Below are 56,279 nucleotides of genomic sequence, written 5' to 3' on the forward strand. Positions count from 1 at the left end.
CCGGCTACGAACTGCTCAGGTCCGGCGGGTTCGGCACCACCGGAACGGGACACGACGGTCCCGGGTTCCTCTGCCGCATCGGCAACAGCGTCTTCAAGAACGGCAAGCAGCACCCGACCCCCGCCGAGGAGGACTGCGTCCTCACCCCGCAGGCCACCGCCTACTGGTCGTACTGGATCGCCTCCCCCGGCCAGCGGAGGTGGACGTACAGCCCGCTGGGCGCCATGTCGCGCACCCTCAAGCCCGGCGACGTGGACGCCTGGGTCTTCGGCGGCACCGACATCGGCGGCACCAGGGGCAGGCCCACCTTCACCCCCGACGACGTCCGCCCGCCGGGCGGCGACCCGCCCGCCCCGGGCGACCCGGCCGCGCCGGACGTGCCCCCGGGGCGGGTCGACCTGTCCGCCGCGACCCGCTGGCTCACGGAGCGGCTGACGAACGGGCAGCGTGTCGTCGTCGACGGCGACACGGCACCGAACTACCTCGCCACCACCGAGGTCGCCTACGCGCTGGCCTCCCTCGGCGACGCGAACCCGACGACCCGCAGGATCGCCGACTACCTGGGCAGGGCCGAGCACACCGAGGCGTACGCCTACCCGGCGGGGAAGGACGAGGCGCCCGACGCCACCGCCGCCGCCCGCCTCGCGCTCGTCGCCGAGGCCACCGGCAAGGACCCCCGGGCCTTCGGCGGCCACGACCTCCTCGGCGATCTGCTGGCGAACGTCTGCCTCAGCGGCTCCGACGCGCCGCAACCCGTCCCCGGCTGCGCGACCCGGGGCGACTTCCGTACGACGGGGCAGACCGAGGGCCAGGCCCTGGCCGTGATCGCGCTGCTGAGCGGCGGGGTGAAGCCACCGGCCGACGCCGTGACCCGGCTGGCCCGGCTCCAGTGCGACGACGGCGGATTCCCCAGCTTCCTGATCCTGGACGGCCAGCCGTGCGAGAGCGAGGCCGGAAGCACCGCCCTCGTCGCCCTCGCGCTCCAGACGGCCGGCGGTCACACCCCCGTGGTGACCAGGGCCCGGTCCTCGCTCAAGAAGGCCCAGTTCCGGACGGGCGCCTGGCCCGCGGCCTCGTACAGCGTCCCGGGCAGCGCCCACGCCACCGGCTGGGCGGCCCAGACCCTGCGGGCCCTGGGTGACAGGGCGCACGCGGACGCGGCGGTCTCCTGGCTCTCGCGGCAGCAGCTCCCCGGGGGCGGCTTCGCCTTCGAGGAGGGCGGCACGGACCCGCTGCTCTACGCGACCACCGCGGCGGTCGTCGCGGGCGCGAAGAGCGATCTGGTGACGCTGACCACCCCGGAGCCCGTGACCCCGCCGACCACGCCCCCGACCACTCCGCCCACGACGAAGCCCACCGCTCCCCCGGCGGGTGAGGGCCCGGACCTGAGGAAGGGTTCGGCCTACCTCGCCGACCACCAGCGGCTGGTCAGGGGCCGCTACTACGAGGCCGGGCGCGGCTTCGCCGAGTACGGCCTGACCATCGACGGCGCCTACGCGCTCGCCGCCACCGGCCACGACGACACCACCCTGCGCAACATCGTCGACTTCCTCGACAAGGGCGGCAGGGACGCCATGGGCCGGGACGTCCACGACTGGACGAAGATCGGGACGAAGTACGCCGGCGGCGGCTTCATCGGCAAGGCGGCGGTGCTCGCCGAGTCCGTGGGCCGTGACCCCCGCGACTTCGGCGGGCGGGACCTCATCGGCGCCCTCGCCGAGGGCGTCTGCCCGGCGGCGACCCCGGCGACGCCGAGGAAGTGCGCGGCCAAGGGCAACTACACGTACGCGACCTCCGTCTTCTCCCAGTCCCTCGGCGTCATCGCCCAGGTCCGGGCGGGCGAGTCGGCCGCCGCGGCCGGGCCGATCGCCTATCTGAAGAGCCTCCAGGACCCGTCCACGGGCGCCTGGCCCAGCCTCATCGGCGAGCGGAGCGCGAACGAGGTCGACTCGACCGCGATGGCCGCGATGGCCCTGCACCTGCTGCCCGACGCCGCCTCCCGGGCGGCCGTGGACAGGTCCCTGGCCTGGCTGGCCGCCCAACAGCTCCCGGACGGAGGGTTCATGGGCGCCTCCGGCAACTCCGTGAACTCGGCCGCCCTCGCCGTGCAGGGCCTGTCGCTGGACGCCGGAAAGTACCCGGCCCAGATCGCCGGGGCCAGGAAGTTCCTCGCCTCGCAGCAGAACGAGGACGGCGGGTTCACCATCGCCGAGGGCGCCCAGCCCGGATCGGACGTCCGCGCGTCCGCGCAGGCGGTCGGCGGGGCCACCGGCATCTCCTTCGGCGTACTGGCCCGTGACCTGAGCGGCACCACCCCCGAACCGGTCCCGAGCGTCTCCCCGTCGACGCCGCTGATCATCACCCCGGGCGAGGAGACCGGCGGCTCCGGGGGTACGGCCTCCGGCACGGGCGGCGGCAGCCTCGCCGCGACCGGCTCCCGGACGACCGGCCTCGCCGTCGCTGCGGTCCTCCTGGTCCTCGGCGGCTGGATCACGACCCGGACCGCCCGGGTCCACCGCACGAGCACCGAAGGCCCGGCACTCACGCTGGGCCGCAGGGCCATCGGCAGGTCGAGGCCGGCATCCGGCCGCAGGGCCGAGGGCGGGCCGGGACCCATACCCGGCCGCACGGCCGACAGCGGCCGTGCGGTCATGCCCGGCCGCGCCACCGCCGAGGTCCGGACGCCCGCGCCCGGCCGTACGACCACCGACGGTCCGACGTCCACACCCAGCAGCACGACCACCGACGGGGGCCCGGCGTGACCGCGCGCCGCGCCGCGCGCGCCCTCGCCCGTACGGCCACCGCGCTGGGGCTGACGGTGGCGGCCCTCGCCGCCACCACGGCCCCCGCCGGAGCCGCCCCGCAGCCGATGGGCCGGTGCACCACCTCGTCGGGCGTCGTCCTCGCCGTCGACTTCAGCCACTGGGGCGGGCCCGTCTACCGCTCGTGCGGCACGACACCCACCACCGGCTACGAACTGCTGAACCAGGGCGGCTGGCGGACCACCGGCACCGGCCACGACGGCCCGGCCTTCATCTGCCGCATCGGCTACAGCGGCCATCAGGGCGGCAAGCAGTTCCCGACGCCCCGGCAGGACGACTGCGTCCTCACCCCGCCCGCCTCCGCGTACTGGTCGTACTGGCACGCGGACCCCGGCCGGAACACCTGGGAGTACAGCCAGCTCGGCGCCGTGCTCTACCGGCCGAAGCCGGGCAGCGTCGACCTGTGGATCTTCGGCGGCACCGACATCGAGGGCACCCGGGGCCGCCCCACCCTCACCCCCGACCAGTTGCGCGCCAAGAACACCCGGCCCACGGGGGGCGGCACGCCCGCGCCCGAGGACTCCAGGACCGCGCCGCCGCTGCCGCCGGACGTCGGCACCGGCCCCGCCCCGGAGAATCCGCCACCGGCCGATCCGACCCCTCCCCCGACGACGGCGCCTCCGGCGAAGGCACCCTCTCCTTCGCTGTCGCGGACTCCGTCCCCTTCGCACAGCCCGTCGCCGAGCCCGTCGACGACCGTCCCCGTGCCGCCGTCGCCCTCCGCTCCCCCGGCCGCCTCCGGCCCCAGGGTGGTGGACGCGGCCCCCGCCGCCGACACCTCCCACGACGCGGGCTCGTACGTGCCCGCCGTCGTCACCGGGGTCCTGGGACTGCTGATCGGCGCCGCCGCCGTGTTCGCGGCCAAGCGCCGCCGTCGTACGGAGTAACGCGTGCCCCGCACCCCCGCGGCAGCCACCGAGCCGTCCGCGTCCGGCCTCGCGCCGGACGCGGGCGGCCGCCGTCTGCCCCGCACCCTGCACCCGGTCGCCTGGTGGATCTGGGCCCTGGCCCTCGCCACCGCCGTCAGCCGCACGAACAACCCGCTGCTGCTCTTCCTGGTGCTGGCCGTCCTCGGATACGTCATCACCGTGCGCCGCACCGAAGCCCCCTGGGCGCGCGGCTTCAAGTACTACCTGTACCTGGCCCTCACCGTGGTGGCCCTCCGGGTGGTCTTCCGCGCGGTCTTCGCCACCGGGATCACCCCCCGCGACCACTTCCTCTTCTCCCTCCCGCACATCCCGACCCCCGACTGGTACGCGGGCATCCAGATCGGCGGCCCGGTCTCCCTGGAGGCGCTGCTCTCCGCCGCGACCGACGGACTCCGGCTCGCCGCCATGCTCTGCTGCATCGGCGCCGCGAACACCCTCGCCAACCCCAAGCGGGCCCTGCGCATCCTGCCGGGCGCGCTGTACGAACTCGGCGTCGCCGTCACCGTGTCGCTCAGCGTGGCGCCCCAGCTCGTCCAGAGCGTCCAGCGGGTGCACCGGGCGCGGCGGCTGCGCGCCGGACGTTCCAAGGGGCTGCGCGCGCTGCGGGGCATCATCGTCCCGGTCCTCGAAGACGCCCTGGAGCGGTCCCTGCGGCTCGCCGCGGCCATGGACTCCCGGGGCTACGGCCGGGCCGGTACCGCCACCCGCCGCTCGCGCCGGGCCACCGGCGCCCTGATGCTGCTCGGCATGTGCGGCCTGTGCGCGGGCGCGTACGGGCTCCTCGACGCCACCGCGCCCGCCCTGCTCGGCTTCCCCGCGCTCGCGGCGGGGACCGCGCTGTGCGTGGCCGGGCTCCGGCTCGGCGGACGCCGGGTCACCCGCACCACCTACCGGCCCGATCCCTGGCGGGCCGCTGAGTGGGGCGTCGCCGGGTGCGGGGTGCTGTCCGCCGTACTGCTCTTCGGCGGGGCGGGCTTCGACGCCGCCGAGCTGAACCCGTCGATCCATCCGCTCAGTTGGCCCACCCTGCCGCTGGTACCGGCCGCCGCGATCCTGCTGGCCGGGGCCGCCGGGTTCCTGGCCCCGCCCCCGAGCCCGCCCGTCCGGCCGGCCGTCCCTCCGCAGCGCACCGAGGAAGTCATGTGATCACCTTCGACCAGGTCACCGTCCGGTACGAGGACACGGCCGAACCCGTCCTGCGGGACGTGGACCTCACGGTGGAGGAGGGTGAACTCTGCCTCGTCGTCGGCCACACCGGTGTCGGAAAGTCCACCCTCCTCGGCGCCGTCAACGGTCTCGTCCCGCACTTCACCGGCGGCACCCTGTACGGCACCGTCACCGTCGACGGACGCGACACCGCGAGCCATCCGCCGCGCGAACTCGCCGATGTCGTCGGTGTCGTCGGCCAGGACCCCCTCGACGGCTTCGTCACCGACACCGTCGAGGAGGAACTCGCCTACGCCATGGAACAGTTGGCCGTCCCTCCGGCGACGATGCGGAAGCGGGTGGAGGAGGCCCTCGACCTGCTCGGTCTGGCGGACCTCCGCCACCGGGCCCTCCACGAGCTCTCCGGCGGCCAGCAGCAGCGCGTCGCCATCGGCTCCGTCCTGACCGCGCACCCCCGGGTCCTCGTCCTCGACGAACCCACCTCGGCCCTGGACCCCACGGCCGCCGAGGAGGTCCTCGCCGCCGTCACCCGGCTCGTCCACGACCTCGGCGTCACCGTCCTGCTCGCCGAGCACCGCCTGGAACGGGTGGTGCAGTACGCGGACCGCGTCATCCACCTCCCCGGGGACGGACGGGTGGTCTCCGGGCCGCCCGCGGAGATCTTCCGCACCTCGTCCATCGCCCCGCCCATCGTCGAACTCGGCCGGACCACCGCCTGGTCGCCGCTGCCCCTCTCGGTCCGTGACGCCCGCCGGGCCGCGGCCCCCCTGCGGGCCCGGCTGCGCGACACGGCTCCTCCTCCGGTGCGGACCGCGCCGGACCCGGACCGCGCCGCCCTCCTCACCGCCCGGGGCGTCACCGTGTCGTACCAGGGCGCGCCCGCCGTCCGGGAGGTCGATCTCGACCTGTACGGCGGGGAGGTCACCGCCCTGATGGGGCGCAACGGGTCCGGCAAGTCCTCCCTGTTGTGGGCGCTCCAGGGGTCCGGCCCCCGCAGGTCGGGTTCGGTGTCGGTGGGGAGCGACGGCGACGCGAAGGCGCGCGACCCCCGGAAGGTACCGGCCGCCGAGGCCCGGCGGCTCGTGGGACTGGTGCCGCAGACCCCCACGGACCTCCTCTATCTGGAGAGCGTCAAGCAGGAACTCGCCCAGGCGGACGCCGAGTCGGGGGTCACGGACGGGGGCGTCACGGCCCGCGCCCTGCTGGACCGGCTGGCGCCCGGCATCCCCGACGCCAGCCATCCCCGGGATCTGTCGGAGGGTCAGAAACTGGCGCTCGTCCTGGCGATCCAGCTCGCCGCGGCCCCCCGGGTCCTGCTGCTCGACGAACCCACCCGGGGTCTCGACTACCGTGCCAAGAGCGCGTTGACCGGCATCGTGGACTCTCTCGCCGCCGAGGGGCGCTCCGTCGTCGTCTCCACCCACGACGTGGAGTTCGTCGCCCGGTCCGCCGACCGGGTCGTGGTCATGGCCGAGGGGGACGTGGTCGCGGACGGGCCCACCACGGAGGTCATCGTCGCCTCCCCGGTCTTCGCCCCGCAGACCGCGAAGATCCTGGCCCCGCTGCCCTTCCTCACGGTGGACCAGGTGGCCGCCGTGCTCGACGCCGACGGAACGGACCCGGACGCGTGAGCGGGCGCACCACGGCCATCCGCATCCGCGCGCGGGCCGGGGTCGTCATCGCCTTGGCGTCCTTCCTCGGTGTGGTCGCGTTCTTCTGGCCCTTCCTGGTCGCGCCGGGGAAGTTCGGCTCGCACTACGCCCCTCCCCTCATCTTCGGGGTCCTCCTCGTCGTCGTGCTCTGCGTGGTGGTCTCGGAGATCGCCGAGGGCGGCATCGACTCGAAGGCCCTGGCCATGCTGGGGGTTCTCTCGGCGGTCAACGCCGCCGTCCGTCCGCTCGGCGCGGGCACCGCGGGCATCGAGACGGTGTTCTTCGTCCTGGTGCTCGCGGGCCGGGTGTACGGACCCGGCTTCGGCTTCACCCTCGGCTGCACGTCCCTCTTCGCCTCGGCGCTGATCACCGGCGGGGTCGGGCCCTGGATGCCGTACCAGATGTTCGGCTGCGCCTTCGTGGGGATGCTCGCGGGCTTCCTCCCGAAGGCCACGGGGCGCCGGGAGGTCGCCATGCTGGCGGTGTACGGCTCGCTCTCCGGCTACCTCTTCGGGTTCCTGCTGAACCTGTCCTTCTGGCCCTTCTCCCTCGATCCGAACAGTTCGATCGCCTACCTCCCGGGGCTGCCCTTCACCGAACAGTTCCAGCGGTACGTCGCCTTCGACCTGGCCACGTCCCTCGGCTGGGACACGGGCCGGGCCGTCACCAACTTCGTCTGCGTCACCCTCGCGGGCCCGGCGGTCCTGACGGTCTTCCGGCGGGCCGCCCGCAAGGCCCGGTTCCAGGCCCCGGTGCGCTTCGCGTCCCCGCCGGGACCGGGCGGGGAGGCGGTCTGACGGGGAGCGCGGAGAGGCCCGCGGCACGTCCGTCCTCCCGGGCCGGGGCGCTCGCCGCCGTGGCCGTCGGGTGGCGCGTCGGGCGACGGGGACACCACGATGAGTACGAGCTTCCGCGCTTCCCCGGGGTCGTCGCCGGGTGCTCGCGTCCATCGGCCCGGCCCGTCGTCCACGGTCGGCGGGCGACGGCGGCGGACCGCCGGGAAGGAGCGGCCGGGAATGCGCGCACTGCTGGCCGACGCGGCCCGCACGCTGGTTCCCCCGAAAGGGGACCGGCACGGTCCGCTGCCGCCGCTGATGCTGGCCCTCACGGTCGTGACGGGTCTGGTGGACGCGGTGAGCTATCTGGGGCTCGGGCACGTCTTCGTCGCCAACATGACGGGCAATGTGGTGTTCCTCGGCTTCGCCCTGGCGGGCGCGGGCGGCCTGTCGGCCCCGGCCTCGGCGGTCTCCCTCGCGGCCTTCCTCACGGGCGCGGTCGCCGGGGGCCGCTTCGGGGTCCGGTTCGGTGAGCACCGGGGACGGCTGCTGGCGGGAGCCATGGCCGTACAGGCGGTGCTGTTCGCCGGGGCCCTCGGCACGGCCCTCGCGGGACACGGCGGTACGACCGCCGCCGTCCGGTACACCCTGATCGTGCTCCTCGGTCTCGGCATGGGCCTGCAGAACGCGGTCGCCCGGCGGCTCGGTGTCCCGGACCTGACGACGACCGTCCTCACCGGCACCCTGACCGGGATCGTCTCCGACTCCGGCACGTCCCGCGGAGCGGCGCCCCGGCCCGGTCGCCGGGTCCTGTCCGTCCTGGCGATGTTCCTCGGCGCTCTGACCGGGGCCCTGCTCCTGAAGGTCGGTGTCTCCCTCGTCCTGGCCGTGGCGCTGACGCTGCTCGTGGCGGGTGCGGTGACCCTGTGGCGGCTCTCGGTCCCGGGCACGGTGTGGGCTCGGGCCCCGTAAGACGGGCCCGAGAGGGCTCGGACCCGGCGCGGAGCTACGGGCGTCGGAGGCCGTACCACCGGCGCGCCGCCGCCCGCCCGGGTGCGGGGACGGCGGTGGGCGGCGGGGCGGTGAGACGGGAGCGGACGACCAGTTCCAGGGTGACGGTGACCGCGACGGCCTGGACGGCCATGAGGGCGACGAGGACGAACAGCTGGACGATCCCCGCGGTGAGGGGGTCGGCTCCGCCCAGGAGCATTCCGACGAACGCGCCGGGCAGGGTGACCAGGCCGACCGTACGGGTCTGGTCCAGGCCCGGGACCAGGGCGTCGGCCGCCGCGGGCCGGGCGATCTCGATCCGGGCGTCCCGTCCGCTCAGTCCGAGGGCGAGCCCGGCCTCGACCTCGCCGTGGCGCTGGGCGAGGACGGACAGGCTCTGGCGTCCGGCGAGGACCGTCGCGGTGAGCGCGCCGCCGATGAGGATGCCGGTGACGGGGATGAGCGCGATGCCGCGCACCGGCAGCAGGCCGGTGGCGAGCAGCAGGACGACGACCGGGGCGACACTCGCGGCGATGGGCAGCGCCGTCCGCCACCAGGTGGGGTCGGAGGTGATCCTGCGGCCCGCGGTGCGTACGGCGACCCCGTACATCAGCAGCAGGAAGGCGGGCAGGCCGGTGGGCGAGGCGACGACCCAGCCGATGACCAGGGAGACCGCCGCCAGTTGCAGGGCTGCCCTGATGCCCGCGACGGCGGCTTCGCGGGCCCGGCCGGAACCCTGGTCCGGGGAGAGCCGGGCGACGGCGGTCACCACGACCGCGACGGCGAGGAGCAGGCCGAGGACGACGCCGAGGGAGACGTCGACCGGGAGGAGGGTCGCTGAGGCGGAGTTCATCGCTGGCCCGTCGACGGCGGTGTGGGCGCTCGGGCGGTGCCGTCGCGCGGTGCGGGAGCGAGTCTGCACCGGAGGACACCCGGCACGCACCCCGCCGGAAGGCCAGGACCGGACGGGTCCGGAACCGGCCGCCCGTGCCGCGCCGCGACCGCCGACGGCCCGCCCCACCCGACACCGGAGGCTCGGGGAGGACGGGGAACGGGTAGGGGGACAGCGGGGACGCTCCGGGAAGCGGAACCCGCCGGAGACCGGCCGGAACCAGGCCCGGTCCCGGCCGGGGCGGGAGCCCCCGCGAGCCGTCGCGGTGCCGCCGTCGTACGGTCGGAAGGGGCGAGGAGGAGCACGGATGCGCAGAGTGACGTATTCGATGGGCGTCTCGCTCGACGGCTATGTCGTCGGCCCGGACGGCACCTTCGACTGGACGGCGATCGACGAGGAGATCTCCCGCCTCGTCATCGACGAGATCCGGGACGTCGGCGTCCATCTGCTGGGCAGACGGCTGTACGAGACGATGCTGTACTGGGAGACCGCCGATCAGGACCCTTCGCTCGACGACTCGATGCGCGAATGGGCCGCGATCTGGAATCCGCTCCCGAAGGTGGTGTTCTCCACCACGCTGTCGGCCGTACGGGGCCGTGCCCGGCTGGCGACCGGCGGTCTGGCGGAGGAGATCCGCCGGTTGAAGGCCGAGCCGGGTGAGGGCGACATCGCGATCGGGGGCGCGACGCTGGCCGCCGAGGCGGCCGGGGCGGGCCTGATCGACGAGTACCTGATGAGGGTCTATCCGGTACTGGTCGGCGGCGGCCTTCCCTTCTTCGCCCACCAGGGACACCGGGTGGACCTGGAACTCCTGGAGTCCCGCAGACTCGTCTCGGGAATCGTCCACCTCCGCTACCGGGTCCGGCGCCCGCCGACGTAGGGCCCGGGGCGGGGACGAGGCCACCGGCCGCGCCGACGGTGGTTTCGGTGGTTTCGCCCGAGACGCGCAAGGTCAGGTCGTTGTCGAACGTGACGTCGAGCGACCCGTCCGCGTTCTCCACGCCCGTCACCACGTACCGGTTGTCGAGACGGGTCAGCTGCGGCAGCGGGTCGTCCGGATGCCCGGCCTGGGTGGGGGCGACGTCACCGGGCGCCGTGATCAGCCAGCCGGTGTCCAGGTGGCCCGAGTCTCAGCGCCACCCCCGGTACCGACCCCACCACGGCGACGCCGACGCCTCCGACCCCCTCCGCCGAGCCCGCCACCGAGGCGCCTGCTCCGGCCACCACCGAGCCCGCCCCTGCCCCGTCGGCTCCTACGCGCACCCACACGCGGGCCCCGGCTCCGGAGCCCACCCGGGGGGCGACTGCCATCCCCTGTCCAACGCCGGCAACTGCTACCAGGCCGGCCAGATATGCCGGAAGGCCGATGTCGGCACGTCCGGACGGAACGCCGACGGCCGCGCGATCCACTGCCGTCACGACAGCGGCGTGGGTCGGCGCTGGGGCTACTGATCCCCAGGACGAGCATGTCCCGGCGTCCCGCGGCGAAGCCCCCGCCCCGGAGGGATCCGGACGGGGAGGGGGCTTCGCCGTCTCCACCAGGCGTCAGCGGAAGAGCAGGGAGGAGCCCCCGGCGGGGGTGGTGACCGATCCCGGGCAGAGGAAGCTGCCGGAGGTCTTCGTCGCGGTGAACGCCTGGTTCACGTACTTGCGGGTGGTGCCTTCGCGGTCCCACAGGACATTGGCCGCCTTGTAGCGGCAGGAGATGCCGATCTGCGTTCCCGTGATGTCGATGACGTCGGCCTTCGCCTGACCGACCGCGTCGTCGAAGGTGACGTTGGGGTTGTTGTTGAGGGCGGCGGTGATGCCTCCGGTACAGCTCAGGTTGCCGCCCGGCTTGTTGATGCTGGTGCGGTCGATGGACAGCCCGGTGGGCGGGTTGGCGCTGGTCCGGGCGTTGGTCCAGGTGCACGTGCTGCCCGAGACCACGATCACGCCGTCGACCTGCTGCACTGCGGTGGGTCCGAAGGCGGTCGCCGCCGTAGCCACTCCGGCGGTGGCCGCGATGATCAGGGCGGTGGTGCACGCGAGTGTCGAGAGCTGCTTCATGTCGCTCCTTCTGGCCGGGTCCTCGGGGGTGTGAGCGTCATGGAAGGTCCCACAGGGACCTTGAATTGTCAGGGACTCGTCAATTCTTTGGCCGGATAGCGCTCCCTTGAGCATCTCTGGGCGCCCCCGGGCATCCCTGGCGGCACTCGACGGTTCGCAGACGGGCGGCTCCCCCGGGGAACCTTCGCCCAGGACACCGGCCAGGAAGGTCGACGAGGGGTCAGTGCCTCTCCGGTCGAGCCTTGCCCCACCTACCCGAAGACGGGCTTACGCACGCTCCCCCGAGCCCAGCAGACACCCCGCCCCGACCCCCGGCCCCGGACGCGGGACGGACAGCGGACCGGGACCCGGCATGGCGGCCACCAGCAGGGGCCCGGCCGGTCCGGCCGAGCGTTCCCCCGGGTCAGCGCACTCGTCCGCGTGGCTTCAGCGGGGTCGCGGGCAGCTCCGGCGCGGACAGCCGGGGGCCGTCGTAGCCGTGCACCTCACCGAACCGCGAACCCTTCTCCCAGTCGTTCCGCGCCTGCGCGATCTCGTCACCGGACCGGCCGACGAAGTTCCACCACATGACGATCTCCTCCTCGAAGGGCTCGCCACCGAGGAGCATCAGGCCCGCGTCCGAGTCGGCGCGCAGCGGCAGCTCCGTACGGCCGCAGCCGAGGTAGAGCATGGAGCCGGGCAGGACGGGGACGCCGTCGACATGGGCCTCGCCGGACATGGCGAGGACCGCGTACTCGAAGTCGGGGTCCAGCGGGAGGCTCGTCTCCGTGCCCGAGGCCAGCGCGAGGTCGGCGCCGACGAGCGGGCTGTACGTGGTGCCGGGCGAGGCGGCCCCGTCGAGGGCGCCGAGGATCACGGTGGCGGTGAGGCCGGGGGCGGTGACCCGGGGCAGCTCGGCATGGTGCTGGAAGTGCGGTTCGACGTGCCGGTGCGCGTCGGGGAGGGCGACCCAGAGCTGGGCGCCGTGCAGGAAACGGGCGTGCGGGCGGGGGCTCTCCTCGGAGTGGGAGATCGCACGGCCGGAGGTCATGAGGCCCAGTTCGCGCGGGCGGACGGTCTGGAGGCTGCCGGTGGAGTCGCGGTGCAGGACCTCGCCCTCGTGGAGCCAGCTGACGGTCTGGAGACCCATGTGGGGATGGGGCGGGACCCGCATACCCGGCTCCTCGGCGATGTCGTCGGGGCCGTAGTGGTCGACGAACGCCCAGGCGCCCACCATCCTCCGGCCCAGATTGGGGAGCAGGCGGCGGACCTCGGTCGACTCTCCGAGGCGGACCCGGCGCGGGCTGAGGAGTTCCCGCACCGGCTCGGCGACGACGAACCCGCGCCCGCCGCACACGGTCAGGGCGGCCTGACGATCAAGATTGCTCATGGCACTCGACCCATCTAGTGGAATGTTCAACCATCCAGGCTTGTTGACCTGGTCGACCGCCACACAGCGTGGCAGATCCGGGCCGCTGGAAAGGAAAGCAAGTGAGCGACACGTACTACGAGTTCGGAACGGCCGGAGAGCGCTGGGACCGGGCCCGGTTCTTCTTCGACGCGAAGGAGTACGGAACCGCCGTCCGCATCTTGCGGGGCCTCGTCGCCGAGCACCCGGAGCAGACGGCCCAGCGGCTCCTGCTCGCCCGTGCCTACTACCACTCCGCCCAGCTCTCCCGGGCCGAGACCGAGCTGCTCGCCGTCCTGGAGCGCGACCCGGTCGAGCAGTACGCCCGGCTGATGCTCGGCCGCACCCTGGAGCGCCAGGGCCGCCAGGACGAGGCCACACCGCACCTGCGGCTGGCCGCCGCGATGGCGGGCGAGACGCCGGACGTCTGAGCCGGCACACCACCCCGGCCCCGCCAGGTGCGCCCCGGGTCCCCGCCACGGGACCCGGGGCGCACACCTGTCGTACGCGCCCCGGCCCGTACGACCACGTCCACGGCCACCACCACGGCCGCGCACCGCCTCCCCGCCCGGCGGGGCCTCACATCGCCTTGATACCCCCTCACGGTATATTCGGCGCGGGAGGTTCATGACCGTGCGTGCACACCGGGTGGGACGCGGGCTGCGGACGGAGGGTGCGCTGGCGCACCTTCTGCTCGTCGTCGTGCTCGCGCTCGGGGTGTTCCTGATGCATACCGTCGGTCACCCCGAGGGGTCCGGCGGCGACCCGACGAGCAGTGCCGGGGCCGTCTCCTCCGGGGCCTCCGAAGCCTCCGGAGCCGGGTCCCACGGCTCCTCAAAAGCGGTCACCGTCGGTGTCTCCGGTGTCTCCGGTGTCTCCGGTGTCTCCGGTGTCTCCGGTGTCTCCGGTGTCTCCGGTGTCTCCGGTGTCTCCGCGATCATGGTCGCCGACTCCGCCGCCGCCCCCGGTGGCTCCCACCACGGCGGTGGGTCCGACGCCCGGCACGAGCCGGGGTCCGGAATGGACATGACCACCCTCTGCGTGGCCGTCCTCGCCGGATGGCTGCTCTCCTGCCTCGTCCGCGCCGCCCTGGGGCGCCACCCCGACTGGCTCACCCTCCTCCTCGTGCGGCTCGTCCCCGCACTCGGGCCGCACGCGCCCCCGCCCCGGCCCCCCGACCTCACCCGACTGTCCGTCCTGCGGATCTAGGCCGTACGCCACCGCGGGCGCCTCGCGCTGCCCGTGAACGTCTCGGCCACCTTTCCTTCCGCGTACGAACAGCACACGAGGTCTCACCATGCGTACCTTCACCCAGCGCACCGCCCGGAAGCTCGCCCTCGTCGGCGCCGTCACCGCGACCGGGCTCCTGCTCGCCGCCTGCGGCACGGACGACGGCATGAGCGGTACGGACCACAGCAGCACGTCGGCCTCCGCATCCGCCTCGGCCTCCGCTTCCACCGGGACGCCCTCCGGCGCGGCCACGGACGCCGCCGCCCCCGGCCCCTTCAACGACGCGGACGTGATGTTCGCGCAGATGATGATCCCCCACCACGAGCAGGCCCTGGAGATGGCGGAGCTCGCCGACGGGCGGGCCGAGGACTCCGAGGTCAAGTCGCTGGTCGCCGCGATCGAGAAGGCCCAGGACCCGGAGATCCAGAAGATGAAGGCCTGGCTGAAGGGCTGGAACAAGCCCGAGTCCGCCGGGCACGGCTCCGGCGGTCACTCCATGTCCGGAATGATGTCCGAGAAGGACATGAAGGACCTGGCCGCCGTCAAGGGCAAGGCCTTCGACCGCAAGTTCGCGGAGCTGATGATCGCCCACCACGACGGCGCGGTGGAGATGGCGAAGGAAGAGCAGAAGAACGGCTCCAACGCCACGGCGAAGGCCCTCGCCGACGACGTCGTACGCACCCAGTCCGACGAGATCTCCGCCCTGCGGAAGATCCTCGACCGGCTCTGAGCGGCTCCGTCCCTCCACTCCCCGGCCGCCGCGCGCCCGCGCGGGACGGCGGCCCGTCCCCCTTCCGGGGCGGGCCGCCGCGTCGCCGCGCCCACGCCCCGGCCCTCCGCTCACCAGGCGAAAGAACCATGACGAAGCATTTCTCCGCCCTCCCGGCCCGTGGCCTGCGGGGTGCCGCCGCGCTGGCCGCCACCGCGCTCGCCCTGACCCTCACCGCCTGCACGTCGTCCGACGGCGAACAGACCGGAAACACGTCCGGCTCCGGGACGGCCCTCAGCCACATCCACGGGCTCGGCGTCCGGGGCGACACCCTCTACGTCGCCACCCACCAGGGCGTCCACACCCCCGACGCCGCCGGACGTCCCACCCCGGTCGGCGACCGCCGGGACGACTTCATGGGCTTCACGATCGCCCCGGACGGCACCTTCCTCGCCAGCGGCCACCCGGCACCCGGCACCGGTGGCCCCGCCGACCTCGGGCTCGTCGCGTCCACCGACGCCGGACTCACCTGGCGGACCAGGTCGCTCGCCGGGAAGGTCGACTTCCACGCCCTGGACACCGCGTCCGACGCCACCGTCTACGGGTACGACAGCGCGAACGGCCTCCTGCGGGTCAGCGCCGACGGCGTCACCTGGGACGACCGGGCCGCACTGCGCGCCCTCGACATCGCCGTCTCCCCCGCCGCGCCCGGCACCGTGCTCGCCACCACCGAGACCGGTGTCGTCCGCAGCACGGACGGCGGCCGGACCTTCGCCCCCGCGGCGGACCGGGTCGTGGCGTACGTGGACTGGGCGGCGCCCGACGCCCTGTTCGCGGTCGATCCCGACGGCGTCCTGTACCGGGGGTCCGGCGGCGGCACCGGCTGGACCCGGGTGTCGGCCGTCCCCGGCGGCGCCCCGCAGGCACTGACCGTCGTGGACGCCCGGCGGCTGCTCGTCGCCACCCAGGACGGGGTGTACGAGTCCCGGGACGCGGGCCGCACCTTCACCCGGCGCGTGACCGTGACCTCGGGCAACGCGGGACACTGACGGGACCGACGGGGGGACGCCGTCACCGCGCACGGCGTCCCCCCGCCGACCGGCCTCCGGCACGACCCGGCGGTGAAGGTCTCTCACCTCACTCGATTCCATGGCGCGTCGTGGCGCACGAGCCGGACAGTGGGACCGGAAGCGTTCTCGTCACCGGCGCCATCGGCCGGGCCCACGCACAAGGGGCCGCTGTCGCTGACCGAACTGGGCGGAGGATGGCGGGACTCAGCAGTCCGGGTGTCCGGCGTCGACGTCGTCTCCCGGCTCGCGGTGCCGGCACGTGCGGCCAGTGGTCGACATCGCTCTGGCGGCCGTCGCCGTTGTGCTGTGGTGCACGTGATGCGCGGCGCGTACGAGCACCACCGCCTGGAACGGAACGCGGTCGAGCGTGCGGTCAACAGGGGGAAGGCGTGGCGAGGCATCGCCACGCGCTACGACAAGACCCCGGGGAGCTACCCGGCCGGGTCCCACCTCCCCCGCCTCGACGATCCGGGGCGGACCTCATGGGGCCGACTCCTTGATCACAACTGAATACGTACCGCACGCTCGTCGCCACCCGCCGCCGGGCGCCATGGCGTTGATCCTGGCCCCGAGGCGGCGGAACCGCCCGTGCTCACATCCCGCCGGCGATCCTCATCACCGTGCCGGTGGCGTAGGAGGCGTCGTCCGAGAGCAGCCAGGCGACCGCTCCGGCGATTTCCTCGGGCTTGCCGGCACGGCCCATCGGGACGATCTCCGCGACCTTGGCGGGCCGCTGCGGGTCGGCGTGGAAATCGGTCCAGATCGTGCCGGGGGCGACGCAGTTGACCCGGATGCCGTCGGCAGCCACCTCCTTGGACAGCCCGACGGTCATGGCGTCCACGGCGGCCTTCGCCGCCGCGTAGTGGACGTAGGTGCCGGGACTGCCGAGGGTCGCGGCGGCGGAGGAGATGTTCACGATCGCCCCGCCCGCGGTCATGTCGCCGATGGCCCGGCGGGCGCACAGCAGGTAACCCAGGATGTTGACCTCCAGGGCCTGCCGCATCCCCTCCGGGTCGGCGTCGGCCAGTGGTCCGACCGGCCCGCTCACCCCGGCGTTGTTCACCAGTCCGGTGACCGGGCCCAGATGCGCGGCGGCGGTGTCGAACAGCCGGTCCACGTCCGCCGCGTCGGCGGTGTCGACCGCGACCGCGACGGCCGCCCGGCCCAGCGCGCGCACCCCTTCGGCCACGCCCTGGGCCGCCTTGGCGTCCGACCGGTAACCGATGGCGACGTCGTGCCCCTCGGCCGCCAGCCGCAGACAGATCGCCGCTCCGATGCCCCGGCTGCCGCCGGTGACCACGGTCACCCGCTGCCGCTGCAGCTCTCCCTGTTCCGCCATGCCCGGTCCTCTGATCTGCTCATATGAATGATCGACTCGGGCAACCACTTTACCCAGACGGCTTCCGCGTCGATCCCCGCCCCGAGTGCCCGGTGTCACGACGGGTTGCGCGGGTGGGCGTGGCTCGCGGACCGGATCCGCACCTTCACGGCGCAGCACGGCCACCGACTGGGCGAAGGAACGCGGACTCAGCCCACTGGACGGGGCTGTCCAGGACGGCCCCGGCGCCACGATCGCACCAGAAACCGCAAGATCGTCCCACTGTGAACAGCGCTTACGGGGCAGGTCTTAGCCCCTGAAAGCCTCCAGGAGCCGGAGCCACACCTCGCTCAGGGTCGGGTACGAGGGGACCGCGTGCCACAGGCGGGCGATCGGGACCTCGCCGACGACCGCCACGGTCGCCGAGTGGACCAGCTCGCCGACCGCGGGGCCGACGAAGGTGACGCCGAGCAGCACCTCCCGGTCCAGGTCGACGACCATCCGCGCCCGGCCCCGGTAGCCCTGGGCGTACAGCCCCGCCCCCGCGACCTGCCGCATGTCGACGTCCACGGCCCGCGCCCGGTACCCGGCCCGCTCGGCCTCGGCGAGCGACAGGCCGACGGCGCCCGCCTCCGGGTCGCTGAACACCACCTGGGGGACGGCACCGTGGTCGGCGGTCGCCGTGTGCGGGCCCCAGGCCGTGTCGTCCGGCGCGGCGCCCCGGGCGCGGGCGGCGATCACGGCACCGGCGATCCGGGCCTGGTACTTGCCCTGGTGGGTCAGGAGCGCGCGGCGGTTGACGTCCCCGACCGCGTAGAGCCAGTCGGTGCCGGTGACCCGGAGGGTGTCGTCGACGTCGAGCCAGGCCCCCGGGGCGAGGCCGACCCGGTCCAGGCCGATGTCCTCGGTGCGCGGGGCCCGTCCGGTGGCGAAGAGCACCTCGTCGCCCTCGACGTGGTCGCCTCCTTCCAGGACCACGGTGACCGGTCCCGTACCCCCGTCGCGGACGACGGCGGTGACCGAGGTGCCGGTACGGATGTCGGCGCCTCGCGCCGTGAGCGCCTCGGCGACCCGCTCGCCGACGAAGGGTTCCATCCGGGGCAGCAGCCCGTCGCCCCGTACGAGCATCGTCACCTCGGCGCCGAGGGCCTGCCAGGCGGTGGCCATCTCCACGCCCACCACTCCTCCGCCGACCACGACCAGGCGCCCGGGGACCCGGTCGGCGCTGGTCGCCTCACGGCTGGTCCAGGGCCGGGCCCCGGAGAGACCGGGCAGCTCCGGGAGGAGGGCGCGGCTGCCGGTGCAGACGGCGACCGCGTGCCGGGCGACCAGGACCCGCCGCTCCCCCTCGGGCCCGGCGACCTCGACCCGGCAGGGGCCGAGGAGACGGCCGTGGCCCCGGAAGACTCGTACCCCGACGGAGTCCAGCCAGTCCAGCTGGCCGTCGTCCTTCCAGTGCCCGACGACCTCGTCCCGGTGGGCGAGGACCTCGGGGACGTCCAGCGGCCCCACCGCTCCGCTCAGTCCCGCGACCGCTCGGGCGTCGGAACGGGCGAGGGCGGGCCGCAGGAGCGCCTTGCTGGGCATACAGGCCCAGTAGGAGCACTCGCCGCCGATCAGCTCGCTCTCGACGATCGCGGCGCTCAGCCCGGCCGCCGCCACCCGGTCCACGACGTTCTCCCCCACCGGGCCGGCGCCCAGGACCACTACGTCGTACGTGTACTCGTCCGCTGCTTCGACCATTCGCGTCATGGCAGACAGTCTGCGGCAGGGGCCGGAATAGCGCGGCTCGATACACCGTTGTGCCGGTCGAGTCCCCAGGGGACCGTGAGGACACCGCCAGGAGCTCCCGAAAGGCAGGAAACATGAGCACCGTAGAGCTCACCAAGGACAACTTCGACGAGGTCGTGAGCGGAAACGGCTTCGTCCTGATCGACTTCTGGGCTTCGTGGTGCGGTCCCTGCCGTCAGTTCGGTCCGATCTTCGAAGCGGCGTCGGAGCGTCACCAGGACCTGGTGTTCGCCAAGGTGGACACGGAGGCGCAGCAGGAGCTGGCCAGCGCCTTCGAGATCCGTTCGATCCCGACCCTGATGATCGTCCGGGACAACGTGGCGGTCTTCGCCCAGCCGGGCGCCCTGCCGGAGGCCGCTCTGGAGGACGTCATCGGGCAGGCGCGGAAGCTGGACATGGACGAGGTCCGGAAGTCCGTGGCGGAGGCCCAGAGCAAGTGATCCACCGCGAGGGGGGTACGGGAGCTTCTCCCGTACCCCCCTCGTGTCATGCCCGCCGCCCCGCCCGCACGGGGCCGCCGCCCCCTCGCCGTGCGTGAGCCGCCCTCGGCTCTCGCGGGCGGGCAGCGGAGGGGGTTCCGGGCGCGACCGGGCAGGGGCTCGCGGGCGGGTCAGCGTTCCAGGACCAGGGCGAGGCCCTGGCCGACGCCGATGCAGAGGGCCGCGAGTCCGGTGCCGGAACCGGCCGCCGCGAGCTGGTGCGCCACCGATCCGGCGAGCCGCGCGCCGGAGGCGCCGAGCGGGTGGCCGAGGGCGATCGCGCCGCCGCGCGGGTTGACGATCTCCGGGTCGAGTTCCGGCCATTCGGCGAGGCAGCCGAGGGCCTGGGCGGCGAAGGCCTCGTTGAGTTCGAAGGTCCGCAGGTCCGCGAAGGACCGTCCGGCCTTGCCCAAGGCCCGCCGGACCGCCTCGACCGGGCCGAGGCCGAAGAGCTGCGGCTCGATGCCGGTGACGGCGGAGGCGCGGATCCGGGCGAGGGGCTCGCGGCCGGTCTCGCGCAGGCCCTCCTCGTCGACGAGGAGCAGGGCCGCCGCGCCGTCGTTGAGGGGTGAGGAGTTGCCCGCCGTGACGGTGCCGCCCTCGGGGCGGAAGGCGGGCTTGAGCTTGGCGAGTGCCTCCAGGGAGGTGTTGTCGCGGACGCATTCGTCGCGGCTGAGGTCCGCTCCCGGGAAGGGCACGACCTCGTCGTCGTACAGCCCCTTCGCCCAGGCGTCGGCGGCCTTGCGGTGGCTGGCGAGGGCGAAGGCGTCCTGCTGTTCGCGGCCGAGGCCGTGGCGGTCGGCGATCAGCTCCGCGCCCTCGCCGAGCGCGACGGTCCACTCGGCGGGCATACGCGGGTTGGTCATGCGCCAGCCGAGGGTCGTCGAGTGGAGCTGCTGGGGGCCCGCCAGGTAGGCCCGCTCGGGTTTCTGCAGCACCCAGGGGGCGCGGGACATCGACTCGACGCCGCCCGCGACGACCACCGAGGCGTCGCCGAGGGCGATGGCGCGGGCCGCCTGGACGACCGCTTCGAGGCCGGAGCCGCAGAGCCGGTTGACGGTGACGCCGGGGACGGTGACGGGGAGCCCGGCGAGGAGGACCGCCATCCGCGCGACGTCCCGGTTGTCCTCGCCCGCACCGTTGGCGTCGCCGAAGTAGACGTCGTCGACGCGGGCCGGGTCGAGCGCGGGTGAGCGGTCGACCAGTGCCCGCAGGACGTGCGCCGCGAGGTCGTCGGGGCGGACGGGGGCGAGGGCGCCGCCGAACTTCCCGATCGGGGTGCGGACGGCGTCGACGATGTAGACGTCGCGGATGCTCATCGGTTCTCTCCCACGTGACCTGCGGAACGGCTCTGTTCGCCCGATCTTTTCGTCCGACGAGATGATTTCTCGCCGGACCGCGCGCAGAGTCTCTGCCCCCGGGTCTTCCCTGTCAACGCCCCCTTTCGGGACAACCGACCGAACGGACGGACGGCGGCCTCGCGGGGCAGGGCGGGAGGGCCCTCGCCGGGCGCCCGACCGCCCGCATTCGGCGGCACCTGACGAAGCCGTCGAAGCCGTCGATGCCGTCGATGCCGTCGGCAGCGGCTCTCGGCCGGTCCTCGGCCGGTCCCTGTCCGGTCCCCGTCCGGTCCTCCACGGTCCCTGGGCACGGACGGGCCCGCGTCGCCCTCCTGTTCTCCGTCTTCCTTCGGACGGTCCCCCACGACCGCCGTACGACCGGGAGGCGCGGGCCCGTGCCCGGCGACCGCCGCCCTCAGTCCCCCGCCACCGGCCGCGCCAGCGCCGTCAGCCCGTAGTCCAGTTCGCGTCCGTCGACGAGGAGCGCCTCGACGGTCCGCGTCGCCGGGTCGACGTCGGCCCGTACGCCGTGCCCCTCGTAGAGGGGATAGCCCGACTCGCCGTACCGCCCGGTGGCCTCGACGACGGCCGTGCGGACGGCGCTGTCGGTCACCGACGCGCCGCCCCGGTCCTCGACGTGCGAGGGCACCAGCAGGATCTCGAACCGCTTCGGAACAGTGCTCATGCTCCGACGCTAAGCGCTCAGCCGGACTCGCGCCGGACGACCCGCGACTCCATCAGGGAGTGGGTGCGGGGCGCCGCCTCCGGCTCCCGTACGGCCCGGTCGACCAGCTCCGCCAGTTCCCGGCCGAGCACCATGTCGATGCGCACGGTGCTGAGCCGGGGGCGCAGCAGCCGCCCGAGGAGGAGGTCGTCGGCGCCGATGACGGCGGTGTCGCCGGGCACGTCGACGCCCGCGTCCTGGAGCGCCCGCATCAGGAGCATCGCGTACTCGTCGTTGTAGGTGAAGACGCCGTCGAGGCCGAGTGCGCGCCAGCGCCCGGCGAGTTCGGCGGCCGGCTCCTCCTCGTACCGCAGGGGCAGGGGTACGACGGTGGCGCCGGTGCCCTCGGCCGCGCGGCGCGCGCCGTCGAGGCGGGGTCCCGCGAACATCGCGAGCCCCGGTTCCTCCGGTACGACCACGCCGATCCGGCGCCTGCCGCCCGCCAGGAGGTGGGCGGTGGCCGCCTCGCCGATCCGGCCCTGGTCCATGACGAGGGCGTGGGCCCCTTCGACGCTGCGGGTGCCGAGGGTGATCACGGCCTTGGCGCCGGAGCGCTTCAGGATCTCGACGCCCTGGGCGGTGAGCTGGATCTCGCCGAGCGAGACGACGGCGACCGGGCGGAGTTCGGCCCAGGCGCGGGCGGCCTCCTCGGCTTCGAGGCCGACGCTGCCGTACTGGACCACGGTGTAGTCGAGGCGGCGCAGGGCCCCCTGGAAGTCGTCGAGGAAGCGGCTGTAGAGGGGGCCGACCGGGACGTGCGCGGCGGGCAGCAGCACCATCCGGCTGTGGCCCGCGCGCAGGCTGCGGGCGGCGGCGTGCGGGACGTACCCCAGTTCCTCGGCCGCCTCGCGCACCCGGCGCCGGGTCGGTTCGCTGATGCGGACGGCCGAGGTGTTGTTCAGGACGTACGAGACGGTGGCCCGGGAGACGCCCGCGAGGCGGGCGACGTCGGCGCTGGTCGGGACCGATCGCCCGGCGGGGCGTTCGGGGGACTGTTCGGTTGGCTGGCTCATCGCTCCGGCATCTTTCCAGAACAATCCGGCTCAGGGTCTGGCGGATGGCCGGATTTGAGTGCTAAACACTGCTCACACGTGTCACTGACACGTGTAATCCTCTCGTCTCGATCCGTTTCTCGCCCCTTCGTCGGGCGATCTCCCCCAGGAGGGCACCGTGGCCCTTTCCTCCCCCGGCCCCGGCACCACCGGCGCGGCCGACCCGGCACAGCCCACCGCCGACGGCACGGGCTCGCCCGCGCCCGGCCGTCCCACCCGTGGTCTGCTGTCCCTGCTCCTCGCCGGGAACACCGCCATGTACGCCCTGTACATCGGCGTCCCCGGTATGCTCCTCGCCCTCCAGATCGAGGACATCGACCCCGCCGGGAAAGTGGCCAACTTCGGACTGGTGTCCGGCATCTCCGCCATCTTCGCCACCGTCTTCAACCCGGTCGCGGGCGCCCTCTCCGACCGCTCGGGGCGACGCAACCCGTGGATCCTCGCGGGCGGTCTGCTCGTCCTGCCGGTGATGCTGCTCCTCGGCGGCGTCCACTCGATCCTGCTCGTCACCATCGTCTGGTGCCTCGGCCAGGCCGTCATGAACGTCTACCAGGCGGCCCTGACCTCCGTGGTGCCCGACCGGGTGCCGACGGCCGCCCGGGGCAGGGCGTCGGCCGCCGTCGGTCTCGGCCTCCCCCTCGGTTCCACCGTCGGCGCCCTCGTCGGCGCCGCCTTCTCCGAGCAGTACCGCACCGGCTACCTCGTGTTCGGCGCGATCGTCGCCGTCACCGCCGTCCTCTTCACCGCCTGCGCCCCCGAGCGCAGGATGCCCGCCAGGGCGCCGGTGCCGGTCCGCGCCCAGATCGCGGCCTTCGGCGACGCGCTCCGGCACCACGACTTCCGCTGGGCCTTCATCGGCCGCGCCCTGCTGGTCCTCGGCTACTTCTCGGTGGCCGGATTCCAGCTGTACATCCTCAAGGACCACACCGTGCTGCCCGCCGGGCTCAGCGCCGAGGAGGCGGTGGCGATCCTGATGCCGGTCGGCTCCGTCGCCATGATGGTGTCCACCGTGCTCGGCGGCTGGCTCTCCGACCGGTTCGACCGGCGCAAGCTCTTCGTGGGCGCCTCCGCCGCGCTGGCCGCCGTCGCCCTGCTCGTGCCGGCCGTCTCGTCGAGCTGGACCGCGATGCTCGCCTTCTCCGTCGTCAACGGACTCGGCTTCGGCTGCTACATGGCCGTCGACACCGCCCTCGTGACCATGGTCCTGCCCAAGGCGGAGGACGCGGCGCGGGACATGGGCGTGCTCAACGTCGCCAACGCGGGGCCGCAGATCGTGGCCCCGTTCGTCGCCTCCCTCGTCGTCTCGCTCAGTGGCGGGTACACGGCGCTCTTCCTGGTCGCCGCCGTACTGTCGGTGCTCGGCGCACTCGCCGTGCGCCCCATCCGCAGCGTGCGCTGACCCGCGTCGGCGCACGCGCCTCCGTCAGAAAGGCGGCACCGTGCGCCTGCACACCACCACGTGGGGATCCGGGGACCGGATCGCCCTGCTCGTCCACGGCATCATGGCCGACCACCGCACCTGGCGGCGGGTCGGGCCCGCGCTCGCCGCGCGCGGCTACCGGGTGATAGCGGTCGACCTGCGGGGGCACGGGGCCAGCGCGCGGGCCGCGGGCCCGGAGGAGTACCGGCCGTCGGACTACGCCGACGACCTCGTCGAGACCCTCCCGGCGGGGGCGGAGCTGGCCGTCGGCCACTCGCTGGGCGGACTCGTCCTGGCCGGTGCCCTCGACCGGCTGCGCCCGGCCCGCGCGGTCTACTCCGACCCCGCCTGGCACCTGCGCGCCTACCGGGCCGAACTCTTCGTCCTGGGCAAGTCGATGACCCGGGAGCAGATCAGGGTGTTCAACCCGCACTGGAGCGACGAGGACCTCGACACCGAGATGGCCTCGGTACGGCTCTGGGACGAGCGGTCCGCCCACGGTCTGAACCCGTTCGTGGGGGCCGATCTGTGGCCGGAGGCGCCGACCGTGCCCTCACTGGTCACCCTCGCCGACCCGAGCATGTTGATCTCGCCCGACGACGCCCGGATGCTGGCGGAACGCGGCTTCACCGTCCGTACGGTGGAGAAGGCGGGCCACAGCATCCACCGGGACGACTTCGAAGGGTTCATGTCCGCGCTGGACGAGTGGATCTGACGTACCGTTCGGTCATGGACGACGCGTCGATGGACTCCTCGATGGTGGGGCTGCTCGGCCGGGTGACCGGCACCGTCGGACCCGGCCTCGTGGGCGAGGTGATCGTCCGGATCAGGGGCGGCGCCGAGCACTTCCTCGCCCATCCGGCCGCGCCGAAGGAACGGATCGAGGTCGGCACGGTCGTGACGGTCATGGAACATCTCCCTCCACGCACCGTCTATGTCACAGCCGCGTACGACAGTTGACCGGACCGTTGAGCGACGCCCGGCACGGGCGCACACTCCCTTTCACCGGGTCCGCACCGGATCCGGTGAAGGGGGACCCTGCCCATGAACATCGGCATCCTGGCGGGCGCCGTCGTCGGCGCCTTCGCCGTCCTCGTCGTCGTGTTCAAGATGATGTGGCGCGTCGCGGAACCCAACGAGGCGCTGATCATCTCCGGTTCCAACCACAAGAACGAAGGTCTCGGCGCGGGCATGGGGTTCCGCATCGTGACCGGTCGCGGCACCCTCGTCACGCCCGGCGTGCAGGCGGTGCGCAAACTCTCGCTCGACCTCAACGAGACCCAGCTGTCCGTGGAGTGCGTCACCCACCAGGGCATTCCGCTGAAGGTCCGCGGGGTGGTCATCTTCAAGGTCGGTGACGACTTCGTGTCGATCGCCAACGCCGCCCGCCGCTTCCTCGATCAGCAGAAGCTCATGTCGGAGCGGGTGCACATCGTCTTCGCCGGTCATCTCCGGGCCATCGTCGGCGGGTTGACCGTCGAGGACATGATCCGTGACCGGGAGAAACTGACCGGACAGGCCAGGTCGGCCTGTGGCACGGAGATGGAGAAGCTCGGTCTGATCGTCGACTCCCTCCAGATCCACGAGATCGAGGACCCGACCGGATACATCAAGAACCTCGCCGCGCCGCACGCGGCCGCCGTCCAGCGGGACGCGCGCATCGCGCAGGCGGAGGCGAACCGGCGGGCCACCGAGGCCGAACAGCAGGCCGCCGCCCGGATGTCGGAGGCCACCCGCGACAGCGAGATCCTCCAGGCGGGCTACCAGGCGGAGCGGGACCAGGCGTCCGCGCGGGCCCGGCAGGCCGGACCGCTGGCCGACGCCGCCTCCCGCCAGGAGGTCGTCGTCCAGGAGACCCGGGTCGCCGAACTGGAGGGCCTCCGCAAGGAACAGCAGCTCCAGGCGGAGGTGCGCAAACCGGCCGACGCCATGGCGTACGAGACCCGGACGCTGGCCGCCGCCGAGCGTGACGCCCGGATCTCGGCGGCCGAGGCCGAGGCGAAGGAGACCGAGCTGGCGAGCGCGGCGAAGGCCACGGCGACGCGGCTCACGGGTGAGGCCGAGGCGGCGGCGCAGCACGCCAAGGGGCTCGCGGTCGCGGAGGCGACCCGGGCGAAGGGCCTGGCGGAGGCCGAGGCGATCAAGGCGCGGGCGGCGGCGCTCGCGGAGAACCAGGAGGCGGTGGTCGCGCAGCAACTGGCCGAGAAGTGGCCGGAGATCGTCTCGGCGGGCGCGTCCGCATTCGGGAACGTGGACCAGATGGTGCTCCTGAACGGCGCCGACGGCATGGCGGACGTCTTCACCAAGGCGCTGACCATGGGCGGGACCGGTCTCGGTCTGGCCCGTCAACTGCTCGCCACGATGAACCCGGGCTCCCAGGACCGGCCGGGGGCGACGCCCCCGGTGGGCCCGGTGACGACGGAGAGCGTGGAGATCACCGTCGGCGACGCGAAGTAGCGAGGACGCCCGTACGGGGACCCGGAAGGGGTACGCGTACGGGGAAGGAGGGTACGCGTAACGGGGACGGGCCCGGTGCCGAGACGGCACCGGGCCCGTGGCCCTTCCGCTTCCCCGCGTCCCGTGTCGGTGGCCCGGTCTCCTGGCGGCCCGGTAGGTGCCAGGTCGCTCCGGGGCCGCCCCGGCCTTCGCCCGGTCCGGCTCAGTTGTGGCCGAACTTGCGTTCCTTGCGGTGGGACGCGTGCTCCACGAGGGGCATGGTGGTCTCGGTCTTGGGGACCGCGGCGGACTGTTCCTTCGCCGTGGCGTCGCTCCGGTGCTCGTGGCCGCCGGTGCGCGCTCCCTTGTTCGTACGGGTCTGTTTCCTGCCCACGATCGTGCCTCCCGTGACGGGTTTCGGACAGTGGTCCGTATCCCTTCAGCCTGGCACGGGGGCATCGGGGCCGCATGTCAGGCGGGTGCGACGAGGACCCGGGTGAAGGCGGCGAGGGTCGGCGTGTCCCGGGCGCGGTCCAGGACGGCGAAGACGATCTCCTCGAAGTGACCCGCGAACCGTCCTTCCCCGGTGAGCAGGGCCCGGAAGGCGCCCGCGACCTGCTCGGGGTCGTTGCGGAAGACGCCACAGCCCCAGGCTCCGAGGACGAGGCGCCGGTACCCGCTGGCGGCGGCGGTCTCCAGGACCCGCTCGGCGCGGGAGGCGAGGGCGGCGGGCAGCAGGGCGGCCCGTTCGGGGGTGCGGCCGCGGACGACACCCGCGTTGGGGGCGGGCGAGGTGAGGAATCCGACGGTGAAGGGGGCGGCGAGGAGCGCACCGCCCTCGTCGCGGAAGACCGGGACGCGGGGCGAGTGGATGACCCGGTCGGTGTAGAGGACGTCGCGGTCCTCGCGGTGGTGGGCGTAGTAGGCGGGGGCGCGGAGCAGGGTCGCGTGGAGGGCGGAGGCGCGGCAGAGCGCCTCCTCCTGGGCCTGGGCACCGTTGAGGTAGCCGCCGCCGGGATTGCGGGCGGAGGCGAAGTTGAGGACGGCGACCGGTCGGGCGGCGTCGGCGGCGGTCATCCTGCGGGCGGCGGCGAGGCTGCTCTCGGGGGTGACGTCGAGGGTGGGGGTGCGGTCGGTGTCCGGAGTGACGGGGACGGGACCGGGGCCGTGGAGCCGGGTTCCGGCCAGTGCGGCCGCCAGGTCCTCGACGAGGGAGACGGTCCGGCCGTCGGGGGCCCGGTAGTGGCCCGCGGCGACGATCTCCTCGGTCTGGCGCGCGAGGGCGCGCAGTCGTGCGCTCATGTCCCCAGCTTGATCGTTCCCTTCGGGGCGGGACAACGGGTTTTCCGGGGGTGCCGCGCCGTCCGCGCCGGGCGGGGGCGGGGCTCGGACCCTGGTCGGACGGCCACGGGACCGGGGTGGACGGGCCGAACCGGTGCGGACGGGGACGGGGCCAGGGCGGCGGGGGGAGCCTCCCCCGAGGTGGCGGAGGGCCGCGCTGGAGCGGCGGGGGGGCCGCGCTGGGGTGCCGGAGGACCGGAGCGCGGCGGCCGGGGGCCGGACCGGAGCGCTGGAGGGCGGGAGGGTCGCGGTGGAGGGCCGGGACGGGAAGGTGCGGGGGCCGGTTTCGGACGGGTGGGGGCACAGGGGGCGCGTCCAGAGGGCGCGGGGCGCTCTTGCACGCCGTCCGGAGGTGGCTTTAGGTGGAGACAGCAACTCCCCGGGACCCGTCCCGATGACCAGGAGGTGTTCGGATGCCGTCCAGCGGCACGCCCTTCGGCGGTCCCCCTCTCACCGAGGGGGACGCGGAGGATCTGCTCCGATGTATCTGTTTCAAGACCGGCCCGCCCCGCACCGTGGGGGCGGAGCTGGAGTGGCTCGTGCACGATCTGCGCGACCCCCGGCTCCCGGTCCGGCCGCCGCGTCTCGCGGCGGCCCTCGACACCGTGCGGTCGCTGCCGCTGGTGTCGGCGCTCACCTTCGAACCCGGCGGGCAGCTGGAGCTCAGCTCGCGCCCGGCCGGCTCGCTCATGGAGTGCCTCGACTCCCTCGCCGCCGATCTGCGGGCGGTCCGGTCGGCGCTCGGACCGCTCGGTCTCACCCTCAACGGCTACGGGGTGGACCCCTGGCACGCGCCCCGCGGACGGGTGCTCCAGGAGCCCCGTTACGACGCGATGGAGGCGGCCCTGAACCGGACGGGTCCGGCGGGCCGGGCGATGATGTGCGAGTCCGCCTCGGTGCAGATCTGTCTCGACGCGGGTCTGCCCGGCCCCGGGCCGCTCGGCTATCACCGCAGGTGGCGCCTGGCGCATCTGCTCGGTCCCGTGCTGGTGGCGGCCTTCGCCAATTCGCCCCGGCACGGTGGCCGCCGGACGGGCTGGCGGTCCACCCGCCAGGCGCTGTGGACCGATCTCGATCCGTTGCGGGCACTGGCCCCGGCACCGGACGAGGAGCCGCGCGAGGAGTGGACGGCCCACGTCCTGGACACCCCGGTGATGTGCGTACGGGCGGACGAGGGGCCGTGGGCGGTGCCGGAGGGGCTGACCTTCCGCGACTGGCTGCGTTCGGGCGGGCCCCGGCCCCCCGACGCCGACGATCTGCGCTACCACATCACGACGCTCTTCCCGCCGGTACGGCCCCGGGGCCATCTGGAACTGCGGATGGTCGACGCGCAGTCCGGCGCGGACGGCTGGATGGTGCCGGTGGCGGTGGCGACGGCGGTGTTCGACGACCCCGAGGCGGCGGAGACCGTGCACCGGGCGGTGCGACCGCTCGCCGAACGGGCCGGTCCCGGCCCCGCGCCGCGCAATCCGCTCTGGCTGGCGGCGGCCCGGGAGGGGCTGGCCGATCCGGAGCTGCACGCGGTGGCACAGGAGGTGTTCGCTGCGGCCCTTGAGGCGCTGCCCCGGATAGGGGCGGGTCCTGAGGTGCGGGAGGCGGTCGCCGCGTTCCACGAGCGGTACGTGATCCCCGGGAGCTGCCCGGCCGACGAGTTCGAGGCGGTGACGTCATGATGCCGACGGAGACCGGGTCCGGGCCCGCCGGGCACGAGGACCTGCGGCGGCGGGTGCTGGCCGCGCTGGGCTCCGCGCGGGACCGTACGGCGCTGCTGACGTCCTGTGTCGAGGACGGTGAACTGACCGCCCAGCACTCCCCGTTGATGTCTCCACTGGTCTGGGACCTGGCACACATAGGCAACCAGGAGGAGCAGTGGCTGTGGCGGGCCGTGGCGGGCCGGGAGGCGCTGCGGCCCGAGATCGACTCGCTGTACGACGCCTTCGAGCATCCGCGTTCCGCCCGCCCCTCGCTGCCACTGCTCGCGCCCGGCGAGGCCAGGTCCTACGCGGCGGACGTGCGGTCGCGGGTCCTGGACGTACTGGCCGGGGCGCGGTTCGAGGGACGGCCGCTGCTCGACGGGGCGTTCGCCTTCGGGATGATCGCACAGCACGAACAGCAGCACGACGAGACGATGCTGATCACCCATCAACTGCGGGAGGGGCCGTCCGCACTGCCCGATCTCCCGCCGCCCGACCTGCGCTCCGGGCCGCTGCCCGCCGAAGTCCTCGTCCCCGGCGGCCCGTTCACGATGGGGACCTCCGGGGAGCCGTGGGCGCTGGACAACGAGCGTCCGGCGCACGTCCGGTTCGTGGCGGCGTTCCATCTGGACACCACGCCGGTCACCAACGGCGCCTATCTGGCGTTCATGGCGGACGGCGGCTACACGGAACCGCGCTGGTGGCGGCCCGAGGGCTGGGCGCAGGTGCGGGAGCACGGCATCGCGGCGCCGCTGTTCTGGCACCTCGACGGCGGGCAGTGGCTGCGCCGCCGGTTCGGGACGACGGAGCAGGTGCCCGAGGAGGAGCCGGTGGTGCACGTGAGCTGGTACGAGGCGGACGCCTACGCGCGCTGGGCGGGGCGCAGGCTGCCGACCGAGGCCGAGTGGGAGAAGGCGGCACGGCACGACCCGGTGTCGGGGCGGTCCCGGCGGTATCCGTGGGGGGACGCGGACCCGGGTCCGGGCCACGCCAACCTGGGGCAGCGGCATCTGCGCCCCGCCCCCGCCGGGAGCTGGCCTGAGGGCGCGTCGCCGCTCGGCGTACGGCAGTTGATCGGTGACGTGTGGGAGTGGACGGCCAGCGACTTCCTGCCGTATCCGGGCTTCCGGGCCTTCCCGTACAAGGAGTACTCCGAAGTCTTCTTCGGCCCCGGGCACAAGGTGCTGCGCGGGGGGTCGTTCGCGGTGGACCCGGTCGCCTGCCGGGGCACCTTCCGTAACTGGGACCTGCCGGTGCGGCGGCAGATCTTCGCCGGATTCCGGACCGCACGGGACGCGGAGCCTGTCTGATGTGTCGTCATATCGCTTATCTGGGAACACCGGTGGCACTCGGGGAGCTGCTCGTCAGGCCGCCGCACGGGCTGTTGCGGCAGTCCTGGGAGCCCCGGGCGCAGACCAGCGGTGTGGTGAACGCCGACGGGTTCGGGGTGGGCTGGTACGCGGAGGGCGATCCGGTGCCCGCGCGGTACCGGCGGGCGGCCCCGATCTGGGGGGACCTGTCCTTCGCCGACCTGGCCCGGGTGGTGCGCTCCAGGGCGCTGCTCGCGGCGGTCCGCGGGGCGACCCTGCCGGGCGCCGACGGGGAGGCGGCGGCGGCCCCGTTCGCGGCCGGGCCCTGGCTGTTCAGCCACAACGGCGCCGTCGCGGACTGGTACGACGCGCTCGCGCCGCTCGCGGCGACCCTGTCGGCGGGCGAGCTGCTGCGGATGGAGGCCCGTACCGACGCGGCGCTGCTCTGGGCGCTCGTGCTGCACCGGCTGCGGGCCGGGGACGAGCCCGGCCGGGCGCTGGCCGACACGGTGCGGGAGGTGGCCGCCGCCGCGCCGGGCGCCGGGCTGAACCTGCTCCTCACCGACGGTGAGCGGATCAGCGCGACCTCGTGGGGGAACAGCCTGTGGTACCTGACGGGTCACGGCCGGACGGTCGTGGCCTCCGAACCCTACGACGACGATCCGCGCTGGCGGGCGGTTCCCGGGCACACGCTCGTGACCGCGACCCGCGACGACGTCACCCTCACCCCGCTCAAGGAGCCGTCCGAGTGAGCCCGTTCCAGCTGACCCGTACCCTCGCCCCCGACGCCGCGGGCGCCGATCTGCGCGCCGACGTCCTGCACGGACTGACGCGCACCCCCAAGGAGCTGCCGCCGAAGTGGTTCTACGACGCGCGGGGCAGCGTGCTGTTCGAGGAGATCACCCGGCTGCCTGAGTACTACCCGACCCGGGCCGAGCGGGAGATCCTGAAGGAGCGGGCGCCGGAGGTGGCGGCCGTGACCGGGGCGCGGACCCTGGTGGAGCTGGGCTCGGGTTCTTCGGAGAAGACCCGCTTCCTGATCGACGCGCTGCTGCCGGGCCTCGACAGCTACGTGCCCGTGGACGTGAGCGAGTCCGCGCTGACGGGGGCGGCGGAGGCGCTGCTCGCCGAGCGGCCGGGGCTGCGGGTGCACGCGCTCGTCGCCGACTTCACCCGGGGTCTCGGGCTGCCGGGGACGCCGGGGCCGCGGCTGGTGGCGTTCCTGGGCGGCACCATCGGCAATCTGCTGCCCGGGGAGCGGGCGGCGTTCCTGCGGTCGGTGCGGGCGATGCTCGCCCCGGGCGACGCCCTCCTGCTCGGTACGGACCTGGTGAAGGACGAGGCCACGCTGGTCGCCGCGTACGACGACCGGGCCGGGGTGACGGCGGCGTTCAACAAGAACGTGCTGTCCGTGATCGACCGGGAGCTGGGCGCGGACTTCGATCCGGACGCCTTCGACCACGTGGCCGTGTGGGACCGGGAGCGGGAGTGGATCGAGATGCGGCTGCGGGCCCGCCGCGCCCTCACCGTGAAGGTCCCGGAGCTGGATCTCGTGGTGCCGTTCGCGGCGGGCGAGGAGATGCGGACGGAGGTGTCCGCGAAGTTCCGTCAGGCGGGCGTGCGGACGGAGCTGGCCGCCGCGGGGCTGGATCTGGACCGCTGGTGGACGGACAGCGGGGGCAGGTTCGCGCTGTCCCTCGCGACCGCCCGCTGAGCCGCCGCCGCCAGGGCCCGGCGGTCGGGGTACCGGGGGCCCGGCAGGGGCTCGCCGAGACGGACCACGGCGGTGAGGCGGCGGGTGGTGACGATCCGCCGGACCGAGGCGGCGAGCGGGTCGGGCCCGACGTAGGCGGCGGAGTCGGTGGGCTCGTACTCCACGCGCACCGGCTGGACGGCGGCGCGGGAGTCCAGGACGGCCTGGAACACGGCGGGCCGGAAGCGTCCCCGGGCCCGGCCGCACCAGGTCGATCCCTCGGGGAAGACGATCACCCGGCCGCCTCCGGCGAGCACCCCGGACACCGTCCGTACGGTGCCGGGCAGGGCCCTGAGCCGGTCCCGGTCGAGGAAGAGGGTGCCGCCGAGGGCCGCCAGGAGGCCGAGGACGGGCCAGCCGCGCACTTCTTTCTTGGCGATCGTACGGCCGGGCAGCACGGTCGCGACCAGGAGGATGTCGAGCCAGGAGACGTGGTTGGCGGCGACCAGGAGCGGCCCGGTGGCGGGGTCCGCCCCCTCGTGGCGGACGCGGACCCCGAAGGCGCGGACCGCCGCCCGGGTCCAGCGCCGGACGAGGGCGTGCCGGGCGGCGATCGGCAGCAGACCGGCAGCCGGGGCGCACAGGAGGCCGAGGGCTACGGTGCCGAGGCCCGCGACGAGCCGGGCCAGGGCCCGGAGGACGCCCGCCGGGTCACCGGGCGGTCCGGGCGGGCGGACGGGCTCGTGGGCGGTGCAGCGGCCGGGGACGCAGGGTGCCGTGGGGAGCCACGGCGAGGGAGCGGCGGACCCGTTCACCGGGCCGGGACGAGCGACAGGAAGTGCTGGAGGTAGCGCGGGTCGGTGCGGCGCAGCGAGAGCAGGACGTAGAGGTCGGCGACGCCGAAGCCGGGGTCGTACGCGGGGGCGCCGCAGACCTGGGCGCCGAGGCGGAGGTAGCCGCGCAGGAGCGGCGGGAGCGCGGTGCGGCCCTCGGGGCGGGCGATGCCTTCGGGGTTCCACAGCTCGTGCGGGGTGACCCGGTGCTCCTCGGGGGCGAGGTGCTTGGCCTTGACGGTGTCCCAGGTGGCGGCGGCGAGGGCGCCGCCGTCGGTGAGCGGGAGGGAGCAGCAGCCCGCGAGCCAGTTGTGGCCGGTGGTCGTCATGTAGCGGGCGAGTCCGGCCCAGATGAGGGCGATGACGGCGCCGTCGCGGTGGGCGGGGTGGACGCAGGAGCGGCCGACCTCCACCAGGTCGTGGCGGATCGGTGCGAGCCGGGAGAGGTCGAACTCGCTCTCGGAGTAGAGCCGCCCGACGGCGGCGGCGCGGTCGGGCGGCAGGATGCGGTAGGTGCCGACGACCTCGCCGGTGGTCTCCTCGCGGACGAGCAGGTGGTCGCAGTGCGCGTCGAAGGCGTCGGTGTCGAGACCGGGTTCGGGGCCCTCGATCCGGGCGCCGAGCTCCCCGGCGAAGACCTGGTGGCGCAGGCGCTGCGCGGCCCGTACGTCCTCCTGGTTCCGGGCGAGCCCGACGAGGTACCCGGGCGCGGGCCGCCCGGCGTCGGTCCGCGTCCGCCCGGCGGTGGTCCCCGGCCGGCCGGGGACGGGGGCGGGGCGCTCCGGGGCGGCGGGTCCCGGACCCCGGGCGGCGGACTGCTCGGTCGGGGCGGCGGACTGCGGGCTCGGGGCGGCGAGCGTGGGGGGCGTTGCGGCCATTGTCGGAATCCTCCGGCGTACGGAAGGGGCAAGGTCGGAGCCGGGCCGTGCGAGCGGTGGCCCGGCTCCTTACTTCTTCCGTGACCGGCTGGATTCGATGTGACCGGTTGGGGGATCGCGGATGTGCGAACGCTGAAATGCTATTCGGCGAGGGTCTCCGTGATCGCCTCGGAGGCGCGCTTGGCCGCCTTCGCCGGGTCCTCGCCCTGGAGGACGGCCGTCATGTAGGGCTTGATGGGGTTGTCGCCCTCGACGTTGGCCCACTGGGGGGAGTTGGGGGTGGCCCGGCCGCGTGCGGCGGCCTTCGCCATGACGGCGGTGGCCTCCTGGTTGGCGACGACGGAGGCGAGGCCCTTCTTGTTGGGCACGTATCCCATGGCGCGGGCGAGTTCTGACTGCCACTTCTCGCCCGCCAGGGCCTTGACGACCTCCAGGGCGGCGGCGCGCTGGGGCGCGTTCTCCGGAATGATCAGGTCGGAGCCGCCGGTGAAGACGACGCAGGGCTGGTCGGCCTTCTGGCCGGGGATCGGGAAGTAGCCGAGCTTGTCCTTGAGGCCCGGGTTGGCCTTGAGGATGGCGGCGACGGCGCTGGGCGTGGCGATGAGCTGGGCCACGTCGCCCTTGGCGAAGACGTCGGCCTGCGGCGGGGTCTGCTCGTCGGCGTTCTTGGGTCCGGAGCCCAGCGACTGGAGTTCCTTGTAGAAGGCCATGCCGCGCCGGGCCGCCGGGCTCTCCAGGGCGCCGGTCCACTCCCCGCCCTTGTCGACGGCGAGCTCGCCGCCCTCGTCCCAGATGAATCCGGCCAGGGTGTACCAGTCCTGCCCCGCGAGGTAGATGCCCTGGGAGCCCTCGTGGTTGAGCTTCTCGGTGTTCTTCAGCCACTCGGCGCGGGTGGCCGGCGGCTTGTCGATGCCCGCGTCGGCGAAGAGGTCCTTGTTGTAGATGACGATGCGGTTCGCCGCGTACCAGGGGATGCCGTACTGCGAGCCGTTGATGCTGCCGGGCTCGGCGAGACCGGGCAGCCAGTCCTCGCTGCCGAGGTCGCGGACGGACTCCAGGGTGAGGTCGAAGAGCTTCTCGGTGTCGGCGTACTGCGCGACCTGGGTGTTGCCGACCTCGATGACGTCGGGTCCGCCGGAGCCCTGGATGGCTTCGGTGACCTTCTTCCCGATGCCGGTCCACTCCTGGACGGTGACCTTGAGCTCGACGCCGTCGTGCTCCTCCTCGTACGCCTTGGTGAAGCGGTTGAGGAAGTCCTCGCTGACGCTGTCCCGCATGAGCCATATGTTGACGGTCTTCGTCCCGCCACCCGCGCCCGGGAGGATTCCACAGCCCGCGAGGGCGAGTGCGGTTGCGGCTGCGAGAGGACAGGCGAGGTGGCGGTTCTTCACGTGGGTCACCTTCTGCGGTTCAGCACGGGGCGTGCGGCATGTGGGGGCTGACCCGGCAGTGGGGGGACCGAACGGGCTGTTCGCGCGGGTATGTGGCCTGGATTCTGGTCTGGACCAGACCGATGGTCAAGTCCTTGACCATCCCATTCCGCACGCCTGCGCCCGACCTGGGCCATTACCTGCGGTAATTACCCTTCGATGCCCACCTGTCGGCCGCGCGGACCCCGCCGTGTCGCGCGCGGCCCCTCCCTGGGGCACGGTGGAGGGAACGCACCGAGAGGAGCTCGGCCCCCATGTCGAACCACACCTATCGCGTCACCGAGATCGTCGGCACCTCCACCGAGGGCGTGGACGAAGCCATCCGCAACGGCATCGCACGCGCCTCGCAGACGCTGAGGGGCCTCGACTGGTTCGAGGTGTCCCAGGTACGCGGACACATCGTCGACGGCGTGATCGAGCACTACCAGGTCGGGCTGAAGGTGGGGTTCCGGCTGGAGGACGAGAGCTGAGGGAGCCACCGGGGGCCGGGGGCCCGGAGGGTCCCTCCGGGCCCCGGTGTCTTGTCCGGGGCCCGCCACAGGGCTTCCGGAACCTCAGCAGCCCCGGCTCCCCCGGCGGCCCGGCCGTTCCCGCCGGTCCCGGCTGTCTCCGGGCCTCGTGGCCTCCTGGCCTCCTGGCCTCCGGGTCCCGTCGATCCCCGGGTCCTGCCGGGCGCCCTCAGGTCCTGCCCTCCTTCTCCTGAGCGTCGCTCAGCTCCGCCGAGGGGGCGGCCCACCCGGCGCGCACCACGGGAAAGCCCGCCGCCTCCGCCGCGTCGCAGACGAGCACGTCGTCGTCGACGAGCATCCGCACCCGCCGGTCGGCGGCAAGGACCCGAAGAGCCTCCACCTTGGTCACCCGGGCGGGCCGGAAGTCCCGGGCGCGCCGCATGTGGACCGGCCCTTCCGGCAGTCCCTGCGCGGCCAGCCAGGCCAGGGTGTCCCGGCGGCAGCGCTCGGGACGGCCGGTGAGGTAGACGATGTCGCACTCCTCCGCCGCCTCGCGGCACAGCGCGATCCCCTCGGGCAGCGGCGGGTCGTCGGGCGCCGCCGCGAAGAAGGCGTCCCAGTCCTTGGGCCGCCGTTCCAGGAAGTGCTGGCGGTGGGCGGTCGCGGCGAGCGTGTTGTCGAGGTCGAAGACGGCCAGAGGCCTGGTGTCGGCTGTCACGCGTTCCAGCCTAGGAGGCCGGTCCGACAGACGCGGCCGCCGGACGGGCACGTACCGCCCCGTACGGGGCTGGACGGGCCTGTGGCCCCGAACGCGCCACGCGGCCGGGAGGCCGGGAGGCCCCCTGTGCCGGTACGGGAATCCCTCCGCCCCGACCGTGTTGAAGCTGATGTGAGCGACTACCTCGACGGCATCCGTTTCTCCGTCCTCGACCGTTCCCGTACGCGGGAGGGCGGGGACGGCCCGCAGGCGCTGCGGGAGACCGTGCTCCTGGCCCGGGAGGTGGAGGCCCTGGGCTTCCACCGGTTCTGGGTGTCGGAGCACCACGGCGTGCCCGGGGTCGCCGGTTCCGCGCCGACGGTGCTCGCCGCCGCCGTGGCCGCCGCCACCTCCGGCATCCGGGTCGGTACGGGCGGGGTGATGCTGCCCAATCACCGGCCGATGGTCGTCGCCGAGCAGTTCGGCGTACTGGAGTCTCTGTTCCCCGGCCGGATCGACATGGGCGTCGGCCGTTCGGTGGGTTTCACGGACGGCGTCCGGCGGGCCCTCGGCCGGGACAAGGACGAGGCGGACCGGTTCGGCGAGCAGCTCGCGGAGCTCCTCGGCTGGTTCACCGGGGAGCAGACGGCCCATCCGGGAGTACGGGCCCGGCCCGCCGAGGGTCTGCGGGTCCCGCCGTTCGTCCTGGCGACCGGTGAGGGCGCGTCGATCGCGGCGGCGGCCGGACTGCCGCTGGTCATCGGTGACCTGCGCGGCCGGGAGCGGCTCCTGACGGCGGTGGACACGTACCGTTCCGGCTTCCGCCCCTCCGGCTGGGCGGCCGAGCCGTACGTGGTGGTCGCGGGGGCGGTGGTGGTGGCCGGGACGACGGAGGAGGCGCGTCGGCTGCTGATGCCGGAGGCGTGGTCCCTGGCGTACTCGCGCACGCGCGGGGAGTTCCCGCCGCTCGCCCCTCCGGAGCGGATCGAGGGACTGACGATGACGGAGAGACAGCGCGGTTTCTACGAGTCCGGACTGCGCGGGCACGTGCACGGCACGGCGGAGGAGGTGCGGGAGGCCCTTGGGCGGGCGGTGCGGGAGACGGGGGCGCGGGAGGTGCTCGTCACCACGAGCACGTACGACCGGACGGCGCTGAGCGCCTCGTACCGGGAACTCGCGCGGACGGTCGGCCTGGTGCCACGGGGCGCGGCCTGAGGCGGCCCATGGGGGCGGCGGTGTGCGGCACGGGTGAGGCAGGGGACGTGGGGCCTCGCGGACCCGGGCCCTGCGTCACGGGCCGAACCGGTCACGGGGCGGGCAGCCCGGATGCGACCGAAGGCGGGACCGGGTGTGAGCCGGGGGCGGCCCGCGGGACGGGCCGGTCGCGGGGCGGGCGGCGGGGAGGCCCGGGGCGCGGCGGGGCACGAGGTCGCGCCGGGCCCGGCCCCACGGGCCCCGGCCGCTCCACGCACGGTCCACCCCGACCGGGGCGAACGGGGCCATGCGGATAAAATCCCCCTATGCACGACAGTCCCCACGACCCGTACGTCCGCGTTCGAGGCGCCCGTGAGCACAACCTCGCCGGGGTGGACGTCGACATCCCCCGTGACGCGCTGGTCGTCTTCACCGGGGTGTCCGGCTCCGGCAAGTCGTCCCTCGCGTTCGGCACGATCTACGCGGAGGCCCAGCGCCGCTACTTCGAGTCGATCGCCCCGTACGCGCGACGCCTGATCCACCAGGTGGGGGCCCCGGCCGTCGGGGAGATCACGGGGCTGCCCCCGGCGGTCTCCCTGGAGCAGCGCCGGTCCTCCCCCAACGCGCGCTCCTCCGTCGGGACCGTGACGGCGCTCTCCAACTCCCTCCGGATGCTGTTCTCCCGCGCCGGGCACTACCCGGCGGGCGCGGAGCGGCTGGATTCGGACGCCTTCTCACCCAACACGGCGGCGGGCGCCTGCCCTTCGTGCCACGGCCTCGGGCGCGTCCACGACACGAGCGAGGAACTGCTCGTCCCCGACGTGGATCTGTCGATCCGTCAGGGTGCCGTAGCCGCCTGGCCGGGGGCATGGCAGGGGAAGAACCTGCGGGACGTGCTCGACGCCCTCGGGTACGACGTGGACCGGCCGTGGCGCGAGCTCGACGCGAAGGACCGGGAGTGGATCCTCTTCACGGACGAGCAGCCGGTGGTCACGGTGCACCCGGTGCGGGACGCGGGCCGCATCCAGCGCCCGTACCAGGGCACGTACACGAGCGCCCGGCGGCATGTGCTGCGCACCTTCGCCGATTCCAGGAGCCCGGCGCTGCGGGCGAAGGCGGAGGGCTTCCTGACCAGTGCGCCGTGCCCGGTGTGCGGCGGCGGGCGGCTGCGGCCCGAGGCGCTGGCGGTGACGTTCGCGGGCCGGACCGTCGCGGAGCTCGCGGCGCTGCCGCTGACCGCCCTGTCCGAACTGCTCTCCGCGGAGACCCAGCGGACCGGGACCGGAGCGGCCGAGACCGAAGAGCCCCGGACCGGAGCGGCCGGGCACCGGGCACCGGGGGCCGGTGCCGCGAGGGAGTCGGCGGCGGGGATCGGCTCGGAGACCGCCCGGGTCCTCGGTGAGGACCTGGTGGCCCGGATCGCGACCGTGACCGAACTCGGCCTGGGCTACCTCAGCCTGGACCGGGCCACCCCCACCCTCTCCAGCGGTGAGCTCCAGCGGCTCCGGCTGGCGACGCAGCTGCGTTCGGGGCTCTTCGGCGTGGTGTACGTGCTGGACGAGCCGTCCGCCGGGCTGCATCCGGCGGACACCGAGGCGCTGCTCGTGGTCCTGGACCGGCTCCGGGCCACGGGGAACTCGGTGTTCGTCGTCGAGCACCATCTCGACGTGGTCCGGCGCGCCGACTGGCTGGTGGACGTCGGTCCGGGCGCCGGGACGCGCGGCGGCCGGGTGCTGCACAGCGGTCCGCCGGGCGCTCTCGCGGACGTCGCCGAGTCGGTGACCCGGCGTTTCCTCCTCGACCGGGCGCCCGCGCCGGTGCGGGAGGTCCGGGAGCCCGCGGGCTGGCTGCGGACCGGGCCGGTGACCCGGCACAATCTGCGCGGGGTGGACGCCGCCTTCCCGCTCGGCGTCCTGACCGCCGTCACGGGTGTGTCCGGTTCGGGCAAATCGACTCTCGTCGGCGCGTTGACCGGGGAAGTGAGCGGTGAACCAGCTCGCGGTGGACGACTGGTGACGGTGGATCAGCGGCCGATCGGCCGTACTCCGCGCTCCAACCTGGCCACGTACACGGGTCTCTTCGACGTGGTGCGGAAGCTGTTCGCGGAGACGGCGGAGGCGAAGGAACACGGCTACCGGGCGGGGCGGTTCTCCTTCAACGTGCCCGGCGGCCGGTGCGAGACCTGCCAGGGCGAGGGCTTCGTCTCGGTGGAACTCCTCTTCCTGCCCCGGACGTACGCGCCCTGCCCCGACTGCCACGGCGCCCGCTACAACCCCGAGACGCTCCGGGTGCGGCTGCGGGGCCTCACCGTCGCCGAGGTGCTCGATCTGACGGTGGAGTCCGCGGCCGGTTTCCTCGCGGGGACGCCCGCCGCCGCCCGGAGCCTGCGCACCCTGCTCGACGTGGGCCTCGGGCATCTGCGGCTCGGCCAGCCCGCGACGGAGCTGTCGGGCGGCGAGGCCCAGCGGATCAAGCTGGCCTCGGAGCTCCAGCGCCCGCACCGCTCCCCCACGGTGTACGTGCTCGACGAGCCGACGACGGGCCTGCACCCGGCGGACGTCGAGGTCCTGATGCGCCAGCTGCACGGTCTGGTGGACGCGGGCCACACGGTGGTCGTCGTGGAGCACGACATGGATGTGGTGGCCGCCGCCGACTGGGTCGTGGACCTGGGGCCGGGCGGCGGCGGCGAGGGAGGCCGGATCGTGGCGGCCGGGCCGCCGGACCGGGTGGCGCGGGCGGCGGACAGCCGCACCGCGCCCTATCTGGCCCGCGCCCTGGGGTCCACCGGCCGGATCTGAGGTCCGGCCGGTGGACCGGGCGGGCGGGACCGGTCCCGTCAGGCCGCCGTGTCGAACGTGTAGTGGGGAGTGTGGTCCAGCATGTCCGCCGGGGTCACGTCGTTCCACGGGCGCATGGTGTCGCCGAGGTCGACGACGTTGACCGTGCCCGCGGCCGGAAGGTAGGGCGACCGGGGGTGGCGGGCCTGCCAGTCGGCCCACAGCTTGTCGATGAAGGCGTGGTGCAGCCAGAACACGGGGTCGTTCGGGGAGACCCCGGTGCCCATCTGGCCGCCGACCCAGACATGGACGCGGTTGTGGAGGTTGACCCCGCGCCAGCCCTCCAGATGGTTGCGGAAGCCGTCCGAGGCGCTGTTCCACGGCGCGCTGTCGTAGGTCTCCATGGCGAGGACGGAGTCCACCTCGGCACGGGTGGGGAGCTGACGGCCGCCCGCCCCCAGGTCGCGCCGGAGGTAGTCGCGGCCGTCGACGCGGACGGTGATCGTCCAGCGGTCGCCGACGCGGGCGAACGCGCCGTCGGTCACCTGGCCGTCGCGGGCGCGCCCGGTGCCGCCGAGGAAGTCGGGGGCCCACAGCGAGGACCGGGAGGTGCGGTCCGTCGTCCAGTCCCAGTAGGGCAGGGTGACGGTCGGGTCGACGGACCGCAGGGCCTGTTCGAACTCTATGAGGTAGCGCCGGTGCCAGGGCAGGAACGACGGCGAACGGTGGCCGACGCGGTCGCCGCTGTCGGTGTCGCTCATGATGAAGGCGTTGTGGGTGGTGACGAAGGTGTCGTACCGGCCGGAGCGCTTGAGCTCCAGGAGGGCGGCGACGAAGCGCCGCTTCTCGTCGGCGGTCAGCGTGGCCTGGTTCTTGCGTACGGTCATGGTGGTGCCGCTCCTGGATCGATCAGCCGAGGGTGAGGGGTACGAGCGGGGCGCCCTGCAGTTCGCGGACGGCCGCGCGGGCCAGCACCTTGGGCGTGGCGACGGGCTCGTAGTGGTTGATCACGCTGATCCAGGTGCCGTCGGCGTTCTGCATGACGTGCAGTTCCTCGCCGTCGATCGTCACGGAGTAGCCGCCTCCGTGGTGTCCCCCGTGGTGGCCGCCGTGCGAGGGTCCGCCCTGGATGCGGCGGCCCTGGTAGACCTCGTCGAAGGAGGCCGGAACCGGGTCCGCCGAGGGAGTGGCGGGGCGGGTGGGCACGGCGACGGCGGAGCCGGCCGCGGCGAGGCCCGCGGCGACGCCGGCGGCGCCTGCCGCGACGCCGAGAGCCCGGCGGCGGGTGAAGCTGGACATGGAACCCCCAAATGGTCTGTACGACCGGGGGTTCGGTCAGGTGCCCCCGGCGGCCCTCATCAGTACCCGGGGGTCCGGGCGCGGCGGAAACGGCCGCCGGGCGGTTGGCCGCGAAGTGGCCAACTTGTCATGAAAAGTACAGATTTGAACAGAGATGATCTTGCTGTTCGAATCGATGGAGGTGCTCCAGAGCGAAAATTCTACGGAGAAAGTGATCATTCTGTGAATGATCTTTCGCGTCGGACCGTTCGATGTGGCGGATCCCACTCCCGAAGATTGTCCTGATGAGGACCCGGGGGACTCAGCCCCGGGCCCCCTTGCGCCGGGCCCGCAGCCACTCCCGGTTCATCGCGGCGATCGACGGGAGCGGGATGCCCTTCGGGCAGGCGGTGGCGCACTCACCCGTCAGGGTGCAGCCGCCGAAGCCCTCGGCGTCCATCTGGGCGACCATGTCGAGGACCCGGGTCTCGCGTTCCGGGGAGCCCTGGGGCAGCACGTTCAGATGGTTGACCTTGGCGGAGGTGAAGAGCATCGCGGAGCCGTTGGGGCAGGCGGCCACGCAGGCACCGCAGCCGATGCACTCGGCGTGTTCGAAGGCGGTGTCGGCGTCCGCCTTGGGGACGGGGGTGGCGTGGGCCTCGGGGGCCGCTCCCGTGGGCACGCTGATGTAGCCGCCCGCCTGGATGACCCGGTCGAACGCGGAGCGGTCCACGACGAGGTCCTTGACGACGGGGAACGCGGACGCCCGCCAGGGTTCGACGTCGATGGTGTCGCCGTCGCGGAAGGACCTCATGTGCAGCTGGCAGGTGGTGGTGCGCTCGGGGCCGTGGGCTTCCCCGTCGATGACGAGGCTGCACGCCCCGCAGATGCCCTCGCGGCAGTCGTGGTCGAAGGCCACCGGATCCTCGCCCCGCAGGATGAGGTCCTCGTTGAGGGTGTCGAGCATCTCCAGGAACGACATGTCGGCGGAGACGCCGTCCACGTCGTAGGTGGACATGGCGCCGGGTGCGTCGGCGTTCGCCTGGCGCCAGACGCGCAGGGTGAGCTTCATGCGTAGCTCCGCTGGGTGGGGTGGACGTACTCGAAGGTGAGGTCCTCCTTGTGGAGGACGGGTGCGGTGCCGTCGGTGAACTCCCAGGCGGCGGCGTAGCCGAACTCCTCGTCGCGGCGGGCGGCCTCGCCGTCGGGGGTCTGGGACTCCTCGCGGAAGTGGCCGCCGCAGGACTCGGCGCGGTGGAGCGCGTCGAGGCACATCAGTTCGGCGAGTTCCAGGTAGTCGACGATCCGGTTGGCCTTCTCCAGGGACTGGTTGAACTCCCGGCCGGTGCCCGGGACCTTGACGCGCCGCCAGAACTCCTCGCGGATCTCGGGGATGCGGGCGAGGGCGGTGCGCAGCCCGGTCTCGGTGCGGGCCATGCCGCAGTGCTCCCAGAGGAGTTCGCCGAGTTCGCGGTGGAAGGAGTCGGGGGTGCGGTCGCCGTCGACGGCGAGGAGGAGGTTCAGCCGGTCCTCGGTCTCGGCGAGTGCCTCGCGGACGGCGGGGTGGTCGTCGGTGAGGGGCTGGGCGCCCGGGTGCCGGGCGAGGTAGTCGTTGATGGTGGCGGGCAGGACGAAGTAGCCGTCGGCGAGGCCCTGCATGAGGGCGGAGGCGCCGAGCCGGTTGGCCCCGTGGTCGGAGAAGTTGGCCTCGCCGATCGCGAAGAGCCCGGGGACGGTGGTCTGGAGGTCGTAGTCGACCCAGAGTCCGCCCATCGTGTAGTGGACGGCGGGGTAGATCCGCATGGGGACCTCGTACGGGTTCTCGGCGGTGATCCGCTCGTACATCTCGAAGAGGTTGCCGTACTTCTCCGCCACGGCGGCGCGGCCCATGCGGCGGATCGCGTCGGCGAAGTCGAGGTAGACGCCCTGTCCGCCGGGACCGACGCCCCGGCCCTCGTCGCAGACGTTCTTCGCGGCGCGGGAGGCGATGTCACGGGGGACGAGGTTGCCGAAGGAGGGGTAGATCCGCTCCAGGTAGTAGTCGCGCTCGCCCTCGGGGATGTCGGCGGCGGGGCGGGTGTCGCCCTCGGCCTTCGGCACCCAGATGCGTCCGTCGTTGCGGAGGGACTCGCTCATCAGGGTCAGCTTCGACTGGTGGTCGCCGGTGCGCGGGATGCAGGTGGGGTGGATCTGGGTGAAGCAGGGGTTGGCGAAGTAGGCGCCGCGCCGGTGCGCCCGCCAGACGGCGGTGGCGTTGGAGTTCATCGCGTTGGTGGAGAGGTGGAAGACGTTGCCGTAGCCGCCGCTGGCGAGGACGACCGCGTCGGCGTGGTGGGTGGTGATCTCGCCGGTGATCAGGTCACGGGCGACGATGCCCCGGGCCCTGCCGTCGGCGACGATCAGGTCCAGCATCTCCGTACGGGCGTGCATCTCGACGTTCCCGGCGGCGATCTGCCGGGACAGTGCCTGGTAGGCGCCGAGCAGGAGCTGCTGTCCGGTCTGGCCCCGGGCGTAGAAGGTGCGGGAGACCTGGACGCCGCCGAAGGAGCGGGTGTCGAGGAGTCCGCCGTACTCGCGGGCGAAGGGGACGCCCTGGGCGACGCACTGGTCGATGATCTCGACGGAGATCTGGGCGAGCCGGTGGACGTTGGACTCGCGGGCGCGGAAGTCGCCGCCCTTGACGGTGTCGTAGAAGAGGCGGTGGACCGAGTCGCCGTCGTTGCGGTAGTTCTTGGCGGCGTTGATACCGCCCTGCGCGGCGATGGAGTGGGCGCGGCGCGGGGAGTCCTGGAAGCAGAACTGGACGACCTGGTAACCCTGTTCGGCGAGGGTGGCTCCGGCGGAGCCGCCCGCGAGACCGGTGCCGACGACGATGATCCGGTGTTTGCGGCGGTTGGCGGGGTTGACCAGTCTCGCCTCGAAGCGGCGGGTGTCCCACCGTTCGGCGACGGGCCCGGCGGGCGCCTTGGTGTCGGAGAGCGGTGCGCCGGTGGCGTATTCGGTGAAGTCGGTCTTCTTCATGGTCAGTTCACCACTCCGGTCATGACGGCGACGGGGACGGAGACGAAACCGGCGGTCAGCAGGAGAGCGAGGCCGTTCGCGAGGATCTTGAGGAGGCGGTCCCGGCGGGCGTTGCCGAGGCCGAGGGTCTGGGCCGCGCTCCAGAAGCCGTGGCGGACGTGGAGCCCCACGGCGAGCATGGCGACGAGGTAGATGACGTTGCCGTACCAGGTGGAGAAGGTGTCGACCACGTTCTGGTAGGGCCTGCCCTCCTCGAAGCCGCCGGAGTGGACGGTGCCGGTGGTGAGGTCGAGGATGTGCCAGACGATGAACAGGGCGAGGACGATCCCGCCCCAGCGCATCGTGCGGGTGGCGTAGGAGGCGCGCCCGCGCCGGTGGACGTACGGGGTCGGGCGGGCCTTCAGGTCGCGGCGGCTGAGCTGGTACGCGGAGACCGCGTGCGCGACGACGGCGGCGACGAGCACGACACGGACGATCCAGAGGGCCCACTCGTGGTGCAGGACCGGGGCGCCCACGACCCGCAGCCAGTGGGCGTAGCCGTTGAACTCCTCGGGACCGAAGAAGACCTTGAGGTTGCCCGCCACGTGCGCGACGAGGTAGCCGAGCATGATCAGCCCGCTGACCGCCATGACCGTCTTCTTGCCGAGGGTCGAGGACAGGAATCCGCGGGACGGTGCGGGGGACGGCGGGCGGCGCGCCGTCCGGTCCCTCGTGGGTGCCAGAGCCATGTGTACGACGCTAGGGCCGAAGGGCCCGAGAGGTCCAAGACATGGTCCGGCTGATCTCGATAGGCCATCCCTATCCGGGTCGCCTATTCTTGAACCATGCAGTTCCAGCAGCTCCTCTACTTCGTCGCCGTCGCCGAGACCCGCCACTTCACCCGGGCCGCCGAGCGCGTGCACGTCTCGCAGCCGTCGCTCTCCCAGCAGATCAAGGCGCTGGAACAGGAGTTGGGCGCCGAGCTGTTCAGCCGCGCCCGGGGGAACATCACCCTGACCGACGCGGGCGAGGCCCTGCTGCCGCTCGCGCGCCGCATCCTCGCGGACACCGAGACGGCCCGGCTGGAGGTACAGGAGCTGGCCCAGCTGAAGCGGGGCCGGGTACGGCTCGGTGCGACCCCGAGCCTCTGCACGGGTCTGCTGCCGGACGTCCTGCGCGCCTTCCACGACCTGCACCCGGGGATCGAGCTGCTGATCCAGGAGAGCGGCTCGCACGACCTCGTACGGGAGCTGGCGCGGGGCTCGCTCGACCTGGCGCTGGTGGTGCTGCCGCTGCCCACGCCGTCACCGGCGCTCACCACGGTGGAGCTGCTCAGGGAGGACCTGGTGGTGGTCTCCGCCGCCTCCGCGCCCGCGCCCGCCCGTCCGGTGCGGATCAAGGACCTCAGGGACCAGCCGCTCGTGATGTTCCGGCACGGCTACGACCTGCGGGACCTGACGGTGGCGGCCTGCCGGGCGGAGGGCTTCGAGCCGACGTTCACCGTCGAGGGCGGCGAGCTGGACGCGGTCCTCGGTTTCGTACGGGCCGGGCTCGGGCTCGCGGTCGTCCCCGCGATGGTGGCGGCGCGCGCGGGCCGCGACCTCCGGGTGACCGCCCTCGCCCGGCCGGGGCTGCGCCGCACGATCGCCCTGGCGCACCGCAGCGACGTGGCACCGCCGAGGGCGGCACGGGAGCTCCAGCGGGTCCTGCTCGCCTCCCGGCGGGGACGGACGGACCGGGCCGGAGCCCCGGCCTGAGGCGCCCGGCGCGGAGCCCTGCCGGGCTCCGGGAGCGGAAGCCGGGCCCCGGGCCAGGAGCGGAAGGACGGCGCGGAAGCCTGTTCCCCGGCCGGGAGGCACGAGCCGATCCGGGAGGCACGAGCCGACCCGAGGCACAGGAACCGAGCGGGCCGACCCGAGGCACAGGAACCGAAACCCGGCCTCGGGCCGGGAACAGGACCCGGCGGCGACGCGCGGGAGGAGGTCACGGCGCTCTGCCGGTCGTCGGCCCGCAGCCCCGCCCCGCTGGGTGAGGAGCGCCTTCTCCGCCCTCTCGTCTCCTCCCCCGCCTTCTTCCCGGCCTCCCCCGCTTCGGCAGGGAGGCCGGTGCCGTCCGTGGGAGGGCGGTGCCGTCCGTGTGGGGGGGCGGGACCGTCCGTGGGGGGGCGGGATCAGACCGCGTCCGCCAGGACCAGCGAGTGGATCCGGTCGGGGGCGCCGGGGCGTGCGTAGTACCAGCCCTGGGCCGTGTCGCAGCCGAGGTCGCGGAGCCGACGGGCCTGGGCCCCGGTCTCCACCCCTTCGACGGTGACGGCGAGTTCCAGGCTGTGGGCCAGGGACACGATGCCCTCGACGATCTTCAGGTCGACCGGGTCCACCGGGTGCTGCTGCATCCCCCGGGTGAAGGAGCGGTCGAGCTTGAGGACGCTGACCGGGAGCCGACGCAGATTGGCCAGGTTGGAGTAGCCGGTGCCGAAGTCGTCCAGGGCGATGTCGACGCCCATCTCGGCGAGTTGCCGCAGCGGCTTCAGCAGGTCCTCGTCGGCCCCTATGAGGGCGGACTCGGTGACTTCGAGGCAGAGCGCGCCGGGGTCGAGACCGGACCGTTCCAGGACGTCGACGGTCTCCGCGACCAGACGCGGGTGGTGCAGCTGGGTCGGGGAGAGGTTGACGTTGATCCGCAGCGGCCCGCCGTCGGAGTGCCGGGTCTGCCAGAAGCGGGCCTGCCGGACGGCCTCCTGGAGGACCCAGCGGCCGAGCGGCACGATGAGTCCGGTGTCCTCGGCGAGCGGGATGAAGCGGTCGGGTCCGAGCACCCCGTGCTGCGGATGGCACCAGCGGACGAGCGCCTCCGCGCCGTGCACGCTGCCGTCGTCCAGGTGGACGAGGGGCTGGTACTCGATGAAGAACTCGCCGCGTTCCAGGGCGGCCGGCAGGGCGGTGGTCAGTCCGTGCCGGGTGATGGCGCGGGCGTCGGCCTCCGGGTCGGCCAGCTCGAAGCGGTTGCCGCCCGCGGACTTGGCCCGGTACATGGTGATGTCGGCGCTGCGCAGCACCTCGGCGGGGGTCCGTTCGCCCGCCGGGCCCTCGACGACACCGAGGCTGCCGCGCACGGTCAGCTCCCGGCCGTCGATCCGCAGCGGGGTGGCGAGGGCGGCGAGGATGCGGTCGGCGAGTTCGGTGACGTCCCGCTTCTCGACGGCGCCGGTGGTGAGGGCGACGAACTCGTCGCCGCCGAGCCGGGCGACCATCTCGCCCGCGCCGGTGACGGTGCTCTGGAGCCGGTCGGCGACCTCGACGAGCAGCCGGTCGCCGGTGGAGTGGCCGAGGCTGTCGTTGATGACCTTGAAGCCGTCGAGATCGAGGTAGCAGAGGCCGAAGCGGGCGTCGTCGCCGGACGCCAGGGCCTTCTCCAGCCGCTCGAAGAACAGCGTCCGGTTGGGCAGTCCGGTCAGGGCGTCGTGGGTGGCCTCGTACCGCAGGCGCAGATGGAGCAGGCGCCGTTCCGTGGTGTCCTCCATCAGCGCCAGCTGGTACTGGGGGTCGCCCCCGGCGTCGCGGAGCAGCGAGACGGTGAGGTTCGTCCACAGGACCGTGCCGTCGCCCCGGTAGTACGGCTTCTCCACCCGGTAGTGCTCGCGCTCGCCGCGCACCAGTTCGTCGTACAGCTTCCAGACGTGCGGGCCGTCTTCGGGGTGGACCCACTCGCTCACCTTCCGGGTGCGCAGGGGGCTGTCGATCCCGCCGAACATCCGGGTGAGGGTCTCGTTGACCTCCAGGACGTTGCCGTCGAGGTCGGCGATGCCGATCCCTATCGCGGCCCCGTCGAAGACCGCGCGGAAGCGGCTCTCGGTGGCGTGCAGGGCGACCTCGGCGGCGCTGCGGGCGGCGAGCGCGGAGCGGGCGATGGCCTCCTGCTCGGCACGGGTGCGTTCCCGCAGGGCCTGCGCGTATCCGGCGGCCATGGCGTGCTGGAGGCGGGCGCAGCGGGCCCTGAGCTCCTCGGCGGCCAGGTCCGACTCCGTACCGCAGTAGAGGACCAGGTAGGAGTCGACGACTCCGAGGCTGCGGCCGAGGGCGTCGGGGTCGGTGCAGTGGGCGGCGACGAGCGACGCACCGGCGTGCTGCGCGGGGACGGTGTCGAAGGGGCGGGCCTTGAGGGCTTCGCACAGGGTGCGGGCCAGCGGCAGCAGGTGCCCCTCGAACTCGGCGCGGGTCAGCGAAGTGGCGGTCACCGGGAAGATGGTGCGGCCCCAGATGGTGACGAACCGCCTGAGCCTGTCCTCGGGACCGTCGGCTTCGGCGGCGCCGTTGGGTTGCGACGGGGCGTTCACGCCTTGCGCCCCACCCCTGCGAAACCGGAGAAGGCGTACGGGTCCTCCTCCTCGACCGGGCTCTCCGGTCGCCAGTGGGGCATCGGGACGAGGCCGGGTTCGACCAGTTCGGTGCCCTCGAAGAAGCGGGCGATCTCCTCGCCGGACCGCATCACCAGAGGACTGCGGATGTTCCGGTAGACCCCGACGGTGCCGCCCGCCTGCTCCTCGGTGAGCGGGATGCCCTCGTAGGAGGCGTGGGTGAGGACGAGGAGGCTGCCGGGGGCGAGGGCGTCGAGCAGTTCGGCCACCGCGTCGTACGGCCGGTCCCGGTCCTCCAGGAAGTGGAGGACGGCGACGAGGAGCAGGGCGACCGGCCGGTCGGGGTCGAGGAGCCGGGAGACCTCGGGGCTGTGCAGGATGTCGGCAGGCTTGCGCAGGTCGGCCGCGACGACCTCGGCGCCGTCGTCGCCGTCGAGGACGGCGCGGCTGTGGGCCACGGCGACCGGGTCGTGGTCGACGTAGACGACGCGGGCGGCCGGATGGGCGGCGCGGGCCACCTCGTGCACGTTGCCGAAGGTGGGGATGCCGGAGCCGATGTCCAGGAACTGGATGACGTCGTTGTCAACAGCGTGGCGGACGGCCCGTCGCATGAAGGCGCGGTTGGCCTGCATGATCTTGGGCAGCCCAGGCATGAACTCCATGGCCCTGCGCGCCGCTTCCCGGTCCACTTCGAAATTGTGCGAGCCGCCCAGATAGAAGTCGTACATACGGGACACGCTCGGCACCGAGATGTCTATACCAGGCGGAGCCCAGAGTGGACGCTCCATCGATGTCTCCAACAAGTCGCCATGGGGGATGCGGCCAGGTGTTCGCGGCCGGTGTTCGAGGTGAGGCTACTGATCGCCCGCCAGGAGAGCGAGTGGAAACGGAAATTCGCGGTCCGTTCTTGGTCACACGTCATTGACGCGTGCTCTCCGAACGAAGAGTTCACGCCTTCAGGCTGTGCACATTCACGTGCATCTGATCGTGCGTCGGCTTCCCGGCGGAGTCGCGCACCCGCCCCTCGGGTGTCCACGCCAGGCCCGTACCTCGGCCGTTGCCCCTGCGATGCCCGCGCGCCGGTGCGGGATGCCCCGTTCGCCACTCCTCCCGGCAGGGCGACAACCGGACAGATATGACGGAGGAGGCCGAAACGAGCCGACCCGGCCCCCTCCGTACGAACCGATCCGGCCGCTTCGGTAAACACATCCCGATCCGATACGAGGATATTGCGGCGAATCCGTCTCCGACGCGCTGAAACGTCAAACCAGTAGGGTCCGAGAACCCCTCCATCCGGCGAATCCCGAGCGATTCCGCCCCGGCGCGCCGTTCTTGTGTTCAGGCTCGTCGGCGTGTCTCTGTTCGGATCACTCCTCGCGCGCCCCCTGGCAGCGCTCGCACTGGTGTGGCTCATCACCACTCCCGTGCCGGCAGCCGCCGACTCGTGCGCCTACGCCAACACCGGCCCCGACGGGTCGCACACCTCGGTCGCGGTGATCGGACCCGGTGCGTGCCCCACCAAACCCACTCCGAAACCCACGAAACCCAAGCCCACGCCGACGTGGGCCACCCCGCGGCCGACACCGCGGCCCCCGAACCGGCCGGTGCCCCCACCGCCCCTGCCGCACGTGCGGCCGACGACGCCCGCTCCCCCGGTCGCGGTGCCGAGCCCGCGCCCCGGTCCCCCGTCCCCGGCACCGGCCCGCCCGACGCCGCCTCCGGAGCCGCCGGAGCGCACCACGGCACCCGCCGCGCCTCCACCGGCGCACGCGCCCAGCGCGAGTCCCCGGCCGCCGGCCGCCGGACCGGTCGCGCTCCCCCACTACCGCCGCACCTCACGGCCACGGCCCGAGAGCGGTACGTCCGTGGTGACGACGACGCTGGTGATCATCGCGCCCGCCGTGCTGGCGACCGCGATCCTGCGCCCGCGTGGCCGCTGACCGCTCCTCGGCCCCGTGCCCCCGTATCCCCGTATCCCCGTATCCCCGTATCCTCTGAAGGATCTTCATGTCTGAATGGCTCGTTCTCAGCCTTGCGATGGCCGCCGCGTGCGCTGTCGTTCTGGCGATCGTCATCTTCAACCAGCGGCGCGTCCCCGAGGACGACGATCCCAGCGAGACCCCCGACGTCATCGAGTACATGACGATGATGATCGGCGTGATCTACGCGATCGTGCTCGGTCTGGCCATCGCGGGCGTCTGGGAGGCGCGTGGTGCCGCCCAGGAGACCGTGCGGCAGGAGGCGCAGGCCATGCACGAGATCTCGGCACGGGTGGAGGTCTACCCGGTGGAGGTCCGCACCAGGATCCGCTCCGACGTCGACGCGTACGTCTCGTACGTGGTCAACCACGAGTGGACGCACATGACCGAGGCGGGCGAGCTGAGCGACGAGGGCACCGCGCTCATGGAGCGGGTGCGGCGCAGCGTCACCGACTACCACCCGGCGAACGACTTCGAGGGCGAGGCGTACCAGCCCCTGGTGGACCAGGTCGCGGTGGCGGACGACGCCCGTAACGCCCGGGGGCAGAGCGCGGGCGAGACCATGCCGGGAGTGGTCTGGTTCGGTCTGATCATCGGCGCTCTGGTGACGGTCGGTCTGATCTTCACCCTGCAGATCCGCAGGACCGGACGGGAGTTGCTGCTCGCCGGGCTCTTCAGCGTGCTGATCGCGTTCCTGTTGTTCCTCATCTGGGACTTCGACGCGCCCTTCGGCAGGGGCGTCTCGGCCACCGCCGCGCCGTTCACCGATCTGTTCCCGCAGGTCACCCGGTGACTCCACCTCCACCGGGTGAGCCGTACGGGGGACATCGGTGCCCCATTCGCACGTCTGGGATCGCGGTTGTGGTAGTGCGCTCCTAGCGTTTCCGACAACGAGGTGCAGGCACGGTCTTTCGCGGGAACCCCCTTCCGCGGCCGCCCCTCGGGACCCGGAGGATCCACCATGCGCGCGATACGTGCCGCGTCCGCTTTCCTGTTGGGAGCGGCCGCCCTCGCCCCGGCCGCCCCTGCCGCCCTCGCGGCGGACGGTGTCCCCGCGCCGAACCCGCGGGCACAGGGGGCCGGGGCGGCGAGCGCATTCGTCGTGTCGCCCTCGCTCGTCGCGCCCGGCGGCCGGGTGACGCTCAGCGCGCCCGGCTGCGCCAGTACGGCGACGGCCTCGGCCGGTGTCTTCGACACGGTCACCATCGCGCCGGGTTCGACGGCGACCGCCACCGTGGACCGGGACGCCCGTCAGGGCGCCGTGTACACGGTGGCTTTCAACTGCACGGGCGGCGTGCAGGGCACCGCGAACCTGACGATCACCGGGACGCCCACGGCGACCCCGACGATCAGCTCCACCGTGCTCACTCCCCCGCGCGGGGTGCGGGGCGGTCTGGGCGGTTCGGTGGACGGCGGCTTCGAGCCGGCCGAACTCGCGGCGGGCGGGGCGCTGGTGCTCGCCGCCGCGACCGGTGGCGTGTTCGTGTTCCGTCGTCGTGCCGCGCGCGCCCGGCGGCACTGAGCCGCTCCGGACCGGCGGGCGGACGCCCGTCGCCCCCGGGTCCCGTGACGGGGACCAGGGGGCGGCGGGCGGAGCGGGCCGGCCGGGAGGTGCGGCCGGTCAGACCCCCGCACCGGTCATCCGTCGGCGGCGGGCGATGAACAGGCCCCCGCCGAGCGCCGCGGCGGCCACGAGACCGCCGCCGACGGCCATCTCGGTGGAGCTGGGGGCGAGCGAGCCGCCGAGACCGCCCTGGGCGCCACGGCCCGGAAGGACCCGGAACGAGTGCGTGACGACGGAGGAGTTGTCCCGGCACTTGACGGCGAGGTTGTAGCTGCCCGGGGTGGCGCGGTCGTGGACGCGGGCGATGGCGCTGGAGAGCCCGTTGGAGTTGACCGAGAGGTTGGTCTCCGGGAAGGCGTTGGACGTGACCGTGCCTCCGTGACCGCAGCCCCTCGCGGTGATCGTGATCGTCGACCCCGCGTGGACGTCGAAGGGGTTGACGGTGACGTCGCGCGGACCGTTGTTGGCGGCGGCGAGGGGGGCCGCGAGCGCGACCGCCGCGAACGCGGTGGCGGTCACCGCCAGAGTGCGTGCAGCACGCATGGTTGAACCTCCAGTGGAAGACGCCCCGAAGCGGTGCTCCGGGAGTTTCGACGAGTACGCCCTCCATGACGAACCATCACAAGGCGGGGCGAACCCCGCATGTCGGCACTGGTCCACCCCGGTGAGCCGACACGCCCGGTCGCACCCTCGGGAAGGTGGGGAAACCGCAGGTCAGATCCTTGCGGAAGGATCATCTGACGAATACTCGGATGGGTCAGCGCACTGTCACCCGGCTGTCGCGGCCCCGGCCCGGGGTCCGGGGCTCCGGAGGCCGCGCCCGGGGCCCGTACGGGGGTGGTCCCCACCCGTTCGGACCGCCCGGAATGACGGTCCGTCAGACCACCCCTACCGTTCTGACGACGCCATGAAGGGAGAACCATGCCCGCGAAGGACTTCCGCGTCGTCGAGCGCAGAAGACGCCAACCCTGGGGCGTGCTGGCCCTCGCCATGCTGTCCGGGCTCGCGATGATGCGCAACGGGGTGGACGTCTCGCCGGGGCCGCCGCAGCCCGCGGCGGCGGCCCGCCCGGTGGCACGGCCCGCGACCCCGCCGCCCGGCGCGAGCGAGGGCCTGGAGCCGCTGCCCTTCGCCCCGGCCTCCCGGATCAGGATCCCGGCGATCCAGGTGGCCGCGCCGATCATGGACGTGGGTCTGGACGCGGACGGCTGGGTGGCGGCCCCGCCGCCCGACGACACCAATCTCGCCGGCTGGTACCAGAACGGCATCTCACCCGGCCAGCGCGGCACCTCGGTCGTCGTCGGCCATGTCGACAACGCCCGGGGCCCGGCGGTCTTCTACGGCCTGGGCTCGGTCCAGAAGGGCCAGCACGTCGAGGTGGAGCGGTACGACGGCCGGATCGCGGTCTTCGAGATCTACGGGGTGGAGGTGTACGCGAAGGACGACTTCCCCGGCGTCCAGGTCTACGCGGACACCGGCGCCCCCGAGCTGCGGGTCATCACCTGCGGCGGCGGCTACACGCACGCGCGTGGCTACGACGGCAACGTGGTCGTGTACGCCCGCATGGTCGCCTCCCGGTAACCGGATGCGCGGCAGGGCCCCGGCGCCGCTGGTGCCGGGGCCCTGCCGCGTACGGAGGACGGGGGACGGGGGACGGAGGACGGAGGACGGGGAGGGCGGAGGACCGAGGGTCAGCGCCGGGGCAGGGTGATGCGGTACCCGGCGTCGAGGAGGGCAGGAAGGTACGCGCGCAGGGCGGCGACGCTCTGGGAGCGGTCGCCGCCCGCGTCGTGGTTGAGGACGACGGCGCCGGGGGCGGCGCCGTCCAGGGCGCGCCGGACGATGGCGTCGGTGCCCGGCTCCTTCCAGTCCAGGGTGTCGACCGTCCAGGCGAGCGGCTCCATGCCGAGTTCGGCACCGATCTCGAAGGAGTGCCGGTTCCAGGCCCCGTAGGGGGCGCGGTACCAGAGCGGGGCAGCCCCCAGGGCCCGTTCGACGACCTCGCTGGTGGAACCCAGCTCGTCACGGATGCGGGAGGGGCGCAGCTTGGGGATGAGGGGGTGGGTCCAGGTGTGGTTGCCGATGACGTGCCCCTCCGCGTCCATCCGCCGCAGCAGGTCCTGGTTCTCGACGGCCATCTCGCCGCAGACGAAGAACATGCCCCGGCAGTCGTACCGGCGCAGGGTGTCCAGGATGGCGGGGGTGTAGCGGGGGTCGGGGCCGTCGTCGAAGGTGAGCACCATGGCGCGGCCGACGCCCGAGAGGCTCAGGAAGGGCCGCTGCCGTACGGGCGGCGCCGTCCGCCGGTGGACCGGGGGCGCGTAGGCGGTCATGGGCTGCAGGCGGTAGGCGCTGGCGCGCGGCCGGGCGGCCTGGACCTGGGGTCCGGCGGCGGGTCCGGTTCCGGGGCCGCCCCGGGGCAGGGTGGCGGCCGGGGGGTCGGCGGGGGTGAGCAGGTCCGCCGCGAGGACGCCGACTGCGGTGGTGGCCCCGAGGGCGGCGGTCAGGCGGAGCACCGCCCGACGCCCTGGAGGCATCTGATCCTTTTTCATGACTAATGGTTCGTACGGATGAGGGTCTCCGCAGCTCACCGACACCGGCCACTCGTCCGAAAACACTCGATGAGCCGATAGCCTCGGCAGGTGACCGAACAGCGACCCGGCCGGTTCGAACGCGGCACCGACGGCCCGAAAGTGATCATGGCGGGAGTGGACGGCTCCGCCTCCTCCTTGCGCGCGGTGGCGTACGCGGCCGGGCTCGCCCGGCGGCAGGACGCGCTGCTCGCACTCGTGTACGTCCAGCCGGTGGTCCCCGCGGGGGTCGCGCTGGGTGCTCCCGTGACGGGGACGACCGAGGAGATCGCCGAAGACCTCGTCGCGGAGATCCGCGCGTCCACCGAGCGGGTGAAGGACCTGTGGCGGATGCGCTGGGAGTTCCACACCTTCCGGGGCGACGCCTACGCGGGCCTGGTCCAGGCGGCCGGGGAGCTGACGGCGGACGCCGTGGTGGTGGGCGCGTCGGAGTCGGCGGGCCACCGGTTCGTGGGGTCGGTGGCGGTCCGGCTGGTGAAGGCGGGCCGCTGGCCGGTCACCGTGGTGCCGTGACCGGCCGTCCGTTCCGACCGGGGCCCGCGGATGGCCGTGACCGGGGGCCCGGTGCCTTGAACGGCCTTCCGCGCCCGGCCTTTCCCGACCGGTCTCCGTGACCGGTCTCCGTGACCGGCGCCCATGACCGGTGTCCATGACCGGTCTCCGTGACCGGTGCCCATGACCGGTGTCCATGACCGGTCTCCGTGACCGGTGCCCATGACCGGTGTCCATGACCGGTCTCCGTGACCGGTGTCCGTGGCGCCCGTCGGCTACTTCCCCATCACCAGGCCGTCCCGGTCGGCGCCCCGGCCCAGGACCACCTCCCGGATCGTGTCGCGGATGTCGGCGCGGTTCGCTGAGGCGCCGTCGTCGGCGCCCAGGTTGACGACCCTGCCCCGGCCGGTGTCGAACCACTGGGGGACGTACTCGGCCCTGGTGACCTCCCAGCGCGCGCCGGGCTTGCGGGGCGGCGCGAAGGTGAACCGG

At 73.5% G+C, this 56,279-nt stretch carries 52 protein-coding genes (2 of these 52 cut by a window edge); 28 read left to right on the forward strand and 24 right to left on the reverse strand.

The features are described 5' to 3' along the window. The 6 genes from ACIO92_RS00450 to ACIO92_RS00475 form a co-directional block, all read left to right on the forward strand. Positions 1–2,762, forward strand: the 3' portion of a protein-coding gene (locus ACIO92_RS00450) for a prenyltransferase/squalene oxidase repeat-containing protein (RefSeq protein ID WP_402280640.1). Its footprint begins 232 nt before the window's first position; 2,762 of the gene's 2,994 nt are visible here — the last part of the coding sequence; the start codon falls outside the window, past its left edge; it ends in the stop codon at positions 2,760–2,762. Beyond that, a complete protein-coding gene (locus ACIO92_RS00455) occupies positions 2,759–3,709 on the forward strand; it encodes a hypothetical protein (RefSeq protein WP_366440866.1) in 951 nt (316 codons plus the stop codon). The genes ACIO92_RS00450 and ACIO92_RS00455 overlap by 4 nt, the downstream gene beginning before the upstream one ends. A gap of 3 nt (positions 3,710–3,712) precedes the next feature. Beyond that, positions 3,713–4,897, forward strand: a complete 1,185-nt coding sequence (locus tag ACIO92_RS00460; RefSeq protein ID WP_366440865.1) for an energy-coupling factor transporter transmembrane component T — start codon at positions 3,713–3,715, stop codon at positions 4,895–4,897. Further along, entirely contained in the window at positions 4,894–6,549 is a 1,656-nt protein-coding gene (locus ACIO92_RS00465; protein ID WP_402280637.1) for an ABC transporter ATP-binding protein, read from the forward strand. Before ACIO92_RS00460 ends, ACIO92_RS00465 begins: the two co-directional genes overlap by 4 nt. Then, the gene (locus ACIO92_RS00470) at positions 6,546–7,367 is read left to right on the forward strand and encodes an ECF transporter S component (protein ID WP_366440863.1); all 822 of its coding nucleotides are present in this window, start codon (positions 6,546–6,548) and stop codon (positions 7,365–7,367) included. The genes ACIO92_RS00465 and ACIO92_RS00470 overlap by 4 nt, the downstream gene beginning before the upstream one ends. 219 nt (positions 7,368–7,586) lie before the next feature. Beyond that, positions 7,587–8,318, forward strand: coding sequence for a YoaK family protein (locus ACIO92_RS00475; protein WP_366440862.1), 732 nt, complete (start codon positions 7,587–7,589; stop codon positions 8,316–8,318). 34 nt (positions 8,319–8,352) lie between these two features. Here the strand turns inward: ACIO92_RS00475 and ACIO92_RS00480 are convergent, their stop codons facing one another. Further along, positions 8,353–9,189 carry an ABC transporter permease gene (locus ACIO92_RS00480; protein WP_402280635.1) on the reverse strand — a complete coding sequence of 279 codons (837 nt, stop codon included), beginning with the start codon at positions 9,187–9,189 and terminating at the stop codon, positions 8,353–8,355. A gap of 346 nt (positions 9,190–9,535) precedes the next feature. Here ACIO92_RS00480 and ACIO92_RS00485 point away from each other — a divergent pair, with 346 nt between their 5' ends. Continuing rightward, positions 9,536–10,108 carry a dihydrofolate reductase family protein gene (locus ACIO92_RS00485; RefSeq protein WP_366440861.1) on the forward strand — a complete coding sequence of 191 codons (573 nt, stop codon included), beginning with the start codon at positions 9,536–9,538 and terminating at the stop codon, positions 10,106–10,108. Between the two features lie 665 nt (positions 10,109–10,773). On the opposite strand, the gene ACIO92_RS00490 is transcribed toward ACIO92_RS00485, so the two are convergent. Together ACIO92_RS00490 and ACIO92_RS00495 are read right to left on the reverse strand one after the other, a co-directional pair. Continuing rightward, entirely contained in the window at positions 10,774–11,277 is a 504-nt protein-coding gene (locus tag ACIO92_RS00490; protein ID WP_366440860.1) for a hypothetical protein, read from the reverse strand. Positions 11,278–11,680: 403 nt separating this feature from the next. Further along, positions 11,681–12,646 (reverse strand): pirin family protein, encoded by a 966-nt coding sequence (locus ACIO92_RS00495; protein WP_401236060.1) that lies wholly within the window; start codon positions 12,644–12,646, stop codon positions 11,681–11,683. A gap of 101 nt (positions 12,647–12,747) precedes the next feature. Between ACIO92_RS00495 and ACIO92_RS00500 the strand changes: the two genes are divergently transcribed. From ACIO92_RS00500 to ACIO92_RS00515, 4 genes are all read left to right on the forward strand, one after another. After that, positions 12,748–13,095: a tetratricopeptide repeat protein gene (locus tag ACIO92_RS00500; RefSeq protein ID WP_351784555.1), complete on the forward strand. Its 348-nt coding sequence runs from the start codon at positions 12,748–12,750 to the stop codon at positions 13,093–13,095. 196 nt (positions 13,096–13,291) lie between these two features. Next, on the forward strand, positions 13,292–13,873 hold the full coding sequence (locus ACIO92_RS00505; protein WP_402280632.1) for a hypothetical protein: 582 nt from the start codon (positions 13,292–13,294) through the stop codon (positions 13,871–13,873). An 88-nt stretch (positions 13,874–13,961) separates the two neighbouring features. Beyond that, the gene (locus ACIO92_RS00510) at positions 13,962–14,624 is read left to right on the forward strand and encodes a DUF305 domain-containing protein (protein WP_401236064.1); all 663 of its coding nucleotides are present in this window, start codon (positions 13,962–13,964) and stop codon (positions 14,622–14,624) included. 128 nt (positions 14,625–14,752) lie between these two features. Then, the gene (locus ACIO92_RS00515) at positions 14,753–15,652 is read left to right on the forward strand and encodes a F510_1955 family glycosylhydrolase (protein ID WP_366440856.1); all 900 of its coding nucleotides are present in this window, start codon (positions 14,753–14,755) and stop codon (positions 15,650–15,652) included. Positions 15,653–16,265: 613 nt separating this feature from the next. On the opposite strand, the gene ACIO92_RS00520 is transcribed toward ACIO92_RS00515, so the two are convergent. Both ACIO92_RS00520 and ACIO92_RS00525 read right to left on the reverse strand, forming a co-directional pair. Next, on the reverse strand, positions 16,266–17,012 hold the full coding sequence (locus tag ACIO92_RS00520) for an SDR family NAD(P)-dependent oxidoreductase (protein ID WP_401236066.1): 747 nt from the start codon (positions 17,010–17,012) through the stop codon (positions 16,266–16,268). Between the two features lie 288 nt (positions 17,013–17,300). Continuing rightward, the gene (locus ACIO92_RS00525) at positions 17,301–18,743 is read right to left on the reverse strand and encodes a dihydrolipoyl dehydrogenase family protein (RefSeq protein ID WP_402280629.1); all 1,443 of its coding nucleotides are present in this window, start codon (positions 18,741–18,743) and stop codon (positions 17,301–17,303) included. 113 nt (positions 18,744–18,856) lie between these two features. Between ACIO92_RS00525 and trxA the strand changes: the two genes are divergently transcribed. After that, entirely contained in the window at positions 18,857–19,222 is a 366-nt protein-coding gene (gene trxA, locus ACIO92_RS00530) for a thioredoxin (RefSeq protein ID WP_366440853.1), read from the forward strand. A 170-nt stretch (positions 19,223–19,392) separates the two neighbouring features. Here trxA and ACIO92_RS00535 read toward each other — a convergent pair whose 3' ends face one another. The 3 genes from ACIO92_RS00535 to ACIO92_RS00545 form a co-directional block, all read right to left on the reverse strand. Beyond that, positions 19,393–20,580, reverse strand: coding sequence for a thiolase family protein (locus ACIO92_RS00535; RefSeq protein WP_402280627.1), 1,188 nt, complete (start codon positions 20,578–20,580; stop codon positions 19,393–19,395). 436 nt (positions 20,581–21,016) lie between these two features. After that, positions 21,017–21,286: a hypothetical protein gene (locus ACIO92_RS00540; RefSeq protein ID WP_366440851.1), complete on the reverse strand. Its 270-nt coding sequence runs from the start codon at positions 21,284–21,286 to the stop codon at positions 21,017–21,019. Positions 21,287–21,303: 17 nt separating this feature from the next. After that, positions 21,304–22,338, reverse strand: coding sequence for a LacI family DNA-binding transcriptional regulator (locus ACIO92_RS00545; protein ID WP_401236071.1), 1,035 nt, complete (start codon positions 22,336–22,338; stop codon positions 21,304–21,306). A gap of 157 nt (positions 22,339–22,495) precedes the next feature. Here ACIO92_RS00545 and ACIO92_RS00550 point away from each other — a divergent pair, with 157 nt between their 5' ends. From ACIO92_RS00550 to ACIO92_RS00565, 4 genes are all read left to right on the forward strand, one after another. Next, a complete protein-coding gene (locus ACIO92_RS00550; RefSeq protein WP_366440849.1) occupies positions 22,496–23,776 on the forward strand; it encodes an MFS transporter in 1,281 nt (426 codons plus the stop codon). 40 nt (positions 23,777–23,816) lie between these two features. Continuing rightward, entirely contained in the window at positions 23,817–24,512 is a 696-nt protein-coding gene (locus tag ACIO92_RS00555; RefSeq protein WP_366440848.1) for an alpha/beta fold hydrolase, read from the forward strand. Between the two features lie 14 nt (positions 24,513–24,526). Continuing rightward, positions 24,527–24,757 (forward strand): hypothetical protein, encoded by a 231-nt coding sequence (locus ACIO92_RS00560; protein WP_351784595.1) that lies wholly within the window; start codon positions 24,527–24,529, stop codon positions 24,755–24,757. Between the two features lie 84 nt (positions 24,758–24,841). Continuing rightward, the gene (locus ACIO92_RS00565; protein WP_402280623.1) at positions 24,842–26,254 is read left to right on the forward strand and encodes a flotillin family protein; all 1,413 of its coding nucleotides are present in this window, start codon (positions 24,842–24,844) and stop codon (positions 26,252–26,254) included. Positions 26,255–26,456: 202 nt separating this feature from the next. Here ACIO92_RS00565 and ACIO92_RS00570 read toward each other — a convergent pair whose 3' ends face one another. Beyond that, positions 26,457–26,627, reverse strand: a complete 171-nt coding sequence (locus tag ACIO92_RS00570; protein ID WP_366440846.1) for a hypothetical protein — start codon at positions 26,625–26,627, stop codon at positions 26,457–26,459. A 77-nt stretch (positions 26,628–26,704) separates the two neighbouring features. Beyond that, positions 26,705–27,535, reverse strand: a complete 831-nt coding sequence (locus tag ACIO92_RS00575) for a TIGR02452 family protein (RefSeq protein WP_402280621.1) — start codon at positions 27,533–27,535, stop codon at positions 26,705–26,707. A gap of 452 nt (positions 27,536–27,987) precedes the next feature. Between ACIO92_RS00575 and egtA the strand changes: the two genes are divergently transcribed. From egtA to egtD, 4 genes are read left to right on the forward strand one after another with little or no spacing between them, the layout of a single operon-like run. Next, positions 27,988–29,247, forward strand: coding sequence for an ergothioneine biosynthesis glutamate--cysteine ligase EgtA (egtA, locus tag ACIO92_RS00580; RefSeq protein ID WP_402280619.1), 1,260 nt, complete (start codon positions 27,988–27,990; stop codon positions 29,245–29,247). Further along, complete coding sequence (egtB, locus tag ACIO92_RS00585) at positions 29,244–30,578, forward strand: ergothioneine biosynthesis protein EgtB (protein WP_366440843.1); 1,335 nt, start codon at positions 29,244–29,246, stop codon at positions 30,576–30,578. Before egtA ends, egtB begins: the two co-directional genes overlap by 4 nt. Then, entirely contained in the window at positions 30,578–31,330 is a 753-nt protein-coding gene (gene egtC, locus ACIO92_RS00590; protein ID WP_402280616.1) for an ergothioneine biosynthesis protein EgtC, read from the forward strand. Before egtB ends, egtC begins: the two co-directional genes overlap by 1 nt. After that, the gene (gene egtD, locus ACIO92_RS00595) at positions 31,327–32,292 is read left to right on the forward strand and encodes an L-histidine N(alpha)-methyltransferase (protein ID WP_366440841.1); all 966 of its coding nucleotides are present in this window, start codon (positions 31,327–31,329) and stop codon (positions 32,290–32,292) included. The genes egtC and egtD overlap by 4 nt, the downstream gene beginning before the upstream one ends. Here the strand turns inward: egtD and ACIO92_RS00600 are convergent. The 3 genes from ACIO92_RS00600 to ACIO92_RS00610 all read right to left on the reverse strand — a co-directional run bounded on the left by ACIO92_RS00600 (position 32,187) and on the right by ACIO92_RS00610 (position 35,373). Further along, on the reverse strand, positions 32,187–33,086 hold the full coding sequence (locus ACIO92_RS00600) for a lysophospholipid acyltransferase family protein (protein ID WP_402280614.1): 900 nt from the start codon (positions 33,084–33,086) through the stop codon (positions 32,187–32,189). The two genes, egtD and ACIO92_RS00600, sit on opposite strands and share 106 nt — an antisense overlap. After that, positions 33,083–33,982, reverse strand: a complete 900-nt coding sequence (locus ACIO92_RS00605; RefSeq protein WP_401236086.1) for a GNAT family N-acetyltransferase — start codon at positions 33,980–33,982, stop codon at positions 33,083–33,085. Before ACIO92_RS00605 ends, ACIO92_RS00600 begins: the two co-directional genes overlap by 4 nt. Positions 33,983–34,122: 140 nt before the next feature. Further along, a complete protein-coding gene (locus ACIO92_RS00610; protein ID WP_366440838.1) occupies positions 34,123–35,373 on the reverse strand; it encodes an extracellular solute-binding protein in 1,251 nt (416 codons plus the stop codon). A 293-nt stretch (positions 35,374–35,666) separates the two neighbouring features. On the opposite strand from ACIO92_RS00610, the gene ACIO92_RS00615 reads away from it, so the two are divergent. Further along, positions 35,667–35,882 (forward strand): dodecin, encoded by a 216-nt coding sequence (locus tag ACIO92_RS00615; RefSeq protein WP_366440837.1) that lies wholly within the window; start codon positions 35,667–35,669, stop codon positions 35,880–35,882. Positions 35,883–36,090: 208 nt separating this feature from the next. On the opposite strand, the gene ACIO92_RS00620 is transcribed toward ACIO92_RS00615, so the two are convergent. Continuing rightward, entirely contained in the window at positions 36,091–36,579 is a 489-nt protein-coding gene (locus tag ACIO92_RS00620) for a hypothetical protein (protein WP_366440836.1), read from the reverse strand. Positions 36,580–36,750: 171 nt separating this feature from the next. On the opposite strand from ACIO92_RS00620, the gene ACIO92_RS00625 reads away from it, so the two are divergent. Beyond that, on the forward strand, positions 36,751–37,773 hold the full coding sequence (locus ACIO92_RS00625) for an MsnO8 family LLM class oxidoreductase (protein WP_402280610.1): 1,023 nt from the start codon (positions 36,751–36,753) through the stop codon (positions 37,771–37,773). A 305-nt stretch (positions 37,774–38,078) separates the two neighbouring features. Next, positions 38,079–40,550, forward strand: a complete 2,472-nt coding sequence (locus tag ACIO92_RS00630) for an ATP-binding cassette domain-containing protein (RefSeq protein WP_402280608.1) — start codon at positions 38,079–38,081, stop codon at positions 40,548–40,550. Between the two features lie 38 nt (positions 40,551–40,588). Here the strand turns inward: ACIO92_RS00630 and ACIO92_RS00635 are convergent, their stop codons facing one another. The 5 genes from ACIO92_RS00635 to ACIO92_RS00655 form a co-directional block, all read right to left on the reverse strand. Further along, positions 40,589–41,416: a tyrosinase family protein gene (locus ACIO92_RS00635; RefSeq protein ID WP_366440833.1), complete on the reverse strand. Its 828-nt coding sequence runs from the start codon at positions 41,414–41,416 to the stop codon at positions 40,589–40,591. Between the two features lie 22 nt (positions 41,417–41,438). After that, positions 41,439–41,828, reverse strand: a complete 390-nt coding sequence (locus ACIO92_RS00640; protein ID WP_366440832.1) for a tyrosinase cofactor — start codon at positions 41,826–41,828, stop codon at positions 41,439–41,441. A gap of 301 nt (positions 41,829–42,129) precedes the next feature. Beyond that, entirely contained in the window at positions 42,130–42,879 is a 750-nt protein-coding gene (locus tag ACIO92_RS00645; RefSeq protein WP_366440831.1) for a succinate dehydrogenase/fumarate reductase iron-sulfur subunit, read from the reverse strand. Then, positions 42,876–44,828 (reverse strand): fumarate reductase/succinate dehydrogenase flavoprotein subunit, encoded by a 1,953-nt coding sequence (locus ACIO92_RS00650; protein ID WP_366440830.1) that lies wholly within the window; start codon positions 44,826–44,828, stop codon positions 42,876–42,878. Before ACIO92_RS00650 ends, ACIO92_RS00645 begins: the two co-directional genes overlap by 4 nt. Before the next feature lie 2 nt (positions 44,829–44,830). Next, positions 44,831–45,556 (reverse strand): succinate dehydrogenase, encoded by a 726-nt coding sequence (locus ACIO92_RS00655; protein ID WP_402055895.1) that lies wholly within the window; start codon positions 45,554–45,556, stop codon positions 44,831–44,833. Positions 45,557–45,652: 96 nt separating this feature from the next. On the opposite strand from ACIO92_RS00655, the gene ACIO92_RS00660 reads away from it, so the two are divergent. Beyond that, positions 45,653–46,564: a LysR substrate-binding domain-containing protein gene (locus ACIO92_RS00660; RefSeq protein ID WP_366440829.1), complete on the forward strand. Its 912-nt coding sequence runs from the start codon at positions 45,653–45,655 to the stop codon at positions 46,562–46,564. Positions 46,565–46,977: 413 nt separating this feature from the next. Here ACIO92_RS00660 and ACIO92_RS00665 read toward each other — a convergent pair whose 3' ends face one another. Beyond that, complete coding sequence (locus tag ACIO92_RS00665; RefSeq protein ID WP_401236096.1) at positions 46,978–49,140, reverse strand: putative bifunctional diguanylate cyclase/phosphodiesterase; 2,163 nt, start codon at positions 49,138–49,140, stop codon at positions 46,978–46,980. After that, positions 49,137–49,949: an SAM-dependent methyltransferase gene (locus ACIO92_RS00670; RefSeq protein WP_366440827.1), complete on the reverse strand. Its 813-nt coding sequence runs from the start codon at positions 49,947–49,949 to the stop codon at positions 49,137–49,139. Before ACIO92_RS00670 ends, ACIO92_RS00665 begins: the two co-directional genes overlap by 4 nt. Positions 49,950–51,168: 1,219 nt before the next feature. Here ACIO92_RS00670 and ACIO92_RS00675 point away from each other — a divergent pair. After that, a complete protein-coding gene (locus ACIO92_RS00675) occupies positions 51,169–51,933 on the forward strand; it encodes a hypothetical protein (RefSeq protein ID WP_351784644.1) in 765 nt (254 codons plus the stop codon). A gap of 168 nt (positions 51,934–52,101) precedes the next feature. After that, positions 52,102–52,662 carry a hypothetical protein gene (locus ACIO92_RS00680; protein WP_366440826.1) on the forward strand — a complete coding sequence of 187 codons (561 nt, stop codon included), beginning with the start codon at positions 52,102–52,104 and terminating at the stop codon, positions 52,660–52,662. A 99-nt stretch (positions 52,663–52,761) separates the two neighbouring features. On the opposite strand, the gene ACIO92_RS00685 is transcribed toward ACIO92_RS00680, so the two are convergent. Then, positions 52,762–53,247 (reverse strand): hypothetical protein, encoded by a 486-nt coding sequence (locus ACIO92_RS00685; protein ID WP_366440825.1) that lies wholly within the window; start codon positions 53,245–53,247, stop codon positions 52,762–52,764. 378 nt (positions 53,248–53,625) lie between these two features. Here ACIO92_RS00685 and ACIO92_RS00690 point away from each other — a divergent pair, with 378 nt between their 5' ends. Next, positions 53,626–54,285 (forward strand): class F sortase, encoded by a 660-nt coding sequence (locus ACIO92_RS00690; protein WP_401236100.1) that lies wholly within the window; start codon positions 53,626–53,628, stop codon positions 54,283–54,285. A 110-nt stretch (positions 54,286–54,395) separates the two neighbouring features. Here ACIO92_RS00690 and ACIO92_RS00695 read toward each other — a convergent pair whose 3' ends face one another. Next, on the reverse strand, positions 54,396–55,256 hold the full coding sequence (locus ACIO92_RS00695) for a polysaccharide deacetylase family protein (RefSeq protein WP_402280603.1): 861 nt from the start codon (positions 55,254–55,256) through the stop codon (positions 54,396–54,398). 90 nt (positions 55,257–55,346) lie between these two features. Here ACIO92_RS00695 and ACIO92_RS00700 point away from each other — a divergent pair, with 90 nt between their 5' ends. After that, positions 55,347–55,808, forward strand: coding sequence for a universal stress protein (locus ACIO92_RS00700; RefSeq protein ID WP_366440822.1), 462 nt, complete (start codon positions 55,347–55,349; stop codon positions 55,806–55,808). Between the two features lie 254 nt (positions 55,809–56,062). On the opposite strand, the gene ACIO92_RS00705 is transcribed toward ACIO92_RS00700, so the two are convergent. Beyond that, on the reverse strand, positions 56,063–56,279 hold the end of the coding sequence (locus tag ACIO92_RS00705) for a CapA family protein (protein ID WP_366440821.1). The gene runs 998 nt beyond the window's last position; only the last 217 of its 1,215 coding nucleotides appear in the window; the start codon falls outside the window, past its right edge; it ends in the stop codon at positions 56,063–56,065.

Origin of the sequence: Streptomyces sp. NPDC087215, from assembly GCF_044744885.1 — a bacterium.
GTDB lineage: Bacteria > Actinomycetota > Actinomycetes > Streptomycetales > Streptomycetaceae > Streptomyces.

Bases quoted from the DNA above. Each gene is read 5' to 3' on its own strand.
- ACIO92_RS00475 (WP_366440862.1), top strand. From the start codon at position 7,587: ATGCGCGCACTGCTGGCCGACGCGGCCCGCACGCTGGTTCCCCCGAAA.
- ACIO92_RS00480 (WP_402280635.1), bottom strand. From the start codon at position 9,189: ATGAACTCCGCCTCAGCGACCCTCCTCCCGGTCGACGTCTCCCTCGGC.
- ACIO92_RS00485 (WP_366440861.1), top strand. From the start codon at position 9,536: ATGCGCAGAGTGACGTATTCGATGGGCGTCTCGCTCGACGGCTATGTC.
- ACIO92_RS00490 (WP_366440860.1), bottom strand. From the start codon at position 11,277: ATGAAGCAGCTCTCGACACTCGCGTGCACCACCGCCCTGATCATCGCG.
- ACIO92_RS00495 (WP_401236060.1), bottom strand. From the start codon at position 12,646: ATGAGCAATCTTGATCGTCAGGCCGCCCTGACCGTGTGCGGCGGGCGC.
- ACIO92_RS00505 (WP_402280632.1), top strand. From the start codon at position 13,292: ATGACCGTGCGTGCACACCGGGTGGGACGCGGGCTGCGGACGGAGGGT.
- ACIO92_RS00510 (WP_401236064.1), top strand. From the start codon at position 13,962: ATGCGTACCTTCACCCAGCGCACCGCCCGGAAGCTCGCCCTCGTCGGC.
- ACIO92_RS00515 (WP_366440856.1), top strand. From the start codon at position 14,753: ATGACGAAGCATTTCTCCGCCCTCCCGGCCCGTGGCCTGCGGGGTGCC.
- ACIO92_RS00520 (WP_401236066.1), bottom strand. From the start codon at position 17,012: ATGGCGGAACAGGGAGAGCTGCAGCGGCAGCGGGTGACCGTGGTCACC.
- ACIO92_RS00525 (WP_402280629.1), bottom strand. From the start codon at position 18,743: ATGACGCGAATGGTCGAAGCAGCGGACGAGTACACGTACGACGTAGTG.
- trxA (WP_366440853.1), top strand. From the start codon at position 18,857: ATGAGCACCGTAGAGCTCACCAAGGACAACTTCGACGAGGTCGTGAGC.
- ACIO92_RS00535 (WP_402280627.1), bottom strand. From the start codon at position 20,580: ATGAGCATCCGCGACGTCTACATCGTCGACGCCGTCCGCACCCCGATC.
- ACIO92_RS00540 (WP_366440851.1), bottom strand. From the start codon at position 21,286: ATGAGCACTGTTCCGAAGCGGTTCGAGATCCTGCTGGTGCCCTCGCAC.
- ACIO92_RS00545 (WP_401236071.1), bottom strand. From the start codon at position 22,338: ATGAGCCAGCCAACCGAACAGTCCCCCGAACGCCCCGCCGGGCGATCG.
- ACIO92_RS00560 (WP_351784595.1), top strand. From the start codon at position 24,527: ATGGACGACGCGTCGATGGACTCCTCGATGGTGGGGCTGCTCGGCCGG.
- ACIO92_RS00565 (WP_402280623.1), top strand. From the start codon at position 24,842: ATGAACATCGGCATCCTGGCGGGCGCCGTCGTCGGCGCCTTCGCCGTC.
- ACIO92_RS00575 (WP_402280621.1), bottom strand. From the start codon at position 27,535: ATGAGCGCACGACTGCGCGCCCTCGCGCGCCAGACCGAGGAGATCGTC.
- egtA (WP_402280619.1), top strand. From the start codon at position 27,988: ATGCCGTCCAGCGGCACGCCCTTCGGCGGTCCCCCTCTCACCGAGGGG.
- egtB (WP_366440843.1), top strand. From the start codon at position 29,244: ATGATGCCGACGGAGACCGGGTCCGGGCCCGCCGGGCACGAGGACCTG.
- egtC (WP_402280616.1), top strand. From the start codon at position 30,578: ATGTGTCGTCATATCGCTTATCTGGGAACACCGGTGGCACTCGGGGAG.
- ACIO92_RS00605 (WP_401236086.1), bottom strand. From the start codon at position 33,982: ATGGCCGCAACGCCCCCCACGCTCGCCGCCCCGAGCCCGCAGTCCGCC.
- ACIO92_RS00615 (WP_366440837.1), top strand. From the start codon at position 35,667: ATGTCGAACCACACCTATCGCGTCACCGAGATCGTCGGCACCTCCACC.
- ACIO92_RS00630 (WP_402280608.1), top strand. From the start codon at position 38,079: ATGCACGACAGTCCCCACGACCCGTACGTCCGCGTTCGAGGCGCCCGT.
- ACIO92_RS00635 (WP_366440833.1), bottom strand. From the start codon at position 41,416: ATGACCGTACGCAAGAACCAGGCCACGCTGACCGCCGACGAGAAGCGG.
- ACIO92_RS00640 (WP_366440832.1), bottom strand. From the start codon at position 41,828: ATGTCCAGCTTCACCCGCCGCCGGGCTCTCGGCGTCGCGGCAGGCGCC.
- ACIO92_RS00645 (WP_366440831.1), bottom strand. From the start codon at position 42,879: ATGAAGCTCACCCTGCGCGTCTGGCGCCAGGCGAACGCCGACGCACCC.
- ACIO92_RS00650 (WP_366440830.1), bottom strand. From the start codon at position 44,828: ATGAAGAAGACCGACTTCACCGAATACGCCACCGGCGCACCGCTCTCC.
- ACIO92_RS00655 (WP_402055895.1), bottom strand. From the start codon at position 45,556: ATGGCTCTGGCACCCACGAGGGACCGGACGGCGCGCCGCCCGCCGTCC.
- ACIO92_RS00660 (WP_366440829.1), top strand. From the start codon at position 45,653: ATGCAGTTCCAGCAGCTCCTCTACTTCGTCGCCGTCGCCGAGACCCGC.
- ACIO92_RS00670 (WP_366440827.1), bottom strand. From the start codon at position 49,949: ATGGAGCGTCCACTCTGGGCTCCGCCTGGTATAGACATCTCGGTGCCG.
- ACIO92_RS00675 (WP_351784644.1), top strand. From the start codon at position 51,169: ATGTCTGAATGGCTCGTTCTCAGCCTTGCGATGGCCGCCGCGTGCGCT.
- ACIO92_RS00680 (WP_366440826.1), top strand. From the start codon at position 52,102: ATGCGCGCGATACGTGCCGCGTCCGCTTTCCTGTTGGGAGCGGCCGCC.
- ACIO92_RS00685 (WP_366440825.1), bottom strand. From the start codon at position 53,247: ATGCGTGCTGCACGCACTCTGGCGGTGACCGCCACCGCGTTCGCGGCG.
- ACIO92_RS00690 (WP_401236100.1), top strand. From the start codon at position 53,626: ATGCCCGCGAAGGACTTCCGCGTCGTCGAGCGCAGAAGACGCCAACCC.
- ACIO92_RS00695 (WP_402280603.1), bottom strand. From the start codon at position 55,256: ATGAAAAAGGATCAGATGCCTCCAGGGCGTCGGGCGGTGCTCCGCCTG.